The organism is Bifidobacterium sp. UTCIF-39 (assembly GCF_006408715.1).
Taxonomy (GTDB): domain Bacteria; phylum Actinomycetota; class Actinomycetes; order Actinomycetales; family Bifidobacteriaceae; genus Galliscardovia; species Galliscardovia tissieri.
Genome location: NZ_JEOG01000002.1, coordinates 173,015 through 230,685, shown reverse-complemented (window position 1 = coordinate 230,685; position 57,671 = coordinate 173,015). Strand labels below are relative to the sequence as shown.

At 61.5% G+C, this 57,671-nt stretch carries 50 protein-coding genes (1 of these 50 cut by a window edge); 31 read left to right on the top strand and 19 right to left on the bottom strand.

The features are described from left to right. The 5 genes from EP30_RS01930 to xylA all read left to right on the top strand — a co-directional run. Nucleotides 1-133: the final stretch of an ABC transporter permease gene (locus EP30_RS01930; protein ID WP_140555644.1), read on the top strand. It extends 995 nt beyond the left edge of the window; the window shows 133 of its 1,128 coding nt (coding positions 996-1,128); its start codon lies off the left edge, out of view; the stop codon is at nt 131-133. Between the two features lie 2 nt (nt 134-135). Beyond that, complete coding sequence (locus EP30_RS01925) at nt 136-1,875, top strand: ABC transporter ATP-binding protein (RefSeq protein ID WP_094663060.1); 1,740 nt, start codon at nt 136-138, stop codon at nt 1,873-1,875. A 286-nt stretch (nt 1,876-2,161) separates the two neighbouring features. Continuing rightward, nucleotides 2,162-3,793 carry an ABC transporter substrate-binding protein gene (locus tag EP30_RS01920; protein ID WP_140555641.1) on the top strand — a complete coding sequence of 544 codons (1,632 nt, stop codon included), beginning with the start codon at nt 2,162-2,164 and terminating at the stop codon, nt 3,791-3,793. A gap of 281 nt (nt 3,794-4,074) precedes the next feature. Next, nucleotides 4,075-5,766, top strand: a complete 1,692-nt coding sequence (locus tag EP30_RS01915; protein ID WP_140555638.1) for an ABC transporter substrate-binding protein — start codon at nt 4,075-4,077, stop codon at nt 5,764-5,766. 189 nt (nt 5,767-5,955) lie between these two features. Next, nucleotides 5,956-7,302: a xylose isomerase gene (gene xylA, locus EP30_RS01910; RefSeq protein WP_140555635.1), complete on the top strand. Its 1,347-nt coding sequence runs from the start codon at nt 5,956-5,958 to the stop codon at nt 7,300-7,302. A gap of 170 nt (nt 7,303-7,472) precedes the next feature. Here the strand turns inward: xylA and EP30_RS01905 are convergent, their stop codons facing one another. After that, nucleotides 7,473-8,999 (bottom strand): xylulokinase, encoded by a 1,527-nt coding sequence (locus tag EP30_RS01905; RefSeq protein WP_140555632.1) that lies wholly within the window; start codon nt 8,997-8,999, stop codon nt 7,473-7,475. 275 nt (nt 9,000-9,274) lie between these two features. On the opposite strand from EP30_RS01905, the gene EP30_RS01900 reads away from it, so the two are divergent. Continuing rightward, nucleotides 9,275-10,573, top strand: a complete 1,299-nt coding sequence (locus EP30_RS01900; protein WP_140555630.1) for an ROK family protein — start codon at nt 9,275-9,277, stop codon at nt 10,571-10,573. A 54-nt stretch (nt 10,574-10,627) separates the two neighbouring features. On the opposite strand, the gene EP30_RS01895 is transcribed toward EP30_RS01900, so the two are convergent. The 3 genes from EP30_RS01895 to EP30_RS01885 all read right to left on the bottom strand — a co-directional run bounded on the left by EP30_RS01895 (nt 10,628) and on the right by EP30_RS01885 (nt 13,125). Beyond that, the gene (locus EP30_RS01895) at nt 10,628-10,909 is read right to left on the bottom strand and encodes a hypothetical protein (protein ID WP_094662545.1); all 282 of its coding nucleotides are present in this window, start codon (nt 10,907-10,909) and stop codon (nt 10,628-10,630) included. A 102-nt stretch (nt 10,910-11,011) separates the two neighbouring features. Beyond that, the gene (locus EP30_RS01890; protein WP_140555627.1) at nt 11,012-11,509 is read right to left on the bottom strand and encodes an NUDIX domain-containing protein; all 498 of its coding nucleotides are present in this window, start codon (nt 11,507-11,509) and stop codon (nt 11,012-11,014) included. Between the two features lie 2 nt (nt 11,510-11,511). After that, the gene (locus EP30_RS01885) at nt 11,512-13,125 is read right to left on the bottom strand and encodes an aminopeptidase P family protein (RefSeq protein ID WP_094662541.1); all 1,614 of its coding nucleotides are present in this window, start codon (nt 13,123-13,125) and stop codon (nt 11,512-11,514) included. Between the two features lie 243 nt (nt 13,126-13,368). On the opposite strand from EP30_RS01885, the gene EP30_RS01880 reads away from it, so the two are divergent. Both EP30_RS01880 and smc read left to right on the top strand, forming a co-directional pair. Beyond that, nucleotides 13,369-14,784, top strand: a complete 1,416-nt coding sequence (locus tag EP30_RS01880; protein ID WP_094663058.1) for a folylpolyglutamate synthase/dihydrofolate synthase family protein — start codon at nt 13,369-13,371, stop codon at nt 14,782-14,784. Next, on the top strand, nt 14,784-18,365 hold the full coding sequence (gene smc / locus EP30_RS01875; protein ID WP_140555624.1) for a chromosome segregation protein SMC: 3,582 nt from the start codon (nt 14,784-14,786) through the stop codon (nt 18,363-18,365). Before EP30_RS01880 ends, smc begins: the two co-directional genes overlap by 1 nt. A 133-nt stretch (nt 18,366-18,498) precedes the next feature. Here the strand turns inward: smc and EP30_RS01870 are convergent, their stop codons facing one another. The 5 genes from EP30_RS01870 to EP30_RS01850 form a co-directional block, all read right to left on the bottom strand. Next, a complete protein-coding gene (locus tag EP30_RS01870; protein ID WP_140555622.1) occupies nt 18,499-19,215 on the bottom strand; it encodes an aspartate/glutamate racemase family protein in 717 nt (238 codons plus the stop codon). Nucleotides 19,216-19,407: 192 nt separating this feature from the next. Then, nucleotides 19,408-20,646 (bottom strand): carboxylate--amine ligase, encoded by a 1,239-nt coding sequence (locus tag EP30_RS01865; RefSeq protein WP_140555619.1) that lies wholly within the window; start codon nt 20,644-20,646, stop codon nt 19,408-19,410. Between the two features lie 16 nt (nt 20,647-20,662). Then, a complete protein-coding gene (gene murE, locus EP30_RS01860) occupies nt 20,663-22,234 on the bottom strand; it encodes a UDP-N-acetylmuramyl-tripeptide synthetase (RefSeq protein WP_140555616.1) in 1,572 nt (523 codons plus the stop codon). Nucleotides 22,235-22,329: 95 nt separating this feature from the next. After that, nucleotides 22,330-23,796 carry a UDP-N-acetylmuramoyl-L-alanyl-D-glutamate--2,6-diaminopimelate ligase gene (locus EP30_RS01855; protein ID WP_140555614.1) on the bottom strand — a complete coding sequence of 489 codons (1,467 nt, stop codon included), beginning with the start codon at nt 23,794-23,796 and terminating at the stop codon, nt 22,330-22,332. 178 nt (nt 23,797-23,974) lie between these two features. Beyond that, complete coding sequence (locus EP30_RS01850; protein ID WP_140555611.1) at nt 23,975-24,721, bottom strand: exonuclease domain-containing protein; 747 nt, start codon at nt 24,719-24,721, stop codon at nt 23,975-23,977. A gap of 143 nt (nt 24,722-24,864) precedes the next feature. On the opposite strand from EP30_RS01850, the gene EP30_RS01845 reads away from it, so the two are divergent. Then, nucleotides 24,865-25,536 carry a sigma-70 family RNA polymerase sigma factor gene (locus tag EP30_RS01845; protein WP_258185313.1) on the top strand — a complete coding sequence of 224 codons (672 nt, stop codon included), beginning with the start codon at nt 24,865-24,867 and terminating at the stop codon, nt 25,534-25,536. After that, nucleotides 25,533-25,823 carry a hypothetical protein gene (locus tag EP30_RS01840; protein WP_140555607.1) on the top strand — a complete coding sequence of 97 codons (291 nt, stop codon included), beginning with the start codon at nt 25,533-25,535 and terminating at the stop codon, nt 25,821-25,823. Before EP30_RS01845 ends, EP30_RS01840 begins: the two co-directional genes overlap by 4 nt. Before the next feature lie 182 nt (nt 25,824-26,005). Here the strand turns inward: EP30_RS01840 and EP30_RS11295 are convergent, their stop codons facing one another. Both EP30_RS11295 and EP30_RS01835 read right to left on the bottom strand, forming a co-directional pair. Beyond that, on the bottom strand, nt 26,006-26,080 hold the full coding sequence (locus EP30_RS11295; RefSeq protein ID WP_369299097.1) for a 50S ribosomal protein bL37: 75 nt from the start codon (nt 26,078-26,080) through the stop codon (nt 26,006-26,008). Nucleotides 26,081-26,253: 173 nt separating this feature from the next. Next, a complete protein-coding gene (locus EP30_RS01835) occupies nt 26,254-27,204 on the bottom strand; it encodes an aldose 1-epimerase family protein (RefSeq protein ID WP_140555605.1) in 951 nt (316 codons plus the stop codon). A 190-nt stretch (nt 27,205-27,394) separates the two neighbouring features. Between EP30_RS01835 and EP30_RS01830 the strand changes: the two genes are divergently transcribed. After that, nucleotides 27,395-28,384, top strand: a complete 990-nt coding sequence (locus tag EP30_RS01830) for a 4-hydroxy-3-methylbut-2-enyl diphosphate reductase (protein WP_140555603.1) — start codon at nt 27,395-27,397, stop codon at nt 28,382-28,384. 16 nt (nt 28,385-28,400) lie between these two features. On the opposite strand, the gene ybaK is transcribed toward EP30_RS01830, so the two are convergent. Then, nucleotides 28,401-28,907, bottom strand: coding sequence for a Cys-tRNA(Pro) deacylase (gene ybaK, locus EP30_RS01825; protein WP_094665518.1), 507 nt, complete (start codon nt 28,905-28,907; stop codon nt 28,401-28,403). Between the two features lie 228 nt (nt 28,908-29,135). Here ybaK and EP30_RS01820 point away from each other — a divergent pair, with 228 nt between their 5' ends. The 4 genes from EP30_RS01820 to EP30_RS01805 all read left to right on the top strand — a co-directional run bounded on the left by EP30_RS01820 (nt 29,136) and on the right by EP30_RS01805 (nt 35,057). After that, nucleotides 29,136-30,602, top strand: coding sequence for an esterase family protein (locus tag EP30_RS01820; RefSeq protein WP_140555601.1), 1,467 nt, complete (start codon nt 29,136-29,138; stop codon nt 30,600-30,602). Between the two features lie 74 nt (nt 30,603-30,676). Continuing rightward, nucleotides 30,677-33,223 carry a bifunctional lysylphosphatidylglycerol flippase/synthetase MprF gene (locus EP30_RS01815; RefSeq protein WP_140555718.1) on the top strand — a complete coding sequence of 849 codons (2,547 nt, stop codon included), beginning with the start codon at nt 30,677-30,679 and terminating at the stop codon, nt 33,221-33,223. A gap of 211 nt (nt 33,224-33,434) precedes the next feature. After that, nucleotides 33,435-34,493, top strand: a complete 1,059-nt coding sequence (gene gap / locus EP30_RS01810) for a type I glyceraldehyde-3-phosphate dehydrogenase (protein WP_094665522.1) — start codon at nt 33,435-33,437, stop codon at nt 34,491-34,493. A gap of 135 nt (nt 34,494-34,628) precedes the next feature. Continuing rightward, nucleotides 34,629-35,057: an arsenate reductase family protein gene (locus EP30_RS01805; RefSeq protein ID WP_308810398.1), complete on the top strand. Its 429-nt coding sequence runs from the start codon at nt 34,629-34,631 to the stop codon at nt 35,055-35,057. Nucleotides 35,058-35,249: 192 nt separating this feature from the next. Here EP30_RS01805 and EP30_RS01800 read toward each other — a convergent pair whose 3' ends face one another. Continuing rightward, entirely contained in the window at nt 35,250-35,999 is a 750-nt protein-coding gene (locus tag EP30_RS01800; protein ID WP_140555597.1) for a thiamine diphosphokinase, read from the bottom strand. A gap of 143 nt (nt 36,000-36,142) precedes the next feature. After that, the gene (locus EP30_RS01795; protein WP_140555595.1) at nt 36,143-36,730 is read right to left on the bottom strand and encodes a TetR/AcrR family transcriptional regulator; all 588 of its coding nucleotides are present in this window, start codon (nt 36,728-36,730) and stop codon (nt 36,143-36,145) included. Between the two features lie 250 nt (nt 36,731-36,980). On the opposite strand from EP30_RS01795, the gene EP30_RS01790 reads away from it, so the two are divergent. From EP30_RS01790 to EP30_RS01780, 3 genes are all read left to right on the top strand, one after another. Next, complete coding sequence (locus tag EP30_RS01790; RefSeq protein ID WP_140555593.1) at nt 36,981-37,682, top strand: ABC transporter ATP-binding protein; 702 nt, start codon at nt 36,981-36,983, stop codon at nt 37,680-37,682. A 10-nt stretch (nt 37,683-37,692) separates the two neighbouring features. After that, nucleotides 37,693-40,758, top strand: coding sequence for an ABC transporter permease (locus EP30_RS01785; protein WP_140555591.1), 3,066 nt, complete (start codon nt 37,693-37,695; stop codon nt 40,756-40,758). An 87-nt stretch (nt 40,759-40,845) separates the two neighbouring features. Continuing rightward, nucleotides 40,846-41,250: a pyridoxamine 5'-phosphate oxidase family protein gene (locus EP30_RS01780; RefSeq protein WP_094665534.1), complete on the top strand. Its 405-nt coding sequence runs from the start codon at nt 40,846-40,848 to the stop codon at nt 41,248-41,250. A gap of 302 nt (nt 41,251-41,552) precedes the next feature. Here EP30_RS01780 and EP30_RS01775 read toward each other — a convergent pair whose 3' ends face one another. Both EP30_RS01775 and EP30_RS01770 read right to left on the bottom strand, forming a co-directional pair. Then, entirely contained in the window at nt 41,553-42,890 is a 1,338-nt protein-coding gene (locus EP30_RS01775) for a PH domain-containing protein (RefSeq protein ID WP_140555589.1), read from the bottom strand. Next, complete coding sequence (locus tag EP30_RS01770) at nt 42,887-43,444, bottom strand: PH domain-containing protein (protein WP_181160742.1); 558 nt, start codon at nt 43,442-43,444, stop codon at nt 42,887-42,889. The genes EP30_RS01775 and EP30_RS01770 overlap by 4 nt, the downstream gene beginning before the upstream one ends. Before the next feature lie 119 nt (nt 43,445-43,563). Here EP30_RS01770 and EP30_RS01765 point away from each other — a divergent pair, with 119 nt between their 5' ends. Further along, nucleotides 43,564-44,361: a Cof-type HAD-IIB family hydrolase gene (locus EP30_RS01765; protein ID WP_140555584.1), complete on the top strand. Its 798-nt coding sequence runs from the start codon at nt 43,564-43,566 to the stop codon at nt 44,359-44,361. Nucleotides 44,362-44,555: 194 nt separating this feature from the next. Here the strand turns inward: EP30_RS01765 and EP30_RS01760 are convergent, their stop codons facing one another. Further along, nucleotides 44,556-44,909 (bottom strand): VOC family protein, encoded by a 354-nt coding sequence (locus EP30_RS01760; RefSeq protein ID WP_140555715.1) that lies wholly within the window; start codon nt 44,907-44,909, stop codon nt 44,556-44,558. Between the two features lie 193 nt (nt 44,910-45,102). Here EP30_RS01760 and EP30_RS01755 point away from each other — a divergent pair, with 193 nt between their 5' ends. From EP30_RS01755 to EP30_RS01700, 12 genes are all read left to right on the top strand, one after another. Further along, nucleotides 45,103-46,767, top strand: coding sequence for a spermidine synthase (locus tag EP30_RS01755; RefSeq protein WP_258185307.1), 1,665 nt, complete (start codon nt 45,103-45,105; stop codon nt 46,765-46,767). Between the two features lie 312 nt (nt 46,768-47,079). Further along, complete coding sequence (gene infC / locus EP30_RS01750) at nt 47,080-47,838, top strand: translation initiation factor IF-3 (RefSeq protein WP_245819437.1); 759 nt, start codon at nt 47,080-47,082, stop codon at nt 47,836-47,838. Continuing rightward, entirely contained in the window at nt 47,819-48,013 is a 195-nt protein-coding gene (gene rpmI / locus EP30_RS01745) for a 50S ribosomal protein L35 (protein ID WP_093961319.1), read from the top strand. The genes infC and rpmI overlap by 20 nt, the downstream gene beginning before the upstream one ends. Before the next feature lie 48 nt (nt 48,014-48,061). Continuing rightward, nucleotides 48,062-48,445 (top strand): 50S ribosomal protein L20, encoded by a 384-nt coding sequence (gene rplT, locus EP30_RS01740; RefSeq protein ID WP_093961320.1) that lies wholly within the window; start codon nt 48,062-48,064, stop codon nt 48,443-48,445. 90 nt (nt 48,446-48,535) lie between these two features. After that, the gene (gene xerD, locus EP30_RS01735; RefSeq protein WP_140555582.1) at nt 48,536-49,441 is read left to right on the top strand and encodes a site-specific tyrosine recombinase XerD; all 906 of its coding nucleotides are present in this window, start codon (nt 48,536-48,538) and stop codon (nt 49,439-49,441) included. A gap of 125 nt (nt 49,442-49,566) precedes the next feature. After that, nucleotides 49,567-50,415, top strand: coding sequence for a ParA family protein (locus tag EP30_RS01730; RefSeq protein ID WP_181160741.1), 849 nt, complete (start codon nt 49,567-49,569; stop codon nt 50,413-50,415). A gap of 65 nt (nt 50,416-50,480) precedes the next feature. Beyond that, the gene (locus tag EP30_RS01725) at nt 50,481-51,320 is read left to right on the top strand and encodes a ScpA family protein (protein WP_308810399.1); all 840 of its coding nucleotides are present in this window, start codon (nt 50,481-50,483) and stop codon (nt 51,318-51,320) included. After that, nucleotides 51,321-51,884, top strand: a complete 564-nt coding sequence (gene scpB, locus EP30_RS01720) for an SMC-Scp complex subunit ScpB (RefSeq protein WP_140555580.1) — start codon at nt 51,321-51,323, stop codon at nt 51,882-51,884. A 157-nt stretch (nt 51,885-52,041) separates the two neighbouring features. After that, nucleotides 52,042-53,964 (top strand): translational GTPase TypA, encoded by a 1,923-nt coding sequence (gene typA, locus EP30_RS01715; RefSeq protein ID WP_094665550.1) that lies wholly within the window; start codon nt 52,042-52,044, stop codon nt 53,962-53,964. 180 nt (nt 53,965-54,144) lie between these two features. Further along, complete coding sequence (locus tag EP30_RS01710; RefSeq protein ID WP_140555578.1) at nt 54,145-54,543, top strand: alcohol dehydrogenase; 399 nt, start codon at nt 54,145-54,147, stop codon at nt 54,541-54,543. A 3-nt stretch (nt 54,544-54,546) separates the two neighbouring features. Further along, nucleotides 54,547-55,506 carry a prephenate dehydratase domain-containing protein gene (locus EP30_RS01705; RefSeq protein WP_140555576.1) on the top strand — a complete coding sequence of 320 codons (960 nt, stop codon included), beginning with the start codon at nt 54,547-54,549 and terminating at the stop codon, nt 55,504-55,506. Then, on the top strand, nt 55,497-56,579 hold the full coding sequence (locus EP30_RS01700) for a prephenate dehydrogenase/arogenate dehydrogenase family protein (RefSeq protein ID WP_258185305.1): 1,083 nt from the start codon (nt 55,497-55,499) through the stop codon (nt 56,577-56,579). Before EP30_RS01705 ends, EP30_RS01700 begins: the two co-directional genes overlap by 10 nt. Here the strand turns inward: EP30_RS01700 and EP30_RS01695 are convergent. Together EP30_RS01695 and EP30_RS01690 are read right to left on the bottom strand one after the other, a co-directional pair. After that, nucleotides 56,572-57,186: a TetR/AcrR family transcriptional regulator gene (locus EP30_RS01695; RefSeq protein ID WP_140555574.1), complete on the bottom strand. Its 615-nt coding sequence runs from the start codon at nt 57,184-57,186 to the stop codon at nt 56,572-56,574. The genes EP30_RS01700 and EP30_RS01695 overlap by 8 nt on opposite strands. Nucleotides 57,187-57,315: 129 nt before the next feature. Next, nucleotides 57,316-57,570 (bottom strand): DUF6725 family protein, encoded by a 255-nt coding sequence (locus EP30_RS01690; protein WP_140555571.1) that lies wholly within the window; start codon nt 57,568-57,570, stop codon nt 57,316-57,318. Between the last annotated feature and the right edge of the window lie 101 nt (nt 57,571-57,671).

Here is a 57,671-nt window from a genome sequence, read left to right as displayed (position 1 = left end):
CGGCAGTATCGAGGACACGTCCGTCGATCCTTCCACGCAGAAGGATGCCGCCGAGGTCGTCTTCACCGATCCGAAGACGAAGGCCGCCGACACCCAGTCCGAATCCACGTCCAACGCGAGCAAGGGAGAATGATCATGGCTGATTCCGTGAAGAAGAACGCCGACGCCGTGAACGACGGCGATCTCGCGTCGATCAAGGACCTGAGCGTCTCCTTCGTGACCGACGCCGGTCCGATCAAGGCCGTGGACAAGGTGAACCTCACCATCCCGCGCAAGTCCATCGTGGGCATCGTGGGCGAATCCGGCTCCGGCAAGTCCGTAACCGCCCGTTCGATCCTCAAGCTGCTGCCCGAGACGGCATCCACCTCCGGTGCCATTTACCTCAAGAGCCGTGACGGCTCCAAGGAGATGGACGTGCTTTCGCTCTCCGGCGAGCAGCTGCGTGAAATGCGCGGCGAAGAGGCGGCCATGGTGTTCCAGGAGCCCAACTCGGTGCTCAACCCCGTGTACACCATCGGCTGGCAGATCGCCGAGGGCCTGCGCGCCCACGGCATCACCGACAAGAACGAGCAGCGCGCCAAGTCCATCGACATCCTCAAGAAGGTGGGCATCCCCGACGCCGAGACCCGCATCGACTACTACCCGCATCAGTTCTCCGGCGGTCAGAAGCAGCGTATCGTCATCGCCATGGCGCTCGTGCTCAACGCTGGACTGATCCTTGCCGACGAGCCGACCACCGCACTCGACGTGACTGTGCAGGCCGAGATCCTCGATCTGCTCCGCATGGCCCGTGACGAATTCGACGCCTCCGTGCTGATCATCACCCACAACATGGGTGTGATCGCCGACGTGGCCGACGACGTGATCGTGATGTACCGCGGCCATGTGGTGGAGCAGGGCAGCGTGGAGCAGATCTTCTACTCTCCGCAGCATGACTACACCAAGCGACTGCTGGCCGCCGTGCCTCGCATCGGTCAGAAGCTCGTCGTGAAGGATGAGAACGGCAATGTGGTCGACCGCAAGGTCGACTGGCGCACCCAGCCCATCGCCGTCAAGGCCCGCGGACTGGAGATCACTTATCCGGGTCACCTGATGCAGCCCGATTTCAAGGCCGTCAAGGGCATCGACTTCGACATTCACCGCTCCGAAGTGGTGGGTCTTGTGGGTGAATCCGGCTCCGGCAAGTCCACCACCGGTCGTGCCATCGCCGGCCTGCAGCGCATCTCCGGCGGTTCGCTCAACGTGCTCGGCATGGAGATGAGGGGCTTCAAGGAGCGCGATTTCAAGCCGAAGCGCGCCGATATCGGTTTCGTGTTCCAGGACCCGGGCAGCTCGTTCAATCCGCTGATGACTATCGCGCAGAACGTGGCCGAACCGCTGCTCGTACACAAGAAGTACGATTCGCTCGCCGCCGCCCGCAAGTACGTGGAGGAGCTGCTCGAGATGGTGCAGCTGCCCAAGGCGTACATGGACCGCTTCCCGCACGAGCTGTCCGGCGGTCAGCGTCAGAGGGCCTCGCTGGCCCGCGCCCTGGCGCTCAAGCCGCCGCTGCTGATCGCCGACGAGCCCACTTCCGCATTGGACGTGTCCGTGCAGGCCAAGGTGCTTGAGCTGTTCAAGCGTCTGCAGGTGGAGATCGGCTTCGCGTGCCTGTTCATCACCCATGATCTTGCAGTGGTCGACATGCTCGCCGACCGTGTGATGGTGATGCATCAGGGCGAGATCGTGGAGCACGGCGACACCGATCAGATCCTGAGTAACCCGCAGAATCCGTACACCAAGAAGCTGCTTGCCTCGCTGCCGATCCCGGATCCGCGTGAGCAGGCCGAGCATCGTGCCCAGCTGCATGCGCTGCTCGCCGAGGAGAACAAGTAGATACCAGCGGATTACCACCGGTGTGGTCCTCGATTCGCGTGATGCATTCCGGATGGCTCACGACGGATCCTGAATCCTGACCGTGGACAAGGCCCTCGTCCCATCGCGGACGAGGGCCTTTCTCATATGATGCCATTCCTTATGCCTATCGTTCCCGTCGGAAACAATCGTCATCTGTTCGGTCGCTTCCCCTAACGAAGGAGAAACCAAGACGCAACATGGGAAGCGGATAGTCAAGGCAATCCCGCACATCCCCAGCGGGAACGTCAGGAGGAAGACGAATCCTATGAATATCAAGAAGATCGGAGCGGCTGTGGTATCCGTGGCCGCTGTGGCGTCGCTGACCGCGTGCGGCGTCAAGGACAACGGATCGTCAACATCGTCGTCCGGCGACACAGTGACCATTGGCACCACCGACAAGATCGTGAGCCTCGACCCGGCCGCCTCCTACGACAACGGCTCCTATGCCGTGCAGATCCAGGTGTTCCCGTTCCTGTTCGCACAGGACTATGGCAAGTCCGATATGAGTCCGGATATCGCCGCCGATGATGGTTCGTGGAGTGCGGATGGCAGTGAGTTCACGGTGAAGCTCAAGTCCGGGTTGAAGTTCGCCAACGGTCATGATCTGACCTCCTCCGATGTGAAGTTCTCGCTCGACCGCATCAAGACGATCAACGATGAGAACGGTCCGTCCTCGCTGCTTGCCAACATCGAGTCCGTCGACACCCCGGACGACACCACCGTGGTGATCAAGGACTCCGTGAAGAACGACGTGACGCTGAAGCAGGTGCTGGGGTCTCCGGCCGGCCCGATCGTGGACGAGCAGGTCTTCAGCGCCGACAAGGTGACCGACGCCGACACCATTGTGAAGGGCAACGCCTTCGCCGGTCCGTTCAAGCTGACCTCGTTCAAGCTCAACGAGGCGCTTGCCTACGCCAAGAACGATTCCTACAAGGGGCTTACCCCCGCCAAGAGCAGCACCGTGCAGGTGAAGTACTTCGCCGATGCCTCCAACCTGAAGCTTGCCATCCAGCAGGGTCAGGTGGATGTCGCCTACCGCCAGCTCACGCCGACCGATATCGCCGACCTCAAGAAGGACAGCAAGGTCAAGGTGGTCAATGGCCCTGGTGGTGAGGAGCGTTTCATCACCTTCAACATGAAGGTGATGCCGTATGGCGAGTCGCAGCCGAACGCCGATGCGAACAAGGCCAAGGCCGTGCGCCAGGCCGCCGCCAATCTGATCGACCGTGAGGCGTTGTCGGAGAACGTGTACAAGGGCACCTACACCCCGTTGTATTCGTTTATTCCGGATGGTCTTGCCGGTCATGATGATACGTTGAAGGCGGCTTATGGCGACGGCAATGGCAAGCCGAGTGTGGAGAAGGCGAAGCAGGTGCTGGAGGCGGCTGGAGTCGACACCCCGGTCGATCTGAAACTGCAGTACAACGCCGAGCACTATGGTGCGAGCTCCGCCGACGAGTACGCGGCCATCAAGTCCCAGCTGGAGAACGGCGGCCTGTTCAAGGTGGATCTGCAGCAGACCGAGTGGACCCAGTACCAGAAGGAACGCGTGGTCACCGAGACCTCGGACGGTTCATACCCCGCCTATCAGCTTGGCTGGTTCCCGGATTATTCCGATCCGGACAACTATCTGTCCCCGTTCTTCCGTGACGGCAACTTTGTCAACAACGGCTACTCCAACCAGCAGGTGAACGATCTGATCATCCAGCAGGCCGGCGAGCAGGATTCCGCCAAGCGTGAGGCGTTGCTCAAGCAGATTCAGGAGCTGGAGACCGGTGATCTGTCGACGATCCCGTTGCTGCAGGGTGCTCAGGTGGCCGTGACCGGCACGAACGTTTCCGGCGTGACGCTCGACGCCTCGTTCCGCTTCCGCTACGCGTCGGTGACCAAGAGCTGACGAAACCGAAACCGGTTTTTCCTCGGCACATCATCACAACAATGGGTATGGCTGATCCCACGGGTGGTATCTCGTGGGATCAGCCACACCCATTGTTGTGATGATGCACCGACCACGTATCCCCGCCATGTGGGACATCTCTCATGTTCTGAGTCGGCATTTGGGCGTTATACGGCGATATCGGTTTTCCGTATATCGATATGACCTTCGGCGCCATTCGAATGCGTGATAATGATGTTTGGCCGTCACAGGGATGACGACGTGTACATGGGGGATGCGGAATGTCAAGACAGTTGGTGGTGGAACAGGGCGCCTCGAAACGGGGGCGGGAGAATCAGTGGAAAGGATCCACCCGGTCGCATATCGCGGTTGTGGCATTGCTGACCACGGTTCTGCTGGTGCTGTCGGGCTGTGGGGGAGTGCGGGACGATGCCGCCCTTTCGGGTGACGTCGTATCCATTGGCACCACCGACAAGGTGAACATGCTTGATCCCGCAGGCACGTATGAGACCGGATCGTATGCCGTGTTCATGCAGATCTATCCGTTCCTGTTCTCGCCGAACTATGGCAAGTCCGATATGAGTCCGGATATCGCCGCCGATGATGGTTCGTGGAGTGCGGATGGCAGTGAGTTCACGGTGAAGCTCAAGTCCGGGTTGAAGTTCGCCAACGGTCATGATCTGACCTCCTCCGACGTGAAGTTCTCGCTCGACCGCATCCGTACGATCGGCAGCGCCAACGGCCCACTGCCGTTGCTGGCGAATATCCAGTCGGTCGAAACGCCGGACGATACCACCGTGGTGATCAAGGACTCCGTGAAGAACGACGTGACGCTGAAACAGGTGCTGGGATCGCCGGCCGGTCCGATCGTGGACGAGCAGACGTTCAGCGCAGGCAAGCTCACGGAGGATGCGATCATCGTCGCATCCAACGCCTTCGCCGGACCGTATGCATTGACCGATTTCAAACTCAACGAGTCGGCGATCTACCGACGCAATACCACCTACCGTGGTCTCACCCCGGCGAAGAATAGTGGCGTCCAGGTGAAGTACTTCGCCGATCCCGCCAATCTCAAACTCGCCGTTCAGCAAGATCAGGTGGATGTGGCGTATCGAACGCTTACCCCGACCGATATCGCCGACCTGCGCAAGGATGCCAATGTACGAGTCGTCACCGGGCCCGGTGGCGAGGAACGGTATCTGGTCTTCAATATGAAGATCATGCCGTATGGCGAGTCGCAGCCGAACGCCGATGCGAACAAGGCTCTGGCCATACGTCGCGCGGTCGCACACTTGGTGGACCGCACCGCCTTGGCGAACGGCGTGTACAAGGGGACGTATACGCCGTTGTATTCGTTCATTCCGGATGGTCTTGCCGGTCATGATGATACGTTGAAGGCGGCTTATGGCGACGGCAATGGCAAGCCGAGTGTGGAGAAGGCGAAGAAGGTGCTGGAGGCGGCTGGAGTCGATACTCCGGTCGATCTGAAGCTGCAGTACAACACCGATCATTACGGTGCGACATCGACCGATGAGTATGCGGCGGTGAAGACGCAGCTGGAGAACGGCGGTCTGTTCAAGGTGGATCTGCAGCAGACCGAGTGGACCCAGTACACCAAGGACCGTGTGGTCAGCAAGACCTCGGACGGCGCGTACCCGATCTATCAGTTGGGTTGGTTCCCGGATTATTCGGATCCAGACAACTACCTGTCCCCATTCTTCAGAAGCGATAACTATCCCAGCAACGGTTATCACAATGCGCAGATGGATGATCTGCTGGCACGGCAGGCCGGTGAGCAGGATTCCGCCAAGCGCGAGGCGTTGCTCAAGCGGATCCAGGAGCTGGAGACCGGTGATCTGTCGACGATCCCGTTGCTGCAGGGTGCTCAGGTGGCCGTGACCGGCACGAACGTTTCCGGCGTGACGCTCGACGCCTCGTTCCGATTCCGCTACGCGTCAGTGACGAAGCAGTAGTCCCTGGGATTGCCATGAGTGTGGGCGACTCTCGCCGGTAATAAGTTTTTTGATTTGACAAACATTATTCGATGGTTTTACTATATGAGTGTTCCTGATGGAAGGCGAACGGGCCGACCGTCGTAGACGTATTGCCGTGATTCGGGCCAGATCCCGACGGCAAGAGACGACAAGAGCAAAGGAGTTCTCATGGCACTGTGGAACATCGACAAGATCCCGTACGTCGGACGCAAGGGCGGCGCCAAGGAGGGGCTTGGCTTCCGCTACTACGACGCCGACAAGATGGTTGCCGGCAAGAAGATGAAGGACTGGCTGCGTTTCGCGGTCGCCTACTGGCACACCTTCGATCAGCGTCTGGTCGACCCCTTCGGCGATGGCACTGCCGAGCGTCCGTATGACAGGTACACCGATCCGATGGATCTGGCGCTCGCCAAGGTGGACTACGCCTTCGAGTTTTACACCAAGCTCGGCGTGGAGTACTTCTGCTTCCACGATCGCGACATCGCCCCCGAAGGCGACACGCTGCGCGAGACCAACGCCAACCTCGACAAGGTCGTCGACAAGATCGAGCAAAACATGAGGTCCACCGGCGTCAAGCTGCTGTGGAACACCCAGAACCTGTTCACCAACCCGCGCTTCGTCTCCGGTGCCGCCACCTCGCCGTTCGCCGACATCTTCGCCTACTCCGGTGCACAGGTCAAGAAGAGCCTGGAGATCGCCAAGCGCCTCGGTGCCGAGAACTACGTGTTCTGGGGCGGCCGCGAAGGCTACGAGAACCTGTGGAACACGCAGATGCATCGCGAACAGGCCCACATGGCGCAGCTCTTCCACCTCGCCGCCGACTACGCCAAGGAGATCGGCTTCGATGGCCAGTTCCTCATCGAGCCGAAGCCGAAGGAGCCGACGAGCCACCAGTACGACTTCGACGCCGCCGCCGCGCTCGCGTTCCTCAAGACCTTCGATCTGGACGACGTGTTCAAGCTGAACCTCGAAGGCAACCACGCCAATCTGGCAGGCCACTCCTACCAGCACGAAGTGCGATTCGCCCGCGAGAACGGCATTCTGGGCTCGCTGGACGCCAACCAGGGTGACAAGCTCATCGGCTGGGACATGGATGAGTTCCCGTCGGACCTCTACGATTGCGTCGCCGTGATGTGGGAAGTGCTTGCCAACGGCTCCATCGGCCCCCACGGTGGCCTGAACTTCGACGCCAAGCCGCGTCGTACGTCCTTCGCCCCGGATGACCTGTTCCGCGTCCACATCGTCGGCATGGACTCCTACGCCGCCGGTCTGCTGGTCGCCGCCAAGATGCACGAAGACCACTACATTGAGGACCTGCAGGCCGACCGCTACAGCTCCTACGAGTCCGGTATCGGTGCCGACATCGAATCCGGCAAGGTGACGCTGGCCTCCCTCGAGGAGTACAGCCTCGACAAGACCCAGGCCGAACTGCGCGCCGCCACCAAGTCCGACCACCTCGAGCAGGTCAAGGCAACGATCAACAACTACATCATCGACGCGCTCGCCGAAGCGTGATGTCTGACCGTCTGAAAACCGTTGTCCCATAAGGGAAGCCCGGTATGCGTCCATTGTGGCACGTACCGGGCTTTTCATGTTTTGGGCACATGTTTGGTGATATGGGAATGCCCGGAACCGGCCCTCCATTGAAGGAGACGTTTCCGGGCATTGTGCGATCGGGCAGGATCCTAGTCGCGACGGCGTGCGTAGGATTCGTAGACCTGCGGGGTCGGATCGGCGGATTCGATGCCTTCGATCGTTGTCTTCCATGCCGGTGGCTCGGTCGTCGCCTCCGAATTCGTGCCGGCACAGGACAGTACCCAGGCCGCCTGGCGGGCTGCGCCGATGGCGACGTATTCGTCAGTGGCGGGCAGCGTCACGTCCATGCCGAACACGGCCGGGGCAAGTGTGCGTACGGCAGGTGATTTCGCGCCTCCTCCGATGAGGAGGATGCGGTCGATGCGGGCGCCGAGCGCGCGCACCAGCTCGATGCAGTCGCGCTGCGAGCACAGCAGTCCCTCCACGAACGCCCTCGCCAGATTCTCGCGCGTGGTATTCGCCAACGTCAGGCCTTCAAGGCGCGCTGTGTCGCCGGGGCGGTTTGGTGTGCGCTCGCCGTCGAAGTAGGGGATCAGCGTGATGCCGCCGGCACCGGGCTTGGATTCGAACGCCAACGTGGCAAGTTCGTCGTAGTCCAGGCCGAGGGCATGACGTCCGGCGTCAAGAATACGCGATCCGTTGATCGTGCAGGCCAATGGCAGGAAGTGGCCGGTGCAGTCGGCGAATCCGCTGATCGCACCCGTAAGATCGTAGACCGGTCGTTCGGCGATCGCTGCGGCAACGCCGGACGTGCCGAGCGACACCGATACGTCGCCGACGCTCATCGACAGACCGAACGATGCCATGGCGTTGTCGCCGCCGCCAGGGCCGATCAGGCATCCGCCATCGACTTCACGGCCGGCGACCTGTGGGGAAGCCTTGACCGGTGCGGCTTCGGTCGGACCGAGCACTCGGGGCAGAATCACGTCATGGCGTCCAAGGGCCATGTCGAGCAGGTCGAGACGGTATTCGTTGGTCGCGGCGTCGAAATAGCTGGTGCCCGAAGCGTCGGAGCGGTCGGTGAACAGCGCGTCGAGATGGGCGTCTTCGCCATCGGCGACCGGTCCATAGCCGGCGATGCGCCAGCTCAGCCAGTCGTGCGGCAGACAGATCGCGGCGATGCGTGCGGCGTTCTCCGGTTCGTGTTCGGCGACCCATGCCACTTTGGTCAGCGTGTACGAGGCGACGGGGGAGGAGCCCACGGCCTTCACCCAGCGCTGTACGCCGCGTGCATGAATCGATTCGTCGTCGTTCCCTGCCGGTTCGCCATCCTGTGCGTCGGGTTCTCCGAGGCGATGGATCAGCGCTTCCGCCTGCGGTGCCGAACGGGTGTCGTTCCAGAGCAACGCGTCTCGGATCACCGTGCCGTGCTCGTCGAGCAGGACCATGCCATGCTGCTGCCCGCCGACGGCGATCGCGGATACGTCGTCGAGCCCACCGGCCTGTTCGGCGGCTTCGAGGAATGCGTGCCACCATGCCTCGGGGTCCACGCTGGTGCCGTCGGGGTGCTTCGCCGAGCCGAATCGTACAAGTTCGCCCGTTGCCGCGTCGGTGACGCGTACCTTGCATGATTGCGTGGATGTGTCGACTCCAGCTACCAGAATCCTTGTCGTCATAACCGCTCCTAAATCGTGTATGCCGTCCCCAATGCGTTGACATTGGATGTCGACCTCTAGTATACCAATTAATTAGACGAAAAAACTAAATAATGGGATGGGGCGATGCACAGTGCCGCGTGCGTGGAGGACAACATGACGAACATGTTGTAGGGTATGTGAAGTACGTTGTTCGATAGCATTCAATACCGCAGCATCCAGTGGTGCGCCGAACACATAGGCGGCGGAACGGTCCATGCCGCTATCCAGATACCGAGGAGCCGAAGAGGACAGCCATGCCACGATCGAGAAGCATCAATCAGGACGACCTGCGCAACCACAATCTGTCGGTGGTGCTCACCACGCTGCTGCAATCGGTCTCGCCGATGAGTCGTGCGCAACTGGCCAAGTCCACCGGGCTGACCAAGGCCACCATGTCGCTGCTATCCGACATCCTGCTCACCAACGAGGTGGTGGAGGAGCTGGACCCGCAGCAGAAAACGGGGAACGGCCGCCCCAGCACTCCGCTGGCGTTCCGTCCCGGATGCTGGGTGGGGATCGGCATGCAGATCAACACCGACGGCTACGGCTATACCGTCACTGATATCGCCGGCGAGACCGTGATGGAGGAGTGGATCGACAAATCGATGACCGGCACGACGCCCGATGACGCATTCGCTGCGCTCGACGAGCTGTTGCGTCCGGTGGAGGCCACCCTCAAACGCCGCAACTATCGGATCGTGGGTGCCGGGCTGGCGCTTCCCGGTCTGATCGCGGAACTGGAAGACGGTGATCAGCGGTTGCTTATGGCACCGAATCTCGGCTGGGAGAATCTGGACCTGCATCGTTTCGAGGTGATGCGCCGACTGGAGGCGGTATCCGACAATGAAGCGAATCTTGCCGCCATTGCGCAGATCCCCGGATATGCCTCATGCCGTCCGACGGCACAGGTCAAGGATGTGGCGGAGATGACGCATGCCGATCGTTCCTCGACCGAGTCCCGGCCCGACGAGACGCTGTCCCCGGAGGATTCGTTCCTGTACATCTCCACCGACGTCGGCGTGGGCGGGGCGTTCGTACGTGCGGGGTCGCTGGTCCGTGGCGACCACGGATTCGCCGGAGAGATCGGCCATGTGTCCGTGGATATGAACGGCCCCGAATGCCGGTGCGGGCGTCGTGGCTGTCTGGAGATGTACGCCGGTCGACGGGAACTGGTGCGTAACGCCGGCATAGCCGATGGCGACGAGGCCGTGCAGGGACGCTACGTGAAGGAGCTGCACGACCGGTGGCGTGCCGACGACGACCGTGCGGTGTACGCCATTGATCAGGCACTCAGCGCCATGGCGTCGGCCGCATCGTCGGCCATCAACATGCTGGATGTGGACACGATCGTGCTCGGTGGATTCTGGTCCGTGTTCGGCGACGATCTCGCCGCCCGCCTGCGTGAACGGGTCATGCCATGGGTGCTCGCCCGACATGCGTTCAATCTGCGGGTGCTGTCATGCTCCTCCCTGGAGCGCCCGGCCTTGCGAGGTGCGGCCGCCTTCGGCCTACGTCGGCTTATCGAACGGCCGATGGATTATTTGGATATCTGAATGGATATCCGATCACGTTGCCGTCGGTCGAGGGTTCGACCGACGGCAACGTGATCAGCGGAAATCGAAGATGTCCCAGTGCGAGGCGAGGAAATCGTTGATCGGACGCAGATGACCGACCACGTATCCCACCACGGCGGCGATCAGCACGATCCAGGATTCGGAATCCGAACCGACGAAATACATGCAGACCAACATGCCGATGAGCAGGGTCACCAGCGCCATCGAGAAGATCATCTGGGAGCGGTCCATCATGCGTACGTTGGTCGGCAGCGATGCGTACAGCACGCCGATCACGAACGTGAGTATGCCGAAGATGATGGTGAGAACGGACATGGGTTCCTTTCTTGGGGATGTCCCGGGAAATATGCGTGTCCGTCGTTCAATGAATGATCAGACGGACACGGAATTGAATATCGTGACTGGTGAGACCGTCGACTACTGCAGCGAGAACAGGGCCCGGCCGTCTCCGGCCTTCCACTGACGCACATAGCCCATGCGTTCCACCGTGGTGGCGGCCAGAGGGGACGGCAGATCGTTGACGTCGAACCAGCCGACGTTCAGACTTTCGTCATCGCCCACAAACGGATCGGTGTTGCCGTCATCGGCCAGTCTGCAGACGAACAGATGATCCATGTACATGGCCTGGTCCCCGTTGCCGTAGGCAATCATCTGCGTGGACGACTTGACGGATACCAGATCGGTGGGCACACAGTCCACGCCGGTCTCCTCCTTCACCTCGCGCACCACGGTGACGGCGGGCTCCTCGCCGGGCTCGTTGATGCCGTACACCATGGCCCACTCGCCGGTGTCGCTGCGACGACCGAGCAGTACGCGACCATCGGCATCCTCCACATAGGCCGATACGCCGATCAGCCACAGCGGGTCATGGCCGATTTTCTTGCGCAGTTCGAGAATGAACTTAGGCGTCGCCATGATCAGTGCTCCTTGCCGGTGGAATCAGTGGCCGCGGCGCGCTCGGCCATCCATGCCTCGACGTCGTCGGGCTGCTTCGGAATATCGTGGCTGATCCATTCGGGGCCGTTCTCCGTCATGAGCACGTCGTCCTCGATGCGGATGCCGATGCCACGGTACTCCGGCGGGACGAGCAGGTCGTTCTCCTTGAAGTACAGTCCCGGTTCGATGGTGAACGTGATTCCCGGCGTGATCGGACGCTCCTGATACGACTCGAACCGCGCCTGCGCGCAGTCATGCACGTCAAGGCCCAGATGATGCGCCACGCCGCAGGCAAGCCATCGACGATGCTGTTGGCCTTCGGGGGAGAGGGACTCCTCCACACTCACCGGCAGGATGCCGAACTCATGGAGCGACTCGGCGATCGACCGCATCACTGCGTCATGGATGTGCCGGTAGGTCACGCCCGGCACGGCTGCATCGAAACCGGCCTGCTGCGCCTTGAGCACGGCTTCGTACAGGCGACGCTGGAACGGCGTGAACCTGCCGTTGGTGGGGAAGGTGCGGGTGATGTCGGCGGTATACAGGCTGTTGACCTCCACGCCGGCGTCGATGAGTAGCAGGTCGCCGTTGGCGATGCTGCCGGTGTTGCGCATCCAGTGCAGTGTGGCCGCGTGGGCTCCGGATGCCACGATCGTCTCGTAGCCCTCGTCGTTGCCCTCCTCGCGCGCGTTGGCGTTGAACGCGCCCTCAAGGATGCGTTCGCTGCGCGGCTTGTCAAGCGCGCCGGGCAGCGCGGTGAGCATACGGTCGAATCCGCGCTTGGTGGCGGCCACGGCCTTGCGGATCTCACCCACCTCATACTCGTCCTTGACCATGCGGGCCTCGGCCGCGTACTCGTGCAGACGATCATCGGCGGCACGGTTGCGATCCGGATCGGACCAGCCGTTCTGCTCGCGGATGCGCTCCACCTCGGAGGTAAGCTGCGGATCGGCCTCGCGCACCACGCGCAGCTGCACGGCACCGTCCTCCGGACCGACGTCCTTGGACAGGGCGTCCTCGAGCTGCGAAATGTCACGCGTGGCCAGACCGGTCATCGTGGTGAACTCCTTGAGGCCCGGGCGGGCGCCCACCCAGTACTCGCCATAGCCGGAACGGTAGTAGTCTTCGGTTGTCTGATCGGCGCGTGGCTTGAGGAACAGCGTGGCGGTGTGCGTCCTGCCCTCCTTGGCCTCCTCGCCGTTCGGGTCCACCGGGTCGAGCACCAGCACGGCACCCGCCTCATAATCCTCGCCCAGACCCGTGTAATAGGCGAACGTGGTGTCCGGACGGAACGCGTAGTCACAGTCGTTGTTGCGCGTCTTGGGCTGGCCCGCCGGAATGATGATGCGGCTGCCCGGGAAACGCTTGCCCAGCGCCTCGAGACGCGCCGGAATATAGGAGCTGGATTCGAGCGAGGTGACACCGGGATCCACCGCACCCCAGCCTTCGGTCATGAACTGGCGGAACGACGCCGATCGGGGGGAGAGGGTTCGGTTGGTCACACGCTCGCCTACCGCCTGTGCGTTCAGCTCCTCCTCGTCCTGCTCGTATCGTTTCGCCGCCTGTGCGTTCCGCGCCTCGTCGCTTGCCGACATCACGCCGCTCCTTTCGATGAATGCCTATGCAGATCCTGCATTGCTACCGTTCATCTTAGAAGATGCCTCATGCGAATGCCGCCAAATATCATGGTGTTGCCGTTTGACGATGTACGCCCGTCGCGTATGTGTGATCGTGGTCACAGCGATTGCCTAGAATACATCGAGCATCGATGTGCGGCGATGGTTCGCGCATCGGATCATTCAGACGTGACACGCGGAAAGGGCATGAAGGCACAGGGTATGTCTTTCGAACATCCGAACACTGCAGGAACAAGCCTCAACGAGGTGTATCGTACGATCATGAAGCGGGCACCGGAGCACGATTTCGACCCCACACTCGATCGCATGGCGATGATGATGGACCTGCTGGGACACCCGGAGCAGTCGTTCCGCGTGGTGCACATCACCGGCACGAACGGCAAGGGATCCACGGCTCGCATGGTCGAATCGATCTGCCGCCATTATGGTCTGCGCACCGGCCTGTACACGTCGCCGCATGTGGAGTCGATCACCGAACGCATCTGCATCGACGGACAGCGTCTGTCCGACGATGAGTTCGTTGACATCTGGGATCAGATCAAGGATTTCGTGGACCTTGTCGACGCCAGATCTGTTGAACAGGGCGGACCGAAGATGAGCTTCTTCGAGGTGCTCACCGCCATGGCGATCTGGGCGTTCGCCGACGCCCCTGTGGACGTGGCCGTCGTCGAAGTCGGCATGGGCGGCCGATGGGACGCCACCAATGTGCTCGATGGGGACGCGTCGATCATCGGCCCAGTGGATATGGACCACATGCAGTGGCTGGGCGACACCGTCGAGCAGATCGCCGGAGAGAAGGCCGGCATCGTCAAGCCCAACTCCACCGTGATCGTCGGACCGCAAACCCACGAGACCGTACTGCCGATCATCGAGGACGCCGTACGCGAACAGGGCGCCCAGGGGCTGGTTCGCGACGGACAGGAGATGGAGGTCGTCTCCCGGCAGCCCGCCGTCGGAGGACAGGTGGCGACGTTGCGCACTCCCAACGGTGTATACGAACAGGTTCCGATCGCCATGTTCGGCGAGCACCAGGCGCACAACGCCCTGTCCGCGCTCGCCGCGGCCGAAGTGGTGATCCCCGTCAACGGCCCTCTGGACGGCGACGTGGTGGCCGAGGCGCTGGGAAGTGTAAAGGTGCCCGGCCGCATCGAAGTGGTTCGTACCTCACCCACGATCATCGTGGATGGCGGTCATAACATTCAGGCGGTCACCGCGCTGCGCGGGGCAATCGAGGAGAACTTCTCCTTCCAGCACCTCATCGGTGTGGTCTCCATGATGGCCGACAAGGAAGTGGAGTCCGTGCTCGGCATACTCGAACCGATGCTCGACACCATCGTCGTCACCCAGAACTCGTGGACGAGCCGTGTCATGCCCGCCGAGGACCTTGAGAAGATCGCCATCGACGTGTTCGGTCCCGATCGTGTCATCCGCAAGGACTTTCTGCCCGACGCCATTCAGGCTGCCGTCGATCTCGCCGATGAATCGGACGAGACCGGCATCGGCTACGGTCAGGGCGTTCTCGTCTGCGGCAGCTTCGTCACCGCCGGTGACGCCCGTCATCTGCTGAAGGAACAGCCGAACGCCGACCTCGCCAAACCGAAGTCGGAGCGCGCCTAGTGTATCTTAAGGAACTCACGCTCAAGGGCTTCAAATCCTTCGCATCCGCCACCACGCTGCGTTTCGAGCCCGGCATCACCGCGGTGGTGGGTCCCAACGGTTCCGGCAAGTCGAACATCGTCGACGCACTGACCTGGGTCATGGGAGAGCAGGGGGCGAAGAATCTACGCGGCACCTCCATGGAGGACGTCATCTTCGCCGGCACTTCCTCCCGTCCGGCACTCGGCCGTGCACAGGTGTCGCTCACCATCGACAACACCGATCGCGTGCTCGACATCGACTATACGGAAGTGACGATCTCCCGCACCATGTTCCGCGGCGGCGGCTCCGCATATGAGATCAACGGCACCCCGTGTCGTCTGCTCGACATCCAGGAGCTGCTCAGCGACACCGGGCTCGGCTCACACATGCACGTGATCGTCGGTCAGGGACGGCTCGACCGTATCCTGCACGCCGACCCCGCCGGGCATCGCGCATTCATCGAAGAGGCGGCAGGTATCCTCAAGCATCGCAAGCGCAAGGAGCGTGCGCTACGCAAACTCACCGCCACCGAGGCGAATCTGGCCCGACTCGACGATCTGCTGGGCGAGCTCAGACGCCAGATGGGACCACTCGGACGCCAGGCGCGCATCTCGCGCAAAGCCGATGCCATTCAGGTGTCCATACGCGACGCACAAAGCCGCATCATGGCCGACGACGCCACACAGCTGATCGCACGCAGAGCTGCCAATCGTGAGGAGCTCACTCGTGTTCGAGGCGAACTCGCCGACGAACAGCGCACACTGGCCGAGGTCAAGATCCGCATCGAGCAGATGGAGGCCGCCTCCCGAGCCTCCTCGCCGACCATCGCCAGCCTTACCACTGCATGGCATGAGATGAGCCAGATTCATGAACGACTGGAATCACTCGCCTCGCTGGCCGAGGAACGTCGCGGATCACTGCTCGGACAAATCACCGAGAACATGGGCGAGGACTCGGAACTGCTTGACCGTCGAGCCGACGAACTCACCACTCAGGCCAACGAGCAGCACACCAAGGCGGATGCCGAGCAGCAGGCCCTCACCCATGCGCAGGAGCATCGTGCCGATCTGGAACGGCAGCTTGCCTCACTGAGGCAGACCATGACGGAACTGCGCAACAGCACCCGCGAGAAGGAAGGACGTATCGCGCAGCTGCGCGAGCTCATCGCCCGTGAGGAAGCCCTGATGCAGTCCGCCGCAGCCCAGCGCAACGACATCGCCGGTCAACGGGATGCCATGACCGTTCAGCTGGACGCCGCGGTCACCGAACAGAACGAGCTTGAACGCCAGACGCCCGAGAGCGACGAACCCGACGACACCGCGCTCACCATGGCCCGTACCGTACTCGGCCAGGCCCAGTCGAGGGTTCGGGAACTTGAGGACCGGCATCGCACGGTGGAGACCCGCATCGTGTCGCTCAAGGCCAAGGCCGATGCGCTCGCCGATACGCTCGACGGACGTAATGCAGCCGGTGCTCTGGAGCAGGACCCGCAGACGGGTGCGCTGGGACGCCTCACCGACTTCATTCAGGTGGAAGACAGCTGGGAGGAGGCCGTGTCCCATGCGCTCGACGTATTCGCCGGCGCGATCGTGGTGGCCGATGAGACGAATATGGAGCATGCGCTGACCCGTGCAAAGTCGGACAGACTGGGCAGGGCCGTCCTACTGAGAACACTCGATGGTGATGCCGAGGATAGTGATGGCGATAATGATGGCGTTGGCGTCGATGACATCGTCGACACCATTACCAGTGCCGCTGATCTCATTCACGCCAATCCGAATGCGGATGCCGACACCGCCCGTGGCACGGTCCGTGCCGTACGACGACTCCTCGTCGACGTGGCGGCCGTTCGCTCACATGACGAGGCAATGCACGCCGTACGACACGGCTGGCGTGCGGCGGTCACCATGGACGGGGAGCTGTTCCGTGACGATGTGGCGGCGGCGGGCGGCACGGTGCCTGCCCAGAGCGAACTGAGTCTGGCGGCCCGTCGCAATCGCGCCCTGACCGAGGCGGACGGACTGTCCGACGAGCTTGCCTCACTGGACACTGATCTGGCGAAGGCCCGTGAGCAGGAACGGCAGGCGTCCGAACGTGTGCAGGCCGAACAGAATCGTCTCGCCGAACGTCGTCTGCAGATCCAGCAGTCCCGTCAGCGATTGCAGACGGCGGTGGAACGAACGTCTGGACTACGTTCCCGACTGACGGCGTTGGACGACAAGGCCGCCGCCATCGACGAGCGGCAGCGGTCGCATGCACTGAGGCTCGATGATCTCAACCGTGCACTGGCTTCCATGGACTCCCCTCAGGACGCACACTCGGATATCGATGAACTGAGCGTACGCGAACATGAACTGGAACAGGCACTGACCGTCGCCCGTAACGACGAGCTTGCCGCCACCATGGCCTGGAACGAGACGTCGCGTCAGGTCCAGTCCCTTGTTCGTCAGGCGGATCTGTTGCGGGACAATGCCCGTCAGGCCGAGCAGCGTCGCGCCAGACTCGAGGCCCTCAACGACAAACGCCGGTCGCAGGCCGCTCAGGCGGCGCATGTCGCCGATCGTGCCAAGGCCGTGGCCGCGGATCTGGCCCTGCGTATCGCACGGGTGGAGGAGCGCCGTGTGGCCGAGCAACGGACCGCGGCACGAAACGACGACGAGCTCGCCGAGCTTCGTGAGCGTCGCGGACGGCTGGAACCCCGCGTGGCGGAACTGCGCAGTCGGGAGCACGGTCTTGATATGAACCGCGAGCGCATGGCGTCCGACTACGAGCAGCTGGAATCCCGCATCAGCGAGAGCCTGGGCATGACACTCGAGGAAGCGGTGCGCGACTATGGTCCCGACAAACCGGTACCGGTATTGGACGAGACCGGCAACCCGGACGGCGAGACCGACTACGTCCGTGACGAGCAGGTGCAACGACTGGAACAGGCCAAACGTGATCTCATCAAACTCGGCAAGGTGAATCCTCTCGCCACCGAGGAATACGATGCGCTCAAGGCACGCAACCAGTACCTCAACGATCAGCGCAGCGACGTATCCCGCTCCCGTGACGATCTGATGTCCCTGATCCAACAGCTGGACACCACCATGGTCGACGTGTTCCGCAAGGCGTTCGACGACACCGCCGAGGCGTTCACCAGCATGTTCGGGGTACTGTTCCCCGGCGGTCATGGCACGCTGAAGCTGGACAATCCGAACGACCCGCTGAATTCAGGAGTGATCGTGCAGGCTCGTCCGGCGGGCAAGCGTGTCCGTCAGCTGAGTCTGCTGTCCGGCGGCGAGCGCTCGCTGACCGCGTTGGCGTTCCTCTTCGCGATCTTCACCGCGCGTCCCAGTCCGTTCTATGTGATGGACGAGGTGGAGGCGGCGCTTGACGATGTGAATTTGACGCGTCTGCTTGAGGCGTTCGAGAAGCTGCGTGAGCATGCCCAGCTGATCGTCATCACGCATCAGCAGCGCACGATGGGCATTGCCGATGCGTTGTATGGCGTGACGATGCGCGCCGATGGCGTCACCGCCGTGGTGAGCCAGAAGCTTGATCAGCACCTCGATCAGTAGGGGAAGCGCGCAGTAAGGGAAGCGCGAAAACAACACAATGGGTAGGACGCTCGAACGTAATCGTCCTACCCATTGTGTTTCGTGAGTGTCGTGAGCGCCGCGTGTGAGTGCCGATCGCGGCCCTTATCCGTTCCTATCTGCGCAGCTTCTTGGCACGGGCGACCGTGTCATCCACCAGAATGGCCTGTGCGTCGATGATCGGCTTGTCAGGCATCGGGAACGCCTCGTTGAGCACGGACAGCTCGGTGCACCCGAGAATCACCGTATCGCACTGGTAATAGTCGAGCATGGTGGTGATGGCGGCCTCGTAGCGTTCCCGATTGAGATCTCCGGTGCCCTTCACATCGTGGTAGATCAAATAATCCACGCGGTGCTGCAGACTGTCATCCGGTTCCACGAATTCGTATCCGGCCTCTTCGACGGCCTTACGGTAAACACCAGAGGCACGGGAGCCTTCCGTCCCCATGAACCCCACACGCCGGTATTCGCCGGCCGGATACAGGCGGCTCATGCGCTTCACCGCGCCACGCGGCATGTGCATGATCGGCACATCGGTGAGCGCCTGGAACCGATCGAAGAAGTAGTGGGCGGTATTGCAGGTGAGTACGATGAAACTCGCCCCCATGGCGGTCGCCTTCTCGATGTCATCCGCGATCACGGGGAAGGGATCCTCGTCGCTGCGGCCGAGAATGAAGTCGGTGCGGTCCGGCACGCTGGCGTCGTTGAATACCACGTAGTCGAGGAATTCCTGATCGCGGTGTGCGTGCGTGGCCTGATTGACCAGACGGACGTAGCTTTCGGTAGCCAGGGATCCCATGCCGCCCAGAACAGCGAAAAACGGTCGTTTCATGTATGCTCCACTTGCCTTTGTCTGCTTCCTGCGGCATCGGGACGATTCGAGATGTTGCAGTCGCGCGTTGATTCGAATTTGCCTGAGAAGCAATGATAGCAGTGGCATGATCACGAGCCGGCAACCTTCCGGTCACCGGCTGGATCCCGTTACGAAACGATCACGCGGCATGCGGGCCGCTGCGCTGCCACGTCACTGCTTGACCGTGAAGTACTTGGCGTAGCTCTTCTTGTAGATGGAGAACATGTGACGGATCATGAGCCAGCGCAGCGGATTCATGTCCTTGGAGTATTCGAGCGTGGTGCCCCAGTCGCCGGACTTGAGCATGGCCTCGCCACGACGCTTGTCATCGCCTTCGGCCACGTAGCCGGTGAAGATGGAGCGCGGGATCTCCAGCCACAGCTTGGAGCCGCGGCCGAACACAGTATCGCCGTCGAATGGCGTATCCTCGACCAGATCATCCACGAAGTACTTGGCCAGATTGAACCCGTTGAGCGTCACGAAGTAGCTGGATCGGCCCTGGCGCAGATTGATCTCGAACAGCTTGTACTTGCCGTCGCGCTCGTCGTACTTCATGTCGAAGTTGGCCACGCCCTCGTACTTGATGTCCTCGAGGAACGCCTTGATGGTGCGGAACACCTCCTCGTTGTAGTCGGGGATGATGGCCGCGTAGTTGCCCGCCGCGACGGGGGAGGGGTCCTCGAGCAGCGGATGGCCGAGGAACATCATGCGCACGCGGTGATGCCTGTCCACGTAGGCGTTGAGCACGCGCATGCGGCTGTCGTCACCGGGGATGAAGTCCTGGATCACCATTTCGGACGTATAGCCGGCATCGTAGGCCCGCGTGATGATCGTCTCCAACTCGGCGGGGTCCTTGAAGATGTAGGCCTTGCGACGGCCCTCGAAGTCGATGCCCAGCCATTCCACGCTGTTCGCCGGCTTCATGGCCACCGGGTAGTCGAACGGCAGGTTGCGGTATTCCCCGGCGCGCACCTCGTCGGCGGTCAGGGAACGGGTCTTCGGATGCGGCAGATCGTACTGCTCGCAGATCTCGTAGAACGTGCTCTTGTAGGCGAGACGTCGGGACAGGCGGATATCGAGCGTGTTGTAGACGAAGTACTTGCGCAGATCGTCGCCGCACTGACTGAGCAGGTTCGCATACACGTCGCCGCAGGGGATGAGCAGCAGCGTACGGTCCGGATCCTCGGCCTTCATGCGCTTGCCCAGATCAAGCATGAAATCGCGGAACTTCACGAAATTGTTGAAGTCATCCACAATGTGCACGTTGACGATCCTGCTGAATTTGGTCGGGCTCAGCTGGAAGTATGCGTACGCATCGGATACGATGCCGTACTCCTCGTGGAATGCACGGGCCATGCCGTACACGTTGATGTCGCTGCCCAGCAGAATCGGCTGGAATTTCTTCGCCATGGTGGTTGTTCTCTCCTTAGTTCAGTCCGAGCTCGCGGCGCACGATCGTGGCGTCGCCGGGCCAGTAGACGGTCTTGCCATCGATGATGTTGCGGGTCTCATGCCCCTTGCCGATCACCAGCACGATGTTGAATCGGTCCGCGTGCTCGCGTGCTTCGCGGATCGCGGTGACGATCGCCTGTTCCCGATCCACGATGATCTGCACTTCCGCCGATTCATCGCTGACGAACGAGGCCATCTCCTCGCAGATCTTGCGCGGATCCTCGAAGTTCGGATCGTCCAGCGTGAAGACGAACGATTCCGCACGGCCGAGCGCGCCCTTGACGATGCCCTCACGCCGGTCGATCGCCTTGCCGCCAGTCGTGCCAGCCACCAGTGTGATGCGCGGATGGCGCTCGCCGTACACGCGCAGCATCTCGTCGACCAGTGCCTTGGTGGACATGTAGTTGTGCGCGAAGTCCACGTACACGTGCAGTCCGTCGTTCCCCACGAACCGTTCCATGCGGCCGGGGACCTGCACGCGTTCGATCGCGTGCATCGCGGGATCGTCGAACGGCACGCCGGCGCGGTGTGCGATCGCCACGGCCGCCGCGGCGTTGAGGAAGTTGAATTCGCCGAGCATGTCCAGTTCGAACGACTGCGTATCGTCGTGGAAGGTGATGTCGAATCCGGTCTTGCGGCTCGGATCGGGCGTCATGATCATGTCGACGCGGGTCTGCGATTCATGGCCGCCGTCCGCGGCGTCGATGCCGAACGTCGTCGTCGGCGCGTCGTGCTGTTCGGCCGCCTGCAGCAGCAGACCGAGATGGTCGCTGTCCGCGCCGATCACCATGGCGCGGCTGTTGGCGATGATCTGGCGTTTGCAGTGGAAGTAGTCCTCGAAGGTGGGGTGTTCGATGGGGCTGATGTGGTCGGGGCTGATGTTGAGGAAGGCGCCGACGTCGAAGGTCAGTCCGTGCACGCGGTGGACCTTGTAGGCCTGGGAGCTGACCTCCATGACGAGGTATTTCATGCCGTTGTCGACGGCCGTGCGCATCATGCGGAACGCATCCAACGACTCCGGAGTGGTCAGATGTGACGGTTCCCAGGTTTTCCCGTCCAGACAGACGGCGATCGAGCTCGTCATCGCCGCATGGCCGTTGGAGAATGCGTTGAGAATCGCGTGGGTGAAGTAGTCGGTGGTGGTCTTGCCCTTGGTGCCGGTGATGCCCACCACGGTGAGAGAGTCCTGCGGGCGTCCGAAGAACTCGGCCGACAGCAGACTCATCGCCTTGTGCACGTCGTCCACGATCAGTCCGGGAGCGGCGGCGCGATCCTCATGGTCGGTTTCCGCCACATAGCAGGCGAGACCCTGATCGTCGATGCCGTCGAGGAATCTTGGGTCGAATCGTCCCTTGACGAACAACAGGCTTCCCGGCTTCACTTCGCGGGTGTCGTAGGTGATGGTGGTGAACGGCGTCTCGCTGTTCGGTAGATCGTGTGCGTCAAGCGTCCAGACCTCGCCAGCGATGATCTCGCGGAGCAGTCCATGCTGGGCGAGCAGCTGCGCTGCCGAAGCCAGGCACAGTCCGGAACGATTCGATTCCATGGGCATACGGTCCTCTTCTCTCAAATATCCGTCGTGCACGCCACGACTTCATCGGCATGCACGACGGATATTCTACAGCGGCCGTGTAGTGCGGGTCACTCCTGTGTGCCGAACAGGCGGGCGATCAGACGGTCGTCGCCCTCATAGGCCACATGGCGGTTGTGATCCTTGATCCAGCGTTCGTCGCCCTTGCCAATGAGCAGCAGCACGTTGAGGCGTCCGTCGCGTTCCCGTGCGCGGTCCACGGCCCAGATCACGGCTTCGGTGCGGTCCACGATGATCGTCGACTCCACGTTCGGTGCCGTCACGTATCCCTGCATCTGCCTACAGATGTCGAGATACGGTTCGGTATCGCTGTCCTCGGTGGTGAACACGAACTGGTCGATGCGTGACTGCGCGGCGTTGACGATGCCGTCGCGGCGGTCGTAGGCCTTGTTGCCGGCCGAGCCGGTGACCAGCGTGATATGCGGGTTATCCGCGCCGAAGCGTTTGTCCACGAAGTCGAGCAGTGCGTTCACACTGGCGTAGTTATGCGCGTAGTCCACGATCGCCACCGTGTTGCTGCGGGAATCATGGAACTGTTCCATACGGCCCGCGATGCGTACGGTGTCCATGGCGTTCAACGACGGATTGCCGTCGGGGACACCGATCACATGGGCGATCGCCAGGGCCGCGGCCGCGTTCGCATAGTTGAAGTCGCCGTCGATGGCCAGATTGTGGGATTCCATCACCTGCTCGCGCGGTGCCGTCTCGGTCACGGCGATGCCGGCACGTGCGGCGTCCTGACGGATCAGATCGGAATGCGCGCATCCCTCGCCGAGAACAAGCGTGCGGCTGTTGGCGATGATCTGGCGTTTGCAGTGGAAGTAGTCCTCGAAGGTGGGGTGTTCGATGGGGCTGATGTGGTCGGGGCTGATGTTGAGGAAGGCGCCGACGTCGAAGGTCAGTCCGTGCACGCGGTGGACCTTGTAGGCCTGGGAGCTGACCTCCATGACGAGGTATTTCATGCCGTTGTCGACGGCCGTGCGCATCATGCGGAACGCATCCAACGACTCCGGAGTGGTCAGATCGGATTCCTCGTAGTGTTCGCCATCGAGGCAGTTGTCCACCGACGAGAACAGGGCGGCCTTGCCTCCCGACCAGGCGTTGAGTACGGCCTTCGTGAAGTAGGCGGTGGTGGTCTTGCCCTTGGTGCCGGTGATGCCCACCACGGTGAGGGAGTCCTGCGGGCGTCCGAAGAACTCGGCCGATAGCAGACTCATCGCCTTGCGGGAATCGTCCACGATCAGTCCGACGGCATTGGTGTGCTCCGAATAGTCGGTTTCCGCCACGTAGCAGGCAAGACCGGCCTTGCTGGCGGCGACCATGTATTCGGGCTTGAACCGGCCCTTGCAGAACAGCAGCGTGCCGTGGTCGACGGTTCGAGAATCGTAGGTGACCGACGTGAATTCGATGTCACCGAAATCCTGGGGGTTGAGTGACCAGTGATCGTTGCGAATGATTTCCCGGAGTAGCCCCTGCTGTTCGAGCAGACGGGCGGCGGATGCGAGTGAGAGCGTCATGGTTTCCATTGTTCCTGACTGGACGTTGCGGATGATGATACCTCCATCCGGCGGATGACGCGGAACATGCCCGTGCCGCCGGAACCGGTGACAGTGTATCTCCGCATGCGTTCAAGAACGCTGGGAACAATATGATGATTCCGTGATGATCCGAGTTTCTGCGATCATCACGCGGTTCCTAGGCGAACCAGGAGTCGGTGCTGGGGGCCCGTCCTTTGGACGTGAGCCATTGGTTGAACGAATCCTGCCAGCGGCGGTAGGCGTCTCGCTGCCAGTCCATGAGCTCGCCAAGGGTGATCCTGCCGGTCTGTGGATAGAGCCGGGTGATCGGTGCGATCAGATCGACCGCGGCGATGGTGTCGGCGGTGGCGTCGTGGAAGTCGCCATGCGGCTCCACTCCGTAGTAGAACGTGGTGTCGGTCAGTGTGCGCCTGCCTTTGCGATGGGAGATCTCGCGGTCGATCACCAGCGGGTCCACCACGGTCAGTTCGCCGTGCAGACGGTCGTTCAGCGGGGTCAGTCCCCAACGGGCCAGATCGCCTTCAAGCATATGCACATCGAATGGCGCGTTGTAGGCGAGCAGGGGGATGCCGTGGTTCTGCGCCGTGGCGATGACATTCGCGATCTGCTCCAGCAGTTCGGTTGGCTCACCGCCGTGCTCCTGCAGGAAGGCGTCGGTGAAGCCGTTCACCCGACTTGCCGCGGGTGCGATCGGCTGATGAGGATTGATCAGCCATTCGCCGACCACATCCGCCTCGTATCCTCTGGCGGGATCCCGTAGCACCAGCGTCGCCGAGCAGATGGCATCCCTGCCGGGGGCGATGCCTGTGGTCTCGGTGTCGAATCCGAGCAGCCAGGAATCGGCCAGCGTCTGATCAGCGGTCTGATGTGGCGCGGTGTCAAGCGCCGTAAGCAATTCGGTCATGTCTTGTATTGTCGGCGTGATTGACGACAACGGATGAGCTCAACGGTTTGGATGGTCGACCGTGGCACAATGGAATGGTGGTTGACAACAAGATTCCCGAGGCGACCGACGGGGGCCGGCGTGCCGAATTCGAAGCGCTGGCCATGCCGGCGGTGGATGGCCTGTATCGTCAGGCGATGAAGCTGACCAATAATCCCGAGGACGCACAGGATCTGGTTCAGGACACCTTCGAACGTGGGTTCAAGAACTTCGACTCGTTCAAGGCCGGCACCAACTTCGCGGCATGGATGACCACCATCGAGCGCAACCTGTACTTCAACCAGTACCAGAAGGCGAAGCGTCGTCCGCAGCGCGCCAATGATTCGACGGGGGAGTACGACGACTGGGATATCTACTCCGCGTCCGAGCATAGCGGCGAAGGGCTGAAGTCCGCCGAACAGACCTACTGGGATGCGTTCGCGCCAGAGGAGATCATGGCCGCGCTGAACAAACTCAGTCCGGAACGCCGGCAGGTGTTCATCGATGCGGCCATCGACGGCAAGTCGTACCAGCAAGTCGCCGATGAGCAGGGCGTGAAGATCGGCACGGTGATGAGCCGTCTTAACCGCGCCCGCACTCAGCTGAGGCGCGAATTGGAAAGTTACGCCCGCGAACGCGGATACGGCAAGACGGGCAGGGCGAAATCCGCGCGGAAGACGGTTTCACCAATTGCGAACTCCGAAGACCGCGATTCAGGCGATAATGGAGAACAACGGCCGCATGACGATCGGCGGACGACCGTCAATGGCCGCGCAGTGGGAAAGGAGCGCTCATGAACGGTCATATCGAACGCCATACCAGCGTCAGCGTCACGAGTGATCCGGCCGGTGTTCGGCATACGACGATCACGCAGACGGTGATCGGTACTGCATCGGCATCCCCATCCGACGGCGGGAATGACGCGAGCGTCGACAATCCGGGCGAGTGTTTCGATATCAATACTTGCTGTGACGATCGTGAGAAGGCCATGATCGAAATGCTGCGGGCCTACCTGCGTCCGGATGGCGCGCCCGACTGCCTGATCGAGCGCCTGCGTCAATGTCTGCGCGATGAGGGCCGGTAGAAGCGGATGGCGATCGGTTCGCCGGCTTATCCCCTGACCATACAGGCTTCTTCGTGTACGCGAACCTGAAGTAAAGCGAAGCGCGGGTTTCGAACATGGGAAAGCCCTGATTACAAAAAAGAACCCCGGATGTCGATATGACATTCCGGGGTTCTTCCGCTTGGAAAGCCTGCCTGCAAAAATCAGGCGTTCGGCCTCTTGCCGTGGTTTGCAGCCTTCTTACGGCGGTCACGACGCAGACGTCCGCGCTTGCCCATGATGGACTCCTTTACTGATGATGAAATAAGCCTGATGGATTATCCCATATTTGTGGGACAAATACAACTTGAGGTCAACCCACGGTTCATTTTCCGGTCATCCATCTGGGAGCCCGTCACTATGCGTCCGTCACTGTGTTCATGGATATTCGTGGATATCCACGAACGGGTGATCACAGGCTTGCGCTGATGAACAGCTTGCTGGTGAAGGTCTCACCGGGCTTGATGCTGACTAGATCGATGCCGGTGTTGAAGGCGTTGGCATAAGCGGTCTGCGGCTCCACAGCGGTGCCGGCCGGGTGCATGAACGCGGGGAATCCGGTTCCGGTGCACACCTGGAACGAGGTGATGGTCTCGTCGCCGCCCACCTTGACGGTCAGACCGTCGGGACGGGTGAACGTGGCGGTCACGGTGCCGTCGGCGTCGTGATGCAGGTCGGTCCAGGCGTCGTCGAAGGGCTGGTCGACCAGCAGCGGGTTCTGACGCAGATCGTACTTGGTTCCGTCCACGGATTCGGTGCCGGTGGGGATCAGGTTCTCATCCACGGTCACGTGCGTGTCGGCGGGCACGGTCAGATGGCACTGCGCGTTGTGTCCGTCGATCTCGTCGCCGTAGCCGTTGAATCCGTTGTCGAGCCACGGGTGGATGGCCATGGCCCACGGTGCGTTGATGTCGCCGTTGTTGTAGGCGCTCACGGTGACGTGCATGCCGTCCTCGACCAGCTCATGCGTGCAGGTGACCAGCAGATCGAACGGATATCCGTTCATGTTCGGCACTCGCCACGTCTGCGTGACGGAGGATTCGGTAAGCGTCTCGAGATTCCAGAAGGAGCGGTAGCCGTAGCCGTGGATGGCGTTGTTGCGGTCATGCTCGTCGATGGGCAGCTCGTAGGTCTTGCCTTCGAACGTGTACTTGCCGTCCTTGATGCGGTTGGGGAACGGGATGAGCAGCTGTCCTTGGCAGCAAGTGATCGGATCATCCGGACCGAGGGGAACGATCACGTTCCTGCCCTTGTAGGTCACCTTGCGCATCGTGGAGCCCAGCTCCGTGATCACGGCCTCGTAGTCGCCGCACGAAATCGAATACTGCTGGCCGGTACGCGGCGGCAGGTTCTTGCTTGCCATATCCATCACTCCCGTAGTGAACATCCGAATCGGATGCATGTCGATTGGTCGTTGCGGCAATCATGTTACCGCATGTTACCGCTCTCATTAGTGTACCCGCATATGTGGGATGTCTGCTCTCGACGCGGGCTCTTCGTCGTGATGCCTTACCATGGGTTGCAGTTTGTGTTGATAGGGAAAGGCTGTATCCATGGGCAAGGGCATTGTGCTGGCCGATCCGCGCGGCTTCTGCGCCGGAGTCGACCGCGCCATCCAGACCGTCGAGACGATTCTCAAGGCGGCCAAGAATGGAGGGGATACCCGTCCGCAGGGACTGCCTCCCGTCTATGTGCGCCGCCAGATCGTGCACAATCGTCATGTGGTGGGTGATCTCGCCGCCCAGGGAGCGGTGTTCGTGGAGGAGCTCGACGAGATCCCCGACGAGGCCGTGGCCGCGGGCATCCCCATCGTGTTCTCCGCGCATGGCGTCTCCCCGGCGGTGCAGCACGAGGCCGCGCGTCGCGGCATGCACGTGGTGGACGCCACCTGTCCGCTGGTCAGCAAGGTGCATCGTGAAGTGCTGCGGTACGTCAAGGACGGCTATGAGATCGTCTACATCGGACACCGTGGGCACGACGAAGCCGTCGGCGTGGTGGGTGAGTCGCCGGAGCACGTCCACCTGATCGAACACGCCGATGATGTGAGCACACTGGACTTTCCCCCCGAATCGAAACTCGTGTATCTGTCGCAGACCACGCTGTCGATCGATGAGACCCGTTCCGTGATCGAAGCGCTCAAGCAGCGCTTCCCCTGGATCATCGAGCCGCCGAGCTCCGACATCTGCTACGCCACGCAGAACAGGCAGACCGCCGTCAAATCCGTTGCCGAAAAGTCCGACTGCGTGGTCGTGGTGGGATCGGCGAACTCATCGAATTCCGTACGCCTCATGGAGGTCGCCGAGCAGGCGCTCGCCGGCAGGGGGCGGGCATGGCGGGTGGACGACGCCAGCGAACTTGATCCGGCATGGTTCGAGCACGCCTCGTCGGTGGGCGTCACCTCCGGCGCATCCGTTCCTGAGGCGCTCGTCTCCGGCGTGGTGGATGCGCTCAAGGCCATGGGGTATGAGGACGTCTCCTATGTGACCACCACGAAGGAGAAGATGCATTTCGTCCTGCCCGCCGAACTGCGCCGCGTCCGCTGAACGAGACTGTGGGCCGCTACCACGTGGCGATTGGCGCGGTGACGGCATCCAGCACGTCGATGAGATCCCTCGGGGCCACGCCGATGCTCAGTCCTCGCTTGCCTCCGGAGACGAGCATCTCATCGAAGGCAAGCGCCCCCTCGTCGATCACCGTACGGTGATGGGTCTTCTGCCCGAGCGGGGAGATGCCACCCACCACATAGCCGGTCTGACGCATGGCCTTCTTCGGGTCGGCCATCTGCGCCTTCTTCGCACCTACGGCCGTGGCCAGCGCCTTCATGTCCAGGTGCCCGCTCACCGGCACCACAGCGGTCACCAACTCGTCGCCGGTGTCCGCCAGCAGTGTCTTGTACACCTGATGCTGGTCGTAGCCGAGCTTGGTGGCGGCCTCCACGCCGTAGCCATCGTCCATGTGGTCGTTGGAATGCTCGTATTCATGCAGGGTGAACTCCACGCCCGCGTTCTCCAGCTGCAGTGTGGCGGGTGTGGACCCCTTGCCCTTGTTCTTCGCTTTCTTAGACATGCCTTCAGTAATACCCTCAGCGGTCAACCGGGCGACCGGCATCGTTCCGGACTGTCCGGTCGAGCTTTTGTGATCCGGGATGCCGAATCGTGTGGCCAGTGTGTTCATTCGTCAAATCAATCCTGAGGATGATGACCATGATTTGGTGTCGGGTCTATCGTTTCTGCGTTGGAAATCCGTATCGACGATACGTGACATGGCGAGGCGAAACGAGTGAGGTGATCCGGAGTGCGTTCGAAGTGGGTTCGTGATCTGCTGCGTATTCATATCGACTCGGGATGGCTGCCGATTGGGTTGCTCGCGGTGATCTGTATCGGCGTGATCATCCTGTTCGTCATGTCGTTTCGGACGACGGACGACGACCGCGAACCATCCGATTCGAATGAGAGGGCCCATGGTCCGATCACGGGTGCCGTCGCGCGTATCCGCCCGCATCGCTCATCGTGGATGCCGGCTGGCGCGGTCATAGGATTCGTGGTGGGATTCGCCATCACGTTCCTGCTCGACCGGCTTCTGGTGTTCGGCGTGGAACTGGGCACCACGGTTGACCTTGTCGTGGGCGCCGGATGCGCGGTCATCGGCGCGCTGGTCGCCGCCATCATGGTGTTCCGCGCTCGCCGACGGTTGCTGGCGATCGTGCTGGTGCCGTTCGCCGTGCTGTCCTGCGCCGTGAACGTCAACGGCGTGTATGGCGAATATCCCACATTGGGTAGTGTGCTCGGCGTGTCCACGTTCCGCACGTTCGACCCCTCCCTGATCCATCCGGCGACCACCACTGTCGAAGAATGGAACAATGCCGTTGAACGAGGGCATGACCCTGTGGTGTCCGAGCACGGTCTGGTGGCGTCGGTCGCCATCCCGGCGACGCAGTCCGGATTCCGGGCCCGTGACGCCGTCATCTATCTGCCGCCGGCCGCTCTGGTGGATGATCCGCCGAAACTGCCGGTGTTCATCATGATGTCCGGTCAGCCGGGCAGTCCCGACCGCACGTTCCTCGCCGGTCAGCTACGGCGCATCCTCGACGACTACGCCGCCTCGCACCACGGGCTGGCGCCGATCGTCATATCGCCGGACCAGCTGGGCAATGCCTTCCACAACACACTCTGCGTCGACTCGGGAAAGTACGGCAACGCGGAAACCTATCTCACCCGTGACGTCACGAACTGGATTCGCGACACGCTGCCGGCGGAGCGCGACGCCGCCCATTGGGCCATCGGCGGCTTCTCGCAGGGCGGCACCTGCACGATCCAACTCGGACCGTCGCATCCCGACCTGTACGGACATATGTTCACCGTGGGTGCCGAGCTCGGTCCCCACAATGGCAGCGAGCGTTCGATGATCCAAACGTTCTTCAACGACGACGAGAACGCCTATCGCCGGCATGTGCCGATCGACATCATGCGTGCACGGAAACATTCCGATCAGACGCTGATCATGGCGGCTGGCGCTCTGGACGACGAATCCATATCGAACATCACGCAGGTCGCGGGCGTGGCCAAGGATATCGGCATGGATACGACCACCTTCGTGGTGGAAGGGACCGGACACGACTGGCATACCGTGCAGTCCGCGTTGCGTGCCAGTGTCGACAGGCTCGGCATGCAGCTGGGACTCGGCGGTCAGGCCCGGCCACTGGAGGATTTCAACAATATACGACCGCTTGATGTGGCAACGATCCCGGACAAAGGGGAGTGATGACCGACACGATGACGACAGCCAACAATGAGGCGCAACATACGGAACCGTCGCCTCAGGAAGCATCCAAACCGATGAAGACGGAGAAATCGAAACCGGCGAAGCCGACACGGCGATCGTATTCGTTCAGGCCGCTGCTCACCGACGTGACGCAGTGGATTCGTTCCAATCCGCTTGCCGTGGGGTTCGCGCTTGCCGTGGTGGTGATCAATCTCGGACTTGCCATCTGGACGGCGGTCACCGGAAGCCCGTTCCCGCCGCAGTCGGCGCGCATCAGCTACGACAAGCTCGGGCACGGCATGCTTTACGTGGTGCCGTTCGCTCTGCTGATCGTCATGCATCCGTTGCGGCTGCTGCTCGATATCCCCGTGCTGCTGATAGCCGGATCGGTTGCGGAGTCCCGATTCGGTGCCGTCAAGACGGTGTGGATCGCGTTGATCTGTTCCGTCGGCGGCATCGCCGCGGGCATGGGCGTGTCCGTGATGGTGAACGGACACAGCATGGTGTGGCGGACCATGGCGCAGACGGGCACCGTGCTCGGACCGCTTGCGGTGGTTGTCGGTCCCCTGATGGCGGCGAGCGCGTTCACCTCACTGCTCTGGCGGCATCGCATCCGCGTGATCGGCTACGCGATTGTGGCCACGCTTGTGCTGTACCGAGGCGAGCCCGGCGACTATTGCATTCTCGCGGCCGCGCTGTTCGGGCATCTGCTTGGCTATCTCATGGCGCAGCGTGACGATGAGCGTATCCAGTGGAACCACGGTACGGTGCTGGAGACCAGACGCATGCTGGGCATTGTCTCGGCCGTGTTCGCGCTTGGTCCGCTGGTCGCCATGTCCTCGCCGATCCATCACGGACCACTGTCCACGCTCGGACTGCTGCTCGGCCCGAATTCATTGGACAACACCCGTCTGGAGCAGTGCCTCAACGGCGTGGGTTCCATGGACTGCTTCATGCAGTATCGACTGCAGCGACTTTCCATGCCGGGCGGCATCCTCGTGTCACTGCTGCCGTGTGCATTCATGCTGGTCGTGTCGTGGGGTCTGTTCAAGGGGCGCCGACTGGCGGCGTGGACGAGCATCATCGCCAACATCGGCACTGCGGAACTCGCTCTGATCTACTACTTCGTGTTTCCGCTTGCCCAATCGCCCGATGGCATGCGCGCGCTGATCGTGCACGGTGCGTGGCGGTCCGCGCTGTTCACCGCGGCGCTGCCCATCATCTTCGCGCTCGTTGTTGCCATGTCCATGCGATGCTTCCGACTGCCGACCGACCTGCGTCGTCTGGCGGCGGGACTGGCGGCGTCCGCGGGCTCGTTCCTGGTGCTGTCGGCGGTCTACCTGTTCGTCGGCATGTCCAGACCGGGGGAGTTCACCGAGCGCCCGACATTCGTCCTGCTGCTCGAGGATCTGCCCAGACGATTCCTGCCGATCGGCTTCCTCAACGAGATCACGCCCGACTTCCTGCCCAAGAACGGTACCGCCGCATCGGCGGTCTATCAGGGTATCGGTCCAGTGTTCTGGGCGGTTGCGTTGGCGGCGGCGCTCTGGTGCTTCACCGATGCCGCACTGGAAGGTCATGAGGCGCAGGCCAAGGCGTCGCAGCTGGTGGAGATCGACGGCGAATCCATGTCGTTCATGGGCACTTGGGACGGCAACCGCTACTGGTTCTCGTCCTCAGGAAGATCGGTGATCGCCTATCGTGTGGAGCATGGCATCGCATTGACCGTCACCGGCCCGTTCGGCGACAGCGCCGAATGGGAGCGGGACTTCAAGGATTTCATCGACTACTGCGCCGAACAATCATGGACGCCGGTGTTCTACAGCGTGCACGCCGGCCAACGTGATCTGCTCGCCTCGCTCGGCTGGCAGTCGCTGGACATCGGCACCGAGATGGTCGTACTGCCTGCGCAATGGCAGACCCGCGGCAAGAAATGGCAGGATGTGCGCACCGCCATCAACAAGGCCAAACGCGACGGTGTCACCGACGTACTCACCACATTCGAACAGGCGCCGCTGAGCATGCAGGCGCAGATTATGGACATCTCCGAGCAGTGGGCGGAGGAGAAATCATTGCCGGAGATGAAATTCACGCTCGGCGGCGTGGAGGAGTTGCTTGACCCGCGCGTGCGGCTGCTGTGCGCCGTGGACGCCGACGGCACCGTGCAGGCCGTGACCAGCTGGCTGCCGACGTGGCGCGAGGGGCGGATCGTCGGCTGGACGCTGGACTTCATGCGCCATCGTCCCGACAGCGCCAACGGCGTCATGGAGTTCCTGATCGCCCGTATGGCGGAACGGCTCAAGGAGGAGGGAGCCGAATTCATGAGCCTGTCCGCTGCGCCGCTCGCCGGCATCAGCGTGATGGAATTCGAGGGGCAGGGTAGCGGAACCGAGTTCCTGCAGCATGTGCTCATGGCCGTGGCCGACATCATCGAACCCGTGTACGGATTTCATTCGTTGTTCCGCTTCAAGAAGAAATTCCAGCCGCAGGAGCAGGGCGTGTACATCTGCTATCCCGATTCCGCCAAGCTTGCGCAGATCGCGCTCGCCGTGGTGCAGAGCTACCTGCCGGACATGAAACCGGCCGATGTGGTGCGGTTCGTCAAGGCGTTGCGCGATTGATTCCGTGCCATCTGCGAGGCGCGGCCGGGTCATGTTCTGGACGCTAGGCGACACTTCAGCGACAAATGAACAAACTTTCACCGAAAACCCCCGAAAAGTACAGATAACCAAGTAGTATGGGGAGCGTTGGCAACAGCTGGCAGAGGTGTGCGAACGCTCACACGGGCGTTCGTCTCATGCGCCCCTCCACTTCCATTCAGGAGATAAATAAATGACAGTTAAGATTGGTATCAACGGCTTCGGCCGCATCGGTCGTCTCGCTTTCCGCCGCATCTTCGAGCTGCAGGCTCGCGGTGGTCAGGCTGGCGATATTGAAGTCGCCGCCATCAACGATCTGACCACTCCCGCCACGCTGGCCTACCTGCTGAAGTACGACAGCACCCACGGCACCTTCCGTCACGACGATGGCACGCCGGTCGAGGTCACCTCCACCGACACCTCCATCGTGGTGGATGGCAAGGAATACACCGTGTACGCCGAGAAGGATGCTAACAACATCCCGTGGGTCAAGAACGACGGTGTCGAGTACGTGCTCGAGTGCACCGGCTTCTACACCTCCGCTGAGAAGTCCCAGGCCCACATCAACGCTGGTGCCAAGAAGGTCCTCATCTCCGCTCCGGCCAAGGACGACACCACCCCGACCATCGTCTTCGGTGTGAACCACGAGATCCTCAAGCCGACCGACGTCATCGTGTCCGCCGGTTCCTGCACCACCAACTCCATGGCTGCCATGGTCAAGCTGCTGAACGACAAGTTCGGCATCAAGGCCGGCTTCATGACCACCATCCACGCCTACACCGGCACCCAGATGATCCTCGACGGCCCGCGCGGCACCAAGACCGGCCGCAACCTGCGCGCCGCCGGCATCAACACCATCGCCCACTCCACCGGTGCCGCCAAGGCCATCGGCAAGGTTGTGCCCGAGGTCAACGGCAAGCTGCAGGGCCACGCCCAGCGCATCCAGGTTCCGGATGGATCCGTCACCGAGCTGACCTCCGTGCTGGAGAAGCCGGCCACCGCCGACGAGATCAACGCCGCCTTCAAGGAGGCCTTCTCCAACACCGAGTACTTCGGCTACAACGATGAGGGCATCGTGTCCTCCGACATCATCGGCGACACCCACGGTGGTGTGTTCGACCCGACCCAGACCGACGTCAACACCGTTGACGGCGTGACCCTGGCTCGTACGGTCACCTTCTACGACAACGAGTACGGCTTCACCTCCAACATGATCCGTACCCTGCTGTACTTCGCTGAGATCTCCGAGTGAGTATAGCGAGACGCTGATCAGTACTGATTAGTCCAACAAGGCCTCACCGCCGGGCAGCCGGTGGCGGGGCCTTTCTCATATTGTCTCCCATGTCGTCACGAGCGCTTCACGAACGTGTGTGCGTGACGTTCATTGATGCGACGTTGGCTGATGCCGACGTCTGTTTTCGGAAGGACCCCCGTCATGTCCCAGCCGCTGTTTCTTTGCCATCCCCGTTGTTCCACCTGTGCAAAGGCCCGTACGTGGATGAACGATCATGGCATCACCTACGTCGAACGAGACATCCGCACCGACAATCCCACGGTCGAGGAACTGACCCGGTGGCATGCGATCAGTGGTCTGCCTATCCGACGATTCTTCAACACCTCCGGACAGCTGTACCGGTCCATGGGACTGAAGGACAAACTGCCGTCCATGAGCGATGCCGACGCCATTGCCCTGCTCGCCACCGATGGCATGCTCGTCAAGCGCCCACTGCTCATCATCGGGGATGATGTCGATGCTCCCGCAGCCGTTCTTGTCGGCTTTCGCCAGCCCGAATGGGAATCCGCTCTGCTAGTGTGAGCTCACACTACCGGACAATGTCCGCAAATCGTTGCAATTCCAACATCCGTGGTTTTTAGTGTGATCACCCTAAGTAAGGGGTGCGTACGGTATGCGGGATTATGGCCATTATGTGAGATTTGCGTTGTGAAGTGCGTGCGTATGCGAGGTGCGCGGGTATGTGAGAGTCGGGGCGCCGAGAGTTATCGTTGCTCACCGGCGTGCAAGTAGGGATGAGATCTCCAGATCGAGCTCGCCGAGTGCGTCGGGGCCTTCGGGCCCGCGAGTCGTACGCCATGTGGGGGAGGGGGCTCCGGCGGAGAAGGTGATGTCGAGGATGCCGTCCCGCACGCTGATCGTCGAGGCGACGTCCATGAGAAACTCGTTGCTGACGCCAAGCGCCCGCGTATTGCGGAGATCCACGTCATCCACCTCGTATTTCAGGCCGCGAATAGTCACCCCGTGAGCCCGGTCGGAATGAGCGAAGACGGAGACCATGCTGCGGTTCGGCGCATCCCATGCCGCAAAGTCCAACGTGGCGTCGGCAATCGACGTGGCCACGAAGCCGTCCCCATGCAGAAAACCGATGCCGCCATGGCAGGCGATGCGCGCCAGCATCTGCATATTCGCCAACGTGTGATCAAGGCGGCCGCCGAGACCGCCGTAGATGTGGAATCGTCGGGCTCCTTGCGCCCACCCGATCTTCACAGCGGAGAGCATGTCGGTTTCGTCCTTCTCACTGGGTAGTCGTGTGATATTTTTCAGCCCGACGTAGGCGGAGAAGTCATCCGAGACCGAGTCGAAGTCGCCGATGATGGCGTCGGTGTCGATGCCGAACGCGCGCGTATGATCGAGTCCTCCGTCGGCTGCGACGACGTAGGCGTTTTGGGGGATGATCGGCGTGTCGTCATAATAGTCGCCCGCACCGAAGATCACGCAATCCTGAATCGTGTGCCTGGTCATGAATGCTCCAAACTCTGTGTTCTTGTGTGGCTGTGTTCTTGTGGTTATGGTTCTGTGCGACGATGTCGTTGTCGTTTTCATCGCACGGTCATGCTCCCGATGATGACGGACGGTCGCGAGCCGTCGAATCAGATCAGGTGGACTCAGATCCGGTTGCGTTGTCGCTGATCGTTCACCGCGGGGAACACCGTGTTGAGAATGAACGTGATGAACCGGTCGATGGGCATGCGGTCGGCCATTTTCAACCATGAGGTGACGGCGGCCATAAGACCGGACAGGTAGAACTCCTTGAGCAGTTCGCGCTCGTCATCGCTCATGTCCGGCGACTGCGTGATGCCAAGGTACCGGTCCACCAGCGGCCAGATGATCGCTTTCATCCGGGTGACGAATGTGGGGTCGCCCTTGTCTCCGAGCAGTACCGACATGTACCGGGAATGCGATTTGGCCGCCTTGAGGATCACGCCCATGTTCGATTCGATATCGATACGGTCGTCGTCCACGAGCATGTCGGCCACCAGTTCGTCGATCATGTCGAGCAGGCTGTCCTCGATCTGCGAGAACATGTCACGTACGTCGCGATAGTACAGATAGAACGTGCCACGATTGTATCCGGCCTTCTCCGTGATCTCACGGACCGTGATCTTCTCGATCGGCCGGGTGCGATACATCGACCAGAATGCCTTGCAAAGCATGGCCTTGGTTCGTTCGGTCACCTGTGGCTGCTTCTTCATGGTGCCGCCTTTCCGTGATGATCACCGTGGGATCGTTCATACCGTCATAGGACAAGGACCTGGACCGCCGATAATCCGGGAGCGTGTCGCGAATCGCACATCGACGTTGATCGATTCAATCCCAACCGTTTGCCTGACCATCGCTCGACATGGCATACCCGCTGTGTTGAGCGATGGCCGTCCGCGTTGCCGATACAGTGATTGTATAACACAACACGATGTTCAATGGCGGGTCTGTGGAGGTGGCACGATGCCGTATATCGAATTCAATGACGTGACCAAGCAATACGGTTCCGAGGACACGGCGATTCTGGCGCTCGACAAGGCGTCATTCCAGGTGGAGAAGGGCGAGCTGGCCGTGGTGCTTGGCGCGTCCGGAGCGGGCAAGACCACCGCGCTCAACATTCTCGGAGGCATGGACCGCGCCACATCCGGTACGGTTCGCGTGGACGGTCGTGACATCACCGCATGCACCGAGAACGAGCTCGTCGACTACCGACGGTTCGACGTCGGATTCGTGTTCCAGTTCTACAATCTCGTTCCCAATCTCACCGCGCTGGAAAACGTGGAGCTGGCCTCGCAAATCTGTGAGCGCGCGTTGGACGCCACGACGACACTCGCCAAGGTGGGATTGGAACACCGCATGGCGAACTTCCCCTCGCAGCTGTCCGGAGGCGAGCAGCAGCGTGTCTCGATCGCCAGGGCATTGGCCAAGAACCCCAAACTGCTGCTCTGCGACGAGCCGACAGGCGCGCTCGACTACGCCACCGGCAAGCAGATTCTCCAGCTGCTGCAGGACACCTGTCGCAACGATGGCATCACCGTCGTGCTCATCACCCACAATTCCGCGCTCGCCCCCATGGCCGATCGATTGATCCGCTTCCGCTCGGGCACCGTCACCGACATGATGGTCAATCCCGATCCCACGCCCATCGCCGACATCGAATGGTGAGGTGAGCCCGATGACCATACCAGCGAGAACCTCGCGGAAACCCGCGCCTCGCCGCAAGCCGGCGCATTCGGCGGCGTCACGCAGACGTCCGGTCGTCAACACCGCGTTCGCCAAGGACATCCGCCGTACGATCGCGCACAACGGCAAACGGTTCATCTCGATTCTCATCATCACCGCGCTAGGCGTCACCATGGCCACCGGACTGCATGCGGCTTGCCTGGATCTGCTGCGGTCCGCCGACTCGTTCTTCGACGGGCAGCATCTCTATGACGTGTCCGTGGTCTCCACGCTGGGACTCACCGATGATGACATCACCGCACTGGCCAAGGTCAAGGGCGCGGAGAACGTGCGCGGGGGACGTTCGGAAGAGGCCAACGTCAGCGTGAACGGCGACACGGCCACGGCGACGCTGAGCCAGATCGTCACCGGCTTCAACACCCCGTACGTGCTCGATGGGCGACTGCCCGACAATGATCATGAGACGGTGACCACCAGCGCATACCTCAACAACAGCGGCGCGAAAATCGGCGATACGGTCAGTTTCACCAATGCGGCAAACGACACGAACACGGCCGGGGACTCCGTCGGATTCGATGACGGTTCCGGTACGAACGAGATCTTCTCCCGACACGACTACACGATCGTCGGCACGGTGATCGACCCGACCAACACCAACAACAGTGAAGGGGCCACCGCGTTCCGTGACACGTCGTCCGTGCCCGACTACACGTTCTTCATGACCGACGCGGCGGTGAATGCCGACGCCAGAGACGTATACACGGCTGCCTACGTCAGCGTATCCGGAGCGAGTGCGGAGCGTGCCTATTCCGACGCCTACACCACTCGCGTGGACACGGTGAAGAACGCGATCGTCGACATTCAGTCCGACCGAGAACAGACCCGTACCACGTCGATCAAGGGCAAGGCCACCGCCACCGTGGACGACGAGGAGCGGAAGGCCAACGACGAACTCGGCAAGGCCCAGGCGCAGATCGATGACGCGCGCAACGAACTTGCCGACCGCCAGCGTCAGATCGATACGCAGGAAGCCCAGCTGGACGCGCAGGAAAAGCAGCTTCAGGCAGCCCGATCACAGCAGAGCGCCGGTAGAAGCGCCAGCCCGACCGCAGAATCCGAAGCTGAATCCGAACCCGCCGACGAAACCAGTGCCGCACAGGCCCAGGCGCAAATGCAGGCCGCGCAGGCCCAGGCCGAAGCCGCCGCGCACCGAATCGCCGAAGGACGGGCGCAGATCAAGGACGCCAGGCAGCAGATCGCCGACGCGCAGAGCAAGCTCGACTCCCAGCAGAGCGAACTCGATCAGAACAAGGCGGAAGCCCAGCAGAAGATCGCCGACGCGCGCGCCGAGGTGGACAAGATCGAACCAGCCCGCTGGTACGTGCGCGACCGCATGGCGCTCGGCGGCTATTCCAGCATCGACAGCGACACCAAATCCATCAATGCCATCGGCACCGTATTCCCCGTCATGTTCCTGCTCGTGGCCGTGCTCATCAGTCTCACCGCCATCACCCGCATGGTGGAGGAGGAGCGCGGACTGATCGGCACATACAAGGCGCTTGGCTATCGTCGCGGCGAGATCCTCCGCAAATACGTGATCTACGCGTTGCTCGCATGCCTCGCCGGCGGGCTGCTTGGCGATCTTCTCGGCTTCATCGCCATGCCCAAGATCATCTTCTCAATCTTCGAGACCATGTACCTGCTGCCCGCATTCACCCTGCACTTCGACTGGCTGTACGGCGTGGCGGGCATCGCCCTGTTCGTCGTCGCCATCGTCGGCAGCGCGATTCTGGCATGTCGCAGTGAACTCAGACTCAGCCCGGCCGCGCTCATGCGGCCCAAGGCCCCTCGCGCCGGCAAACGCATCCTGCTCGAACGCATCGGATTCATCTGGAAACGCATGTCGTTCCTCAACAAGGTGACCGCACGCAACCTGTTCCGATACAAGTCCCGCGCATTCATGACCATCGCCGGCATCATGGGCTGCACCATGCTGCTCATGTGCGGATTCGCCATCAAGGACTCCGTGGTGGAGCTTTCGCCCAGCCAATACGGCGGCGTCTACGAATACGATCTCATGGCCGTGACGAATGACGGCGACCATGATGCCGCACTCAACGAACTGAGCACGAACAACCGGGTCAAGGACGTGCAATCCGTACGCATCGACTCCGGCACGGTGAACGCCATCAACGGCAACCGCGAGGAAAGCGTACAGATCCTGGTCGTGCCCAGGGCCGGCGATATCAGCGGATACATCAACCTCCGTGAAGCGCAGAGCGACTACAGCGCCGCAGTCGGCGGGGGAGCGCCGGTGACGCTCACCGACACTGGCGTGGCCATCACCAAGAACGCGCAGCAGATGCTCGACCTGACGGAAGGCGGCAAGGCCCATCTCAAGGATTCCTCCCTCAACGGCGTGGACGTGACCGTCGACTCGGTGGTCGAAAACTATCTGGGCAACACCGTGTACATGACACAGCCACTGTACGAGAAGCTGTTCGGCGACTACAAGGCCAACGGCATGCTCGCCCACCTCAACGGCGATGCGGACGCGCAGATCGGATTCACCACTGATCTGCGGCACGATAGCCGCTACCTATCCGTCACCGGCACCGCCGAACTCGTACGGGACTTCGCCAAGAACTTCACGCTCATCAACACCGTGGTCTACGTACTGCTCGTACTCGCCGGCGCGCTCGCCTTCGTGGTGCTGTTCACGCTCGGCACTACGAATATCTCCGAACGGCAGCGGGAACTTGCCACCATCAAGGTGCTGGGATTCCGCAAGCGGGAAGTGCGGCATTATGTGAACAAGGAGATGATCATCCTCACCCTTATCGGCGTGGTGTTCGGCCTGCCGTTCGGGCGTCTGGTGGCCGAGGGATTTACTGTGGCGCTGCGTATGCCGAGCATGTACTTCGCCGTGCATGCGCATTGGATCAGCTACGTGTATTCCGCTGTGCTGGCGCTTGGCTTCGCGCTGGTGGTTGCGCAGGTGACCAATCGCATGCTCGACCGCATCGACATGGTCTCCGCGCTGAAGAGTCCCGAGTGATGTTTCTCACAGCCCGGAAATCACGCGTGCCGCCATATTGCGGAGTAGGCTAGATCTTGGCTGTATCGAACGTGAAAGGATTGCATTATGGCAACGCTCACCGCTGAGATGAAGACCTTCATCGAGAACAATCTGGGCTGGATCGCCACCCAGAACGAGGACGGCACCCTGGACCTCGGTCCGAAGATGTCGCTCTTCGTACTGGACGACAACCACATCGCCTACCACGAGCGCACCGCCGGTCAGGCATACAAGAACCTGCAGGCCAACGGCAAGCTGGTCATCGCCTTCGCCAACCTCGCGGAGAAGAAGGGCTACCGTTTCCGTGGCAACGTGGTGCTGCACACCGACGACGCCATCTACGAGGAGCAGGTGAAGGTGGCCGAGGAGAAGGGCACCAAGAAGCCCGCCGCCATTCCGGTGCTCGAGATCACCGAGATCGAGGACCTCGCCTCCGGACCGAACGCCGGCAAGACCATCGTCAAGGACTGAAAAGGCCTGAGCTTGGTGTGCTGAGTATTCGGTTTTTCTGAGTACTCTGAGTAATTCATACTGTGTTGCAGGGCGGAACGGCAGACGGAAGTCGCCGGTCCGCCCTTGTCGTATTTCAATGCGCTTATGCGTTTAATCGTGGAGTGTGTCGATACGTGCCGCTTCACACCGGGCCTTCGCCTTCCCGTTGTTTGACACATGCCTGACGTGCATGGCCCAGTCATGCAGGTATTGGGCGTCGACGGTACGGATTGCGGTGAACCGCAGTTCCGAATAACCGTTCGTGACGAACACGGGCATGGTCATGGATTCCACGCCGGCGGCGAGCCGCCATGGATAGATGCGGCGTCGTACATTCTGGATCCGGGTCCGTGTCGTGAACATGGTGACGAAGCCGAGTCCGCGGGCCCCGGTGACGACGATGCGGTCGCCGTGCCCAGCGTGCCGATGACGGTCAGCGTTATGGGCATCGTCAGCAGATACCGTCCCAGTCCGTGTGCCGTGCGCGTCGCCGGAGGAACGTGAAGATTCCACTCGGGCAGTATGACCGCCAGTGTCGCATACAAGCGGTCGTCCGCAACGACCGGCAGAATGCCGCCAGCCGACATCGCGGCCAGTTCGTCGTCATCGGCACCGGATGTGGTGAGACCGACTTGAACCGAACTGAGATGCAACGCCCTGCGCAACACCGATTGATGAATCGTCACGGTCTGCACATGACCGACCGGAATGGTGAACGAGCGTCGGGTGAAGAATCCGCGAACGATGATCAGATCATCACCGCGACGCCACACCTCGAATCGGTAATACAGCATCAGCGATTTGACGATGCTGATGGCCAGTATCATCAGCAGCCCCGTGGCTATCGTGATGATCATGCTCAGCGTGCTGCTGGAGGAGAAGCGGATGATCGACTCCTGTGCCGAGTAGAACATCTTCCTGGGAAGCAGATCCTCCAGATTCTGCGCGAATCCGTACAGTACGAGTAACGCTGCGAGGAATTCCAGATCAGTGAGCGCGAACAGCACCGTATCGCGTACCGATGCGCGAAACGCCAGTCTGCCGGCGTCTTCGTGGACAACGGTTCGACGAACGGCCGTGTGTTCGTCATGTTTGGTATTGCTCCGATCCTCATAGGCGGGTTCGATGTCCGTGGCCCGTCTGCGCAGCCGCTCCAGTTGCGTTCCCACCGATTGCGGTACCGCCGTGAGCGTGATGGACGATCCATTGGATATGCCACCCGATTCGACGGCGATGCTGACCAGTCCGAATGGTCGAAGAACGAACGGCGTGGTGATGTTGATCGTGTGGATGCGATCGTAGGCGATGGTGGTGCGTACGGTGTTGAGGATGCCCGCCTCCATCGTGATGCCATCGTCGTTAAGACGATACCGTTTTCTCGACCATGCCACGATCCTGATTACGGCCATGCCCAGCAGAGTGGCCGACGCGGCCAGACGGATGGCGTGCCGCGGCATTCGCAGCCATGAGGTCATCACCAGCAGCGACACCATCGTGCCGATGATGGACCGGGCCCGTTCGGCGATGTCGATCACCAGCGACAGCGGATGCATACGGTGCCAGTCGGCCGATGCAGTGTGCATGCGGACTGGCGTTGTCGACGGATGCGGTGCTGTCATACGTCGTCCTTCGACGTCAGCACCCGCATGCTGATCTGATTCACGATCGAGGTGGCGCAGTCATCGTCGAGCGCCGCGATCTCATGTTCGTCCACGGCGGTATGGAGTTCCACCGCAGTGAGTGAGAAGCTTCGCAGCAACGGCCCCTGTTTGGTCGTCACATGCTGTATGCGGTTGTAGGGGATCGTCGTGGTGGTGCGCAACAGCCATCCCTTGTGCAGCATCACATCATGGGGGCCGATCGAGTATCGGTTGAATGCGTAGGCGTACCGGATCCGTAACGGCTGCGTGGCAAGATCAGCCATCAGCATCACGACGGCGACCATCAGCACAGGACCATGCCAGAACGTCCACCACCCGGCAAGATGACTGATCAGCGCGACGATGCCACAACCGAGAGCGCCGGAACAGTCCCTGATCGCCGACCGCAGCAGCCATACGCGCTTCACCGATGCAGGCAGACTCGTCCATGGGCGTTCCCCCTCCGACGGAGCGGATTCCATCGTGGTGTCTGTGGAATCGTCTCCGGCCACGGTGTGCATGGCGTCGTGCATGATCGTCTCCTTCCGCGACTCAGCGTAGCAGGGGACCGGCCGGATTACGTGTCTGGGCATCGAAGGGCGTTGATAATCTGAGGGGGAACGTGACGCGCTACGTGCAAAGGGAGACGAGTATGGACCATCAGATCAAGGCCGTGTTCTTCGACATCGACGGCACGCTCACCAGTTTCAAGACCCACGAGGTGCCCCAATCCACCAAGGACGCCATCGAGGAGCTCAAGGGCAAGGGCATCAAGGTGTTCATCGCCACAGGACGTGCCCCCTCGCAGATGAAGATCGTCACCGCCCGGCTCGGCATCGATTTCGACGGCTATATGACCATGACCGGCCAGTACTGCTTCGACGACAATGGATTCCTCAAGACGCATGACATCGACAAGACCGATCTGCGCATCTTCCTCGACTATCTCGCCGACCATCCGGAAGTCGGCGCGAACTTCGCTGAAGAGGATTACGTGTACTTCAACCAGATCAACGAGATCATCCGCAACCAGTACGCAGGTCTTGGCGCCACGGCACCCTCGCTGGTGATCGACGATGTCAACCGCGTGTTCAGCCATCCCACCTACCAGTTCAGCGCCTTCGTCAAGGAGGACGAGGAACGGCGTATCGTCGATCTGCTGCCCGGATGCCGTTCGGTGCGGTGGCATCCCGCGTTCTGCGATTTCATTCCGGCGGACGGCGGCAAGCCGGCCGGCATCAAGGCGTTCATGGAACTGTACGGGTTTGAGCGCGAGGAATGCATGGCGTTCGGCGACGGCGGCAATGACGTGGACATGCTCGCCTACGCCGGAATCGGCGTGGCCATGGGCAACGGCGGTGAATTGGCGAAGGCCTCGGCCGACTATATCACCGCGGATGTGGATGACGACGGCATCCTCAAGGCGTTGCAGCACTTCCATGTGCTCTAGGACCGATCGCCCGAATCCGAATCAGGTCGGCCACCCGAATCTGACCGACTGCCGGTGCGTGCATAACGCATATAACGCATATAACGCATATGACATTGGTGCCCGGCCTCCGTCCGTGGAGACCGGGCACCAACTCGATGTGTGGCGGGCGTGACCCGTGGTCATGATGACGAATGATCACGCCGGATCCGACATCAGTGCTTGCACGCCTCGATGTTGTTACCCTCCGGATCGTGCACGAACGCCGCATAATACGTCGGACCGTAGTTCGGGCGGGTGCCGGGTTCGCCGTTATCGGTGCCGCCGGCCGCAAGACCAGCCGTATGGAACGCCTTGATCGCGTCCTCGTCACCGACGAACGCCACATGAGCAGGCGTCACATCGCCATCCGTCCGGCTCACCCAGACGCTGCTGCCATCCGCGGACGCGAACTGCACGGCACCCGGGAACTCCGCACCCTTCGTGTATCCAAGCGGGGCGAGGGCGGCCTCGTAGAACGCGGCCTCCGTATCGAAGTCCTTCACCTTGATCGTCAGATGATCGAGCATCATATCCTCCTTCATCGTTGATGGAACGGCCCATTGCTGGAATCCACTACGATTCTAGGCACGAACCGTATCGACGCTGCGTATATTCGTTTCGCATGGGCGATTCGCGGAATCTTCGCCACAAAACCGCATCATGGTCGCATAATAGGTGGGACGGCATTCGACTGGCACGGCAAAGGCGGACGATATGAGAATGAAGGACAATGGAAACCGACCGATTCTGCAATCAAAGGTCTTCCTCTACGTCACCGAATTCTTCTCCGGCATGGCCGTCATGGCCGCCGAACTCGGCGCATCCCGACTGCTCGCCCCCTACTTCTCCAGCTCCCAGATCGTCTGGACCATCATCATCGGCACCATCATGATCGCGCTCGCCCTGGGTGCCGTAGTCGGCGGCCGGTGGGCCGACAGGAACCCCGACCCCGATCTGCTGTACCGTCGCATCGCCGTCGCCGCCGCGTGGATCGCACTGATCCCGTTCGTGGGCAAGTACCTGATCTTGCTCATCTCCGGCCTGCTGATCGTCACCGTCTCCACCAACTTCCTCGTGATCGCGGCGTTCATCAGCTGCATGGTCATCTTCGTGCCACCGCTGTTCCTGCTCGGCACCGTCACGCCTGGACTGGTCAAATTCACCACCGATTCGCTCGACGACAACGCCACCATCGTCGGACGGCTGTCCGCATGCAATACGATCGGTTCCATCCTCGGCACGTTCCTGCCCACATTCGTCACCATTCCCGCGGTGGGCACGTTCGTCACCTTCCTGATCTTCTCCGGACTGCTGCTCGCCATCGCGTTGGCATACTTCATCTTCTCGCGCATCAAACCGGTGACCGGAGCCGTCTGCACCGTGCTGTTCATCGGCTCGGCGGTGTTCTCTCCCATGAGCGGATTCGCATTCTGGGAGAACAATCTCGCCTATGAAGGCGAATCCATCTACAACTATCTGCAGGTCAAGAACCTGTCCGACCGCACCATTCTGTCCACCAACGTGCTGTTCGGCGTACAGTCCGTCACCATGAAATCCGACGGGCTCACCGGCATGTACTACGACACGGCGCTGGCCGCGCCGGCGCTCGCCGATCATGCTGGCTCCGCGCTGATCCTCGGCATGGGCACCGGCACCTATGCGCGGCAGCTGCGTCGGTACTATCCCGACATGAAGGTGCAGGGAGTGGAGATCGATGGGAAGATCACGCGTCTGGCGGGGGAGTACTTCGACGAGCCGAGCGACATTCCAGTCAGCACCTACGACGGTCGTGCGTGGCTGGCCGCCAGCGACGAGACCTACGACGTGATCATGGTCGACGCGTATCAGGACATCACGATTCCGTTCCAGATGAGCAGCGTCGAATTCTTCCGTATGGTGAAGAAACATCTGAACCCCGGCGGCGTGATGGTGGTGAACATGAACATGATCTCCGACGGCGAGGGGTCGATCAACGAATCCCTGCAGGCCACCATCGCATCCGTGTTCGGCGGCGGCAACGTGATCACGGCCGATGTGCCGAAGACCACCAACCGCGAACTGTTCGCCAAGACCCAGGGCGAGGACAAATCGTTCAAGGGCGTGAGCGATCTGGCCAAGGATTCCAAGGCGATCCCGCTGCGGGCCGTCACCTACATCCGCACGCATGACTCCGAGCTTCGCGACTACATGTCCGATGTGGCTCACCGTTTTGTGAAGGTGGAGGAGCCCGAAGCCGGCAGTCCGCTTATCCTCACCGACGACAAGGCGCCAGTGGAACTGCTCGGCATGCGCGCCATCGACCAGCTCATCGCCGAGGAGGCGGGGCCGTACCGCACGATTCTCAGGGAGCGGGGCATCCAGGGGCTGATCGACGAGGTACGCTGATCGACGACACGCGCCACGCCGGTTGCGTAACGGAAAAACTGTGGTATTATCTTCAAGGCTTGAGAAATCAAGAAAGTGGAGAAATCCCACCTGGAAGCCTTTTACGGCTTCGGGTCCAAGGCCTACAGCCTTCCGGATCAATGATCACCACGATTCATGATCATGGTCTGACAGAGCAATGATGAGTCATCGTTTCATGATTCATGATTCCTGCGGAATCGCATGCCGTTGGCATGACAAGGATTCCACGCACGTATGGTCGTCTTCATGGCGCTTTCGCGGATGACGATCGGTTGGACGTGTGGACGCTGTATGTTTCGGACGCAGATGGAATTTCGCCGGGCAGTAGGGAATGGAGTCATCATTAGCGCCGAACCACGTATCAACGAAGAGATTCGCGTACCGCAAGTACGCCTGATCGGCCCGAAGGGCGAGCAGGTGGGCGTCATCGCGACCTCTGTCGCGCTGAATCTTGCGCGTGAGGCAAGCCTCGACCTCGTCGAGGTGGCGCCGAACGCGAAGCCTCCGGTGGCCAAGCTCATTGACTACGGCAAGTACAAGTACAACGAGAAGATCAAGGCTCGTGAGGCTCGCCGTAACCAGAGCACCGCGGAGATCAAGGAGATTCGTTTCCGCCTGAAGATCGACGACCATGACTTTGATGTCAAGAAGGGTCATGTCGAGCGATTCCTTTCCGGCGGCGACAAGGTCAAGGTCACCATCATGCTGCGCGGCCGCGAGCAGTCCCGCCCGATCGGCGGCGTGGAGCTGCTACGTCGTCTGGCCGACGAGGTGTCGGAGCTGGGCACGATCGAATCCCAGCCGCGTCAGGAGGGTCGCAACATCATCATGGTGCTGGCCCCCAAGGGCAAGAAGGTGCACACCCAGTCCGAGCAGCGTCGACGCGGTGCCTCCGCCCGCGCCGAGCGTCAGGCCCGTCAGGCCGCTCGACTGGCCGCGAAGAAGGAAGCCCAGGCCGAGGCCGCAGCTGAGGCCCATGCCGAACTGAACAAGACTTCCGTGAAGGAACATACTCAAAAGGAGGGCAGCAATGCCGAAGATGAAAAGTAACTCCGCTGCATCCAAGCGCGTCCGCGTCACCGGTACGGGCAAGCTGATGCACGCTGGTAGCTCCATGCGTCACAACCTTGAGCACAAGTCGGCCCGTATGCGCCGCGCTCTGAAGGCCGACAAGGTGCTGGCCAAGACCCAGACCGCCAACCTGAAGAACATGCTCAACCACTGATCCGTGGTCTGCACAGAAGACGACTTAGGAAAGCTGAGGAAATAAGATATGGCACGTGTCAAGCGCGCAGTCAACGCCAAGAAGAAGCGTCGCGTCGTTCTCGAAAGGGCTTCGGGTTACCGCGGCCAGCGCTCCCGCCTGTACCGCAAGGCCAAGGAACAGCTGCTCCACTCCTTCAACTACAACTTCCGCGACCGCAAGGCTCGCAAGGGTGACTTCCGCAAGCTGTGGATCCAGCGCATCAACGCTGCCGTCCGCGCAGAAGGCATCACCTACAACCGCTTCATCCAGGGTCTGCGCTTGGCCGACATCGATCTCGACCGTCGCGCTCTGGCCGAGCTGGCCGTCTCCGATCCGGAGACCTTCAAGACCATCGTCGAGGCCGCCAAGGCCGCTCTGCCCGAGGACGTGAACGCCCCGGTCAACGCCTGATAGTATTCATCAGTCGATGGTTGCACCCCGTTACGTATACGCTACGTGACGGGGTTTTCTTTTGCCGCCACAGGTGGAGGAGGATGATCCGTGCACGAGCTGATCGAACGTTTTCTGGCATACATCGACGTGGAGCGGGGGCTGGCCAAGGCCACGGTGTCCGCATACCGGTCCGATCTGACCAGATACGAGCAGTGGCTGAACGCCCACGGCATCACCACGATCGACGCCGTCTCTCGTTATGATGTCGAGGATTTCATGGCGTCGCTCGCGGAGGAGAGCACAAGAAGCCGCGCCCGCCGTCTTGCGGCCGTGCACGAGCTTCACCGGTTCGCCGTCTCTGAGGGCAATGCCCCATCCGACGTGTCCGAAGGGGTGAAGCCTCCCAAGGGGGCGTCCACCTTGCCCGATGTGCTCAGTGTGGATGAGGTGTCCGCGTTGCTTGACGCCGCTGCTCCCAAAGGTGCCGTGGACCCCGTATCCCTGCGTGACCGTGCGTTGCTCGAGTTCATGTATGCCACGGGGTGTCGCGTCTCTGAGGCGGTGGGGACCGACCTCGCCGACATCGACCTCGATCGTCGTGTGGCGAGACTTACCGGCAAGGGGTCCAAGCAACGGCTGGTCCCCATCGGATCCTATGCGTGCGAGGCCATGCGCGCGTATCTTTCCTCCGGTCGTGAGGCTCTGGTGGGCAAGGCGCGCAAAAATCCGGAGTTGCGCGCCATTTTCCTCAACAAGCGCGGGCGCCGGCTGTCGCGGCAGTCGGTGTGGGAGATCGTCACGACGGCGGGGAAGCGCGCCCACATTGCTAGGCCGCTGCATCCGCATACGCTGCGTCATTCCTTCGCCACGCATCTTATTCAGGGTGGTGCCGATGTACGCACCGTACAGGAGCTGCTCGGCCATGCAAGCGTGACCACCACGCAGATCTATACGCACGTCAGTCCCCAGGTGCTCATGGAGACCTACCTGATCTCCCACCCCCGTGCCCGGTAGGGTTAATGGGCGATGGCAGGGATGCATCGAGCCGGGGATGCGGCAAGGCCATGGCCGGACGTTCATATGACACGTGGAGCACATGTGATTCAGGTGCGAACAAACTAGGCACGGTTGTTGTTAGCATGGAGTCTATGCCTACTGATCTGTTAGGGCGCGAATATGAGACGTTCCCCGCGCCGCAAGCTTTGGACCATCATGGACCCGCACGAATCATTGCCATGTGCAACCAGAAGGGTGGCGTAGGCAAGACCACTTCATCAATCAACATCGCCGGTGCATTGACGAACTTCGGACGCAAGGTGCTGATCGTCGACTCCGATCCCCAGGGAGCGTCGTCGGTCGGACTCGGCATCAACGCGAACTCCGTGGACAACACCATCTACACGGCCATGTTCAACCCGTCGCTGGACCCGCACGAAGTCGTGCATCACACGCGGTTCGAGGGACTGGACATCATTCCCGCGAACATCGATCTGTCCGCCGCCGAAGTGCAGCTGGTCACCGAGGTCGGTCGTGAGCAGGTGCTTGCCAGCGTGCTGCGTCCGCTGCGCGACGAATACGATCTGATCATCATCGACTGTCAGCCGTCGCTGGGCCTGCTCACCGTGAATGCGCTGACGGCGGCCGATGGCGTGATCATCCCCGTCGCGGCCGAGTTCTTCGCCCTGCGTGGCGTGGCGTTGCTCATGCAGTCCATCGAAAAGGTGAAGAGCCGCATCAATCGCGGTCTGGAGATCGACGGCGTGCTGGTCACCATGTACACTCGCACGCTGCATTCGGAGGAGGTGCTCGACCGCATCTACGAGGCGTTCCAGGAAAAGGTGTTCCACACCGTGATCACTCGGTCGATCAAACTGCCGGACGCCACGATCGCCGCCGCGCCGATCACCATGTATGCGCCGGATCACAAGACCGCCAAGGAATATCGCGAGGTGGCGCGTGAGATGGTGGCGCGCGGAGTGGTGGCGTGACGGCGGCGGAGCATCCCCTCGAATTACCGGAGTCACAGTTCCCGGAGTCACAGACCGGCGGTGCCATCGAATCCGATGCCACCGCCGGTTTCCATGTGGATCTCGAGTCGTATCAGGGCCCGTTCGACGTGCTGTTGGGCATGCTGGCCAACAAGCGGATGGAACTGACCGAGGTCTCACTGGCGACGATCACCGAGGAGTTCCTTGCCTATATCGGTGCCATGGACCTGACCGACAATATGGACGAGGCCAGCGGTTTCATCGATGTGGCGTCGGTGCTCGTGGAGGCGAAAAGCGCGGCCCTGCTGCCGTCCTTCGACGACGGCGAGCGCGACGAACGCAGCATGGAGGCGTTGCGGGAGCGCGATCTGCTGTTCGCCCGACTGCTGCAGTACAAGGCGTTCAAGCAGGCCGGACTGGATTTTCGCGCCCGTATGGATGCCAATGCGGGGCAAGTGGATCATCCGGGGTACGTGGATGACGTGATCGCCGCCATGATGCCGGAGCTACGGCTTGCCACGGATGCGGATACGTTGGCTCGTCTGGCCGCCAGGGCGATCGCCGGCGCCCCTCCCGATGAGGTTGCCGTCAGCCAGCTGCATGTGCCTCTGGTGGATCTGCGCGAGCAGGCGTCCATGGTCAGGGATCGGTTGCGTCGACTGCCGGCTGGCGGTTCCATGACGTTCGATCAGCTGACGGCCGACACGGATACGAGGATCGAGGTGGTGGCCCGTTTCCTTGCGGTGCTGGCGTTCTTCAAACAGGGCGATCTGCAGTTCAAGCAGGATAGACCGTACGCCGATCTGCATCTGCGATGGGCGGTCGGCGGGGATTCCCCGTCCGGGACGACGGATGGCGGCGACGGGAATGCCGCCGTGACGATGATTGAAAAGGATTTTGCATAGATGGTGAATGTGGATGATTTTCCCGGTGGGCTTGCGGCGTGCCTGGAATCGGTGCTGATGGTGACCGATCATCCTGTGACGGAGGATTCGCTGGCGTCCGTGCTGGACGTGGATGCCGATCGGGTGCGTGTGACGTTGGAATCGTTGCGCGACGAATACGACGGTACGGAGGGGCTTCCGCGCCGTGGGTTCGAACTGCGGCATACGGTTCGTGGATGGCGTCTGGCGAGCCGACGGTCGTTTGATCCGGTCGTGGAATCATTTGTCAATGACGGCAGAACCGCGCGTCTGTCGCAGGCTGCCATGGAGACGTTGGCGATCGTGGCCTACAAGCAGCCGATCACGCGTGCGCAGGTCGCCGCCATCCGCGGCGTGAACTCCGACGGCGTGATCCGTTCACTGACGCTGCATGGGTTGATCGGCGAGCGGGGCGTCGATCCCGACTCCCATGCGGCGCTGCTGGTCACCACCGATGTGTTTCTGGAGAAAATGGGACTGGACGGTCTCGGCCAGCTGCCGTCGCTTGCCCCGTTCCTCCCCGAATCGGTGAGTGACGTGGCATAGGCCATGGCGGTCCGCATGGTCGCTGTCAAGGAATACGGCTACGATTGGTGCGGTTTGTGTGTGTATAGGGAAACGGCAACGAACCATTCCGAATACTCAGAATCGACGCAAGAACTTTTTGCGACACAAATAGACAGTCAACTAAGAGAGGTTTTCGATGGCGGTACGCGGTGATATCCGTAATGTGGCGATTGTGGCTCACGTCGACCACGGTAAGACCACGCTCGTGAACGCAATGCTTCAGCAGTCCCATGTCTTCAACGAACGCGAAGAGGTTCCGGATCGTGTGATGGACTCCAACGATCTGGAACGCGAGAAGGGCATCACCATCCTCGCCAAGAACACGGCCGTGGAATACACCGGCCCGCTGGCCGCCAAGTACGGCCACCCGGAGGGCATCACCCTCAACATCATCGACACCCCCGGCCACGCCGATTTCGGCGGCGAGGTGGAGCGCGGCATCTCCATGGTCGATGGCGTGGTGCTGCTGGTCGACGCGTCCGAAGGCCCGCTGCCGCAGACCCGTTTCGTGCTGCGCAAGGCCCTTGAGGCCAAGCTGCCGGTGATCCTGTGCGTCAACAAGGTCGACCGCCCCGACGCCCGTATCGAGGAGGTCGTGGGCGAGACCTCCGATCTGCTGCTCGGTCTGGCCGACGACGTGCAGCATGAGGGCATCGACCTCGATCTCGACCAGCTGCTCGACATGCCGGTGATCTACTGCGCCGCCAAGGCCGGCTACGCCTCGGTCAACCAGCCCGCCGACGGCGGCATGCCGGACAACGACAACCTCGAGCCGCTGTTCGAGGCCATCATCTCCAACATCCCCGCTCCGGAATACGACGAGAACGCTCCGCTGCAGGCCCACGTGGCCAACATCGATTCCTCCGACTTCCTCGGTCGACTCGGTCTGGTCCGCATCTACAACGGTACGCTGAAGAAGGGCGCCACCTATGGCCTGTCCCGTGTGGACGGTTCCCTTGAGAATTTCCGTGTCTCCGAGCTGCTGCGCACCCAGGGTCTGGACCGTCAGCCCGTCGAGGAGGCCGGCCCCGGAGACATCGTGGCAGTCGCTGGTGTCAACGACATCATGATCGGCGAGACCATCGTCGACCCCAACGATCCGAAGCCGCTGCCGCTCATCCACGTCGACGACCCGGCAATCTCCATGACCTTCGGTGTCAACGACTCCCCGCTGGCCGGCACCGAGGGCAAGGACCACAAGCTCACCGCCCGCATGATCAAGGATCGTCTGGATCGCGAGCTCATCGGTAACGTGTCGATCAAGGTACTGCCCACCGACCGTCCCGATGCCTGGGAGGTTCAGGGCCGTGGCGAGCTCGCTCTGGCCGTGCTGGCCGAGCAGATGCGTCGTGAGGGCTACGAGCTGACCGTCGGCCGTCCGCAGGTGGTTACCAAGATCATCGACGGCAAGATCAACGAGCCGATGGAGAACACCACCATCGACGTGCCCGAGGAGTACATGGGCGCGGTCACCCAGCTCATGGCCGACCGCAAGGGTCGCATGGACAACATGACGAACCACGGCTCGGGCTGGGTGCGTCTGCAGTTCACCGTTCCGTCCCGTGGTCTGATCGGCTTCCGTACCGCGCTGCTGTCCGCCACCCGCGGCACCGGCATCGCATCCTCCATCTCCGCCGGCTACGCTCCGTGGGCTGGCGAGATCGTCATCCGCCAGAACGGCTCCATGGTCTCCGATCGTCAGGGTGTGGCCACCCCGTACGCCATGCAGCGTCTGCAGGCCCGTGGCAACTTCTTCGTCGATCCGCAGTCCCCGGTCTACGAGGGTCAGGTCGTGGGCATCAACAACAAGCCCGACGAGCTCGACGTGAACATCACGCTGGCCAAGCACATGACCAACATGCGTTCCTCCACCGCCGACGTGCTGGAGACGCTTACCCCGCCGATCAAGATGAGCCTCGAGGAGTCCCTTGACTTCGCGAACGAGGACGAGTGCGTGGAGGTGACCCCCGAGGCCATCCGCGTGCGCAAGATCATCCTCAAGCGTGACGATTGGTACAAGTGGCGCGCCAAGCAGCGTCGTCAGAACAAGAACGCCTGATTCGTATCCCCGATCACGCATCGAGGGAAGCCGTCGGTCTCGGCAAGTGGAATCGTGATGCCGATCACGAGACACTTGTAGGGCCCGGCGGCCATACTGAACCATATGACTACACGAATGGAGATGACTCCACGGCGACAACGGGCAGATAACGATGCCCTCAAGCCGTGGAGTTTTCGTTTGCCCTTGTGGGGCCGCATCCTTGTCAGTGCGGCCTCGGGCGCGATCGTCGGCTTCGTCGGCGCCGCCACCCATCGCATGGGCGTCCAGTGGAGCATCCCCTACGGGCTGGTGCTGTCGTTTCTGTTGCTCGGCATATCCACATGGTCGGCGCGCGCCCGATCCGGCAGTACCGGCGTGGGATTTCACCTCATCGCCTCCGGTGCGGTGACCATGCTGATCCTGCAGACGTCCACCCAATCCCGTGCGATGCTGATTTTCGGGTACGTTTCGGATTCCTATACGTTGCTCATGCAGAAGGCGGGCATCATCTGGATGCTGGGCATGGTGGCGCTTCAGGTGTTCATGCTCGTGCTGCCGCAACGTTGGTTCGACGTGTCCGACAGAAGGAATCACTGATTTATGACCGTGTCATTGCATTATCTCGGGCCGCAGGGCTCGTTCACCCACCAGGCGGCGTCCGCGGCCGCAGAGCTCATCCCGGATGGCGGGGAATGCATCGCCGAACCGAACGTGACCGCCATCTTCAACGCCGTGGCCAACGGCGACGGTTGGGGAGTGGTCGCATGGGAAAGCAACATCGAAGGCTATGTGGTGCCGAATCTGGATGCACTGATCGACGCCGAGGATGTGGCGGGATTCGCCCGGGTGAGCGTCGACGTCGCATTCGATGCGCTGGTCCGTCCCGGACACGGTGACCTGACCGTGGTCCGGGCGCATCCGCACGGGCTGGCACAATGCTCGAAATTCATCGTCGAACATGGACTGACCGCCGAGCCGTCGTCGTCCAACGCCGCCGCATGCCGCGACATCGCCTCCGACGAGGTGGCGCTTGGCCCATCCATCTGCGCCGGACTCTACGGTCTGAACGTGTTGTGCAAGGACGTTCAGGACTTCGACGGAGCGGTTACCGACTTCCTTGTGCTAGCACCGCGTGAGCAGGCACGCGAGCAGCTCGCGCAGGCCGAATCCAACGGGGTCGTCGAATTCGAATCCATCGTCGCGTTCATTCCGTTGAGTACCGGACCGGGCGTACTGGCCGATCTGCTCGACGTGATTCGCGACGCCGGACTGAACATGACCAGTTTCATCTCGCGGCCGATCAAAGGCCATGCCGGCACATACAGCTTCATCGCCACACTCGATGCGGCACCTTGGCAGCCACAGTTCAAAACGGTGCTCAGCACCGTGGCGGCGCATGGGGATTGGGTGAAGACACTGGCCGTATACCCGCGTAGGGAACGGCCGAATCCGCCGGTGAGCGCGTGGATGCTGCCCAAGGGCGGCGTACGGCTGGACTCCGCGGACGTATCCGGTGCGCGATTCGAACCGGACGATGACAGGGAGCTGCTATGGGCGTGAACATGACATCCGAACGACCCGAGGCGCAGGTGATCGCCATCGCCGGACTCGGACTGATCGGCGGATCGCTCGCCCGACGACTGACGGAACGCGGTCGTCGTGTGATCGCATGGAATCATCGCCCGGCCCCATACGATCGTGCGCGTGCCGCCGGAATCGAATGCGTGGACGACGTGACGGAACTGGCTCGCGCGGTTCCGGACGTGCTCGTGCTGTGCACGCCGCTCAAGGCCATGCCGGATGTGCTGCGACAGCTGGCACCGGTGATGGACCCGCATACCGTGCTCACCGATGTGGGCAGCGTCAAGGGGCAGGTGCGTGACGAGGTGAAGGCTGTCGGGCTTGATGACTGCTATGTCGGCGCGCATCCGATGGCCGGCAATGAGTTCTCCGGCTATGCCGCATCCGATCCGTCACTGTACGACGACGCCCTATGGGCGGTGACCTTCGACGAGCGGACGTCCTATGAGCGGCTGCTCGTCGTGGTCGATATGATCTGCGAGGGAGTGGGCGATCGCATCATCGTGATCGACGATGACACGCATGACCGTGCCGCCGCGATGATCAGCCACATGCCGCATGTGGTGTCCACGGCATTGGCGAACGAACTGACCGAAATGCCGGAACGCAACATCGCCCAGGCGCTGGCCGCCGGATGCTGGCGTGACATGACGCGCGTCGCCCTCACCGATCCCGACCGGACCCGTGCGATGGTGGAGGAGGATGCCGCGAATGTGGCCCGGTTGCTGCATCATATGGGCGAACGTCTGGAATCCATGGCGACACTGCTCGAATCCGGTGACGATACGGCGCTCGCGCAGGTTCGGGAATTCTTCGCCGTGGCACGTCCCTACCGCGAATACAAGGCCCGTGAGCGTGCGGGAGTCGAACATGAGTCGGTGACCGTGCGGATTGACGGCGATGATGCGAACGGTACTGCGGGGGCTACGGAGCCTGGGCGTTCCACATGGCGTGACCGGCTGCTTGCCTCCGCCCGGCGTGGCGAGCACATCACGCATATGACGGACCGAAACACCGCCATCGCCGAGGTACGCACGGCACTGGTCAGTTGAGCAGATCGGCCGGAGCCAGCGTGCGTGCGCGATCGATGATCGTCGCGATGGTCTCCGGCGGTTCATCGCAGCCGCGTTTGAGCCACAGCCAGACGATGGCGGTGAGTGACGCGGCGAGCATCTCCCGGACGTACACGGAGGGAATGTCGTCGCGGTTCGGTTTCTTGCCCACCTTTTCCGCCTCGATGAGCAGCAGCTCGGTGATGATGTCCTTGGTGCGGTTGTACAGCTGCATGTCGTTGCCGCTGTGTGAGATGGCGTCGAAGAACGCGAAGTCGTTCTTGATGTACCGCAGTCCGTCGAGAAGTGCATTGTAGGAGATGAGTCGTCCGTCCGCGTCGGCCGTCTGTTGCAGACCGGTCGTCTGCCGTGAGAAGGACGGCCCTGGAGTGAGTATGATCTGCGTCAGATCGCTCATGGCGTTGGAGAGCAGTTGCTGCCGCAAATCGAACTTGTCGGTGTAATGCGTGTAGAACGTGCCTCGATTGATATGCGCCTCACGGGCGAGATCGCTGACGGTCATGGCGTCGAAGCCCTTGGCGTTGGTCAACGTGATGAACGCCTCTTTGATGGCCCCTTCCGTACGGGTGTTCCTGTGCTGTATCATGGCGGCTCCTTGATGGATTCGTGGTCATGGGATTCGTGATCCGAATCGTGGATTTCGATCGGATATCGAACATGATCAACACGGTGTTTATAGCGATACAAGCACAGGCATTTGACGAATCATGTCCGCTCATGGTCGGGGGAACGTCGGTCTCTCCGGAATGGGTTTGAGTCGTACGATGCTCATGGCGTCGATGGTGACGATCTCGGCCTTTCTGCGGCCGTTGGCGGATTCGTCGCGCAGCATCGTCAGCGTTGTGCCATCCCAGCCGGTGACATGTCCCACATAATCCCGATACTTTTCCCTTCCATCGGTCGCGTCGACGCCCATGGTCGTGCGTACCACGATGCGTGCCCCCAGCGGAATGCGTTTCGGTAAGATCATGATGTCGAGTCTACTGTTCGTCGAGTTTGTGGAACTGTATGCCCTTGGATGTCTATATTGTGATTTACGTCACATAAATCGGTTGCCATAGGTTTCATTGC

What these genes read in the sequence shown, in the direction of transcription:
- EP30_RS01925 (WP_094663060.1), top strand. Translation starts at nt 136, where the DNA reads ATGGCTGATTCCGTGAAGAAGAACGCCGACGCCGTGAACGACGGCGAT.
- EP30_RS01920 (WP_140555641.1), top strand. Translation starts at nt 2,162, where the DNA reads ATGAATATCAAGAAGATCGGAGCGGCTGTGGTATCCGTGGCCGCTGTG.
- EP30_RS01915 (WP_140555638.1), top strand. Translation starts at nt 4,075, where the DNA reads ATGTCAAGACAGTTGGTGGTGGAACAGGGCGCCTCGAAACGGGGGCGG.
- xylA (WP_140555635.1), top strand. Translation starts at nt 5,956, where the DNA reads ATGGCACTGTGGAACATCGACAAGATCCCGTACGTCGGACGCAAGGGC.
- EP30_RS01905 (WP_140555632.1), bottom strand. Translation starts at nt 8,999, where the DNA reads ATGACGACAAGGATTCTGGTAGCTGGAGTCGACACATCCACGCAATCA.
- EP30_RS01900 (WP_140555630.1), top strand. Translation starts at nt 9,275, where the DNA reads ATGCCACGATCGAGAAGCATCAATCAGGACGACCTGCGCAACCACAAT.
- EP30_RS01895 (WP_094662545.1), bottom strand. Translation starts at nt 10,909, where the DNA reads ATGTCCGTTCTCACCATCATCTTCGGCATACTCACGTTCGTGATCGGC.
- EP30_RS01890 (WP_140555627.1), bottom strand. Translation starts at nt 11,509, where the DNA reads ATGGCGACGCCTAAGTTCATTCTCGAACTGCGCAAGAAAATCGGCCAT.
- EP30_RS01885 (WP_094662541.1), bottom strand. Translation starts at nt 13,125, where the DNA reads ATGTCGGCAAGCGACGAGGCGCGGAACGCACAGGCGGCGAAACGATAC.
- EP30_RS01880 (WP_094663058.1), top strand. Translation starts at nt 13,369, where the DNA reads ATGTCTTTCGAACATCCGAACACTGCAGGAACAAGCCTCAACGAGGTG.
- EP30_RS01870 (WP_140555622.1), bottom strand. Translation starts at nt 19,215, where the DNA reads ATGAAACGACCGTTTTTCGCTGTTCTGGGCGGCATGGGATCCCTGGCT.
- EP30_RS01865 (WP_140555619.1), bottom strand. Translation starts at nt 20,646, where the DNA reads ATGGCGAAGAAATTCCAGCCGATTCTGCTGGGCAGCGACATCAACGTG.
- murE (WP_140555616.1), bottom strand. Translation starts at nt 22,234, where the DNA reads ATGGAATCGAATCGTTCCGGACTGTGCCTGGCTTCGGCAGCGCAGCTG.
- EP30_RS01855 (WP_140555614.1), bottom strand. Translation starts at nt 23,796, where the DNA reads ATGACGCTCTCACTCGCATCCGCCGCCCGTCTGCTCGAACAGCAGGGG.
- EP30_RS01850 (WP_140555611.1), bottom strand. Translation starts at nt 24,721, where the DNA reads ATGACCGAATTGCTTACGGCGCTTGACACCGCGCCACATCAGACCGCT.
- EP30_RS01845 (WP_258185313.1), top strand. Translation starts at nt 24,865, where the DNA reads ATGCCGGCGGTGGATGGCCTGTATCGTCAGGCGATGAAGCTGACCAAT.
- EP30_RS01840 (WP_140555607.1), top strand. Translation starts at nt 25,533, where the DNA reads ATGAACGGTCATATCGAACGCCATACCAGCGTCAGCGTCACGAGTGAT.
- EP30_RS01835 (WP_140555605.1), bottom strand. Translation starts at nt 27,204, where the DNA reads ATGGCAAGCAAGAACCTGCCGCCGCGTACCGGCCAGCAGTATTCGATT.
- EP30_RS01830 (WP_140555603.1), top strand. Translation starts at nt 27,395, where the DNA reads ATGGGCAAGGGCATTGTGCTGGCCGATCCGCGCGGCTTCTGCGCCGGA.
- ybaK (WP_094665518.1), bottom strand. Translation starts at nt 28,907, where the DNA reads ATGTCTAAGAAAGCGAAGAACAAGGGCAAGGGGTCCACACCCGCCACA.
- EP30_RS01815 (WP_140555718.1), top strand. Translation starts at nt 30,677, where the DNA reads ATGAAGACGGAGAAATCGAAACCGGCGAAGCCGACACGGCGATCGTAT.
- gap (WP_094665522.1), top strand. Translation starts at nt 33,435, where the DNA reads ATGACAGTTAAGATTGGTATCAACGGCTTCGGCCGCATCGGTCGTCTC.
- EP30_RS01805 (WP_308810398.1), top strand. Translation starts at nt 34,629, where the DNA reads ATGCGACGTTGGCTGATGCCGACGTCTGTTTTCGGAAGGACCCCCGTC.
- EP30_RS01800 (WP_140555597.1), bottom strand. Translation starts at nt 35,999, where the DNA reads ATGACCAGGCACACGATTCAGGATTGCGTGATCTTCGGTGCGGGCGAC.
- EP30_RS01795 (WP_140555595.1), bottom strand. Translation starts at nt 36,730, where the DNA reads ATGAAGAAGCAGCCACAGGTGACCGAACGAACCAAGGCCATGCTTTGC.
- EP30_RS01790 (WP_140555593.1), top strand. Translation starts at nt 36,981, where the DNA reads ATGCCGTATATCGAATTCAATGACGTGACCAAGCAATACGGTTCCGAG.
- EP30_RS01785 (WP_140555591.1), top strand. Translation starts at nt 37,693, where the DNA reads ATGACCATACCAGCGAGAACCTCGCGGAAACCCGCGCCTCGCCGCAAG.
- EP30_RS01780 (WP_094665534.1), top strand. Translation starts at nt 40,846, where the DNA reads ATGGCAACGCTCACCGCTGAGATGAAGACCTTCATCGAGAACAATCTG.
- EP30_RS01775 (WP_140555589.1), bottom strand. Translation starts at nt 42,890, where the DNA reads ATGACAGCACCGCATCCGTCGACAACGCCAGTCCGCATGCACACTGCA.
- EP30_RS01770 (WP_181160742.1), bottom strand. Translation starts at nt 43,444, where the DNA reads ATGCACGACGCCATGCACACCGTGGCCGGAGACGATTCCACAGACACC.
- EP30_RS01765 (WP_140555584.1), top strand. Translation starts at nt 43,564, where the DNA reads ATGGACCATCAGATCAAGGCCGTGTTCTTCGACATCGACGGCACGCTC.
- EP30_RS01760 (WP_140555715.1), bottom strand. Translation starts at nt 44,909, where the DNA reads ATGCTCGATCATCTGACGATCAAGGTGAAGGACTTCGATACGGAGGCC.
- EP30_RS01755 (WP_258185307.1), top strand. Translation starts at nt 45,103, where the DNA reads ATGAAGGACAATGGAAACCGACCGATTCTGCAATCAAAGGTCTTCCTC.
- infC (WP_245819437.1), top strand. Translation starts at nt 47,080, where the DNA reads ATGTTTCGGACGCAGATGGAATTTCGCCGGGCAGTAGGGAATGGAGTC.
- rpmI (WP_093961319.1), top strand. Translation starts at nt 47,819, where the DNA reads ATGCCGAAGATGAAAAGTAACTCCGCTGCATCCAAGCGCGTCCGCGTC.
- rplT (WP_093961320.1), top strand. Translation starts at nt 48,062, where the DNA reads ATGGCACGTGTCAAGCGCGCAGTCAACGCCAAGAAGAAGCGTCGCGTC.
- EP30_RS01730 (WP_181160741.1), top strand. Translation starts at nt 49,567, where the DNA reads ATGGAGTCTATGCCTACTGATCTGTTAGGGCGCGAATATGAGACGTTC.
- scpB (WP_140555580.1), top strand. Translation starts at nt 51,321, where the DNA reads ATGGTGAATGTGGATGATTTTCCCGGTGGGCTTGCGGCGTGCCTGGAA.
- typA (WP_094665550.1), top strand. Translation starts at nt 52,042, where the DNA reads ATGGCGGTACGCGGTGATATCCGTAATGTGGCGATTGTGGCTCACGTC.
- EP30_RS01705 (WP_140555576.1), top strand. Translation starts at nt 54,547, where the DNA reads ATGACCGTGTCATTGCATTATCTCGGGCCGCAGGGCTCGTTCACCCAC.
- EP30_RS01700 (WP_258185305.1), top strand. Translation starts at nt 55,497, where the DNA reads ATGGGCGTGAACATGACATCCGAACGACCCGAGGCGCAGGTGATCGCC.
- EP30_RS01695 (WP_140555574.1), bottom strand. Translation starts at nt 57,186, where the DNA reads ATGATACAGCACAGGAACACCCGTACGGAAGGGGCCATCAAAGAGGCG.
- EP30_RS01690 (WP_140555571.1), bottom strand. Translation starts at nt 57,570, where the DNA reads ATGATCTTACCGAAACGCATTCCGCTGGGGGCACGCATCGTGGTACGC.